Source organism: Nocardia sp. NPDC005825, assembly GCF_040630175.1.
Lineage (GTDB): Bacteria > Actinomycetota > Actinomycetes > Mycobacteriales > Mycobacteriaceae > Nocardia.
Genome location: NZ_JBEXXC010000018.1, coordinates 56,485 through 102,716 on the forward strand (window position 1 = coordinate 56,485; position 46,232 = coordinate 102,716).

Here is a 46,232-nt window from a genome sequence, read left to right on the forward strand (position 1 = left end):
TCAGCATGGCGCTGATCTGCGGCCCGCCGCCGTGCACCACCACCGGGTGCACGCCGACCGTGCGCAGGAACGCCATGTCAGCGGCGAAGGCGCGCTTGAGGTCGTCGTCGATCATGGCGTTGCCGCCGTACTTCACGACCACGATCTTGTCGCGGAACTTCTGCAGCCACGGCAGCGCGTCGGCGAGGACGTGCGCCTTGTCGAGGGCCGAAAGCTGTTTCACCACATCGCTCATGAGCTGTAGGCCGAGTTCTCTTCGACGTACCCGTGCGACAGGTCGGTGGTGCGGACGGTGGCCTCGCCGTCGCCCAGGTTCAGTTCCACCAGCACCTGGATGTCGGGGCCGGACAGGTCCACCTCGCGCGCGCCGGGCGCGCCCGCGCCGTCGATGCACACCGGGGATCCGTTGAACGACACCGAGACCCGGTTCGGATCCAGTTCGATGGGCGCGATGCCGATCGAGGCCAGCACCCGGCCCCAGTTCGGGTCGGAGCCGAAGAAGGCGGTCTTGACCAGGCTGTCGCGTGCCAGAGCCCGCGCGCCGATCAACGCCTCGTCCTCGCTGACCGCGCCCGTGACGGTGATGTGCACGCGCTTGGTGACGCCCTCCGCGTCGGACATGAGCTGCTCGGCGAGGTCGTCGCAGACCGCGAGCACGGCCGCGTTCAGGTCGGCCTGGCTCGGGGTGACCCCCGAAGCGCCGTTGGCCAGCAGCAGCACGGTGTCGTTGGTGGAGCAGGAGCCGTCCACGTCGAGGCGGTCGAAGGTGTAGCGGGTGGCGTTGCGCAGCGCCTCGTCCAGCTGGGCCGGGGTGGCGGCCGCGTCGGTGGTGAGCACCACCAGCATGGTGGCCAGCGACGGTGCAAGCATGCCCGCGCCCTTGGCCATACCGCCGACGTTCCACTTGTCCTGGTGGTGGAAGGCGGTCTCCTTCGGCACCGTATCGGTGGTCATGATGGCGCGCGCGGCCTCGGCGCCGCCGGACAGGCCGCCGCCCATCTCGTGCACGATCTCGGTGACGGCGGGGATCAGCTTGTCCATGGGCAGCCGGTCACCGATCAGACCGGTGGAGCAGACGGCGATCTCGCCGGCGCCGGTCTCGGTTCCCCAGTTGCTCAACGCCTTCGCGAGTTCCTCGGCGGTGGTGTGGGTGTCCTGGAAGCCGCCGGGGCCGGTGCAGGCGTTGGCGCCGCCGGAGTTCAGGATGACGGCGCGCAGATGGCCGCCGGTCAGCACCTGCTGCGACCACAGCACCGGCGCGGCCTTGACCTTGTTGCGAGTGAACACGCCCGCGGCCGCGTAGTCGGGGCCCTCGTTGAACACCAGCGCCAGGTCGGGCTTGCCGCTCTTCTTGATGCCCGCCGTGATACCGGCCGCCCGGAAGCCCAGCGGCGCGGTGACGCCCTGGGACCGCACCAGCTTGCCGTTCCCGACAGCCGCGCTGTTGTTGACGTTGTCGTTGCTCACGGTGCCACTCCTACGGTGGAAAGTCCTGCGGTCTCGTCGATTCCGAGGGCCAGATTCATCGATTGCACCGCGGCCCCGGCGGTGCCCTTGGTCAGGTTGTCGATCGCGCCGATGACCACCAGCAGTCCGGCGTCGGTGTCCACGGTGACCTGGAGGGTGACGGCGTTGGAGCCGAGCACCGAACCGGTCTGCGGGAGCACGCCTTCGGGCAGCAGGTGCACGAAAGGCTCGTCGGCGTACGCCTTCTCGTAGACGGCCCGGGCCTGCGCGGCGTCCACGGTGGTGGGGGCGGTGCAGGTGGCGAGGATGCCGCGCGGCAGCGGGGCCAGCACGGGGGTGAACGACACGCTCACGTCGGCATCGGCCGCGCCACCGGACCGCTGGGCGGCCTTCAGGTTCTGCGCGATCTCGGGGGTGTGCCGGTGCGCGCCCGCGATGCTGTAGGCCCGCATCGAGCCCATCACCTCGGAGCCGAGCAGGCCCACGTCGAGTTTGCGGCCCGCGCCCGAAGTGCCGCTCACCGCAACCACATTCACCCGCGGTTCGATGATGCCCGCCGCGACGGCCGGGGCCAGCGCGAGACTCGAGACGGTGGGATAGCAGCCGGGGACGGCGATCCGGGTGGCGCCGCGCAGCTGGTCGCGGCCGCCCGGCAGTTCGGGCAGCCCGTAGGGCCAGTGGCCGGCGTGCGGGGTGCCGTAGTACTTCTCCCAGGCCGCGCCGTCGGTGAGCCGGAAGTCGGCGCCGCAGTCGATGATGATCGTGGAGTCCGGCAAGGCCGTGGCGATCGCCGCGGACTGGCCGTGCGGCAGGCCGAGGAAGACCACGTCGTGGCCGGAGAGTTCCTCGACGGTGGTGGGCGCGAGGACCCGGTCGGCGAGCGGCAGCAGGTGCGGCTGCAGCTCACCGAGGGTGGTGCCGGCGTTGGAGCCGGCGGTCAGCGCACCGATCTCGAGGCGCCCGCTTCGGTAGGCGGGGTGTCCGAGGAGCAGGCGCAGCACTTCACCGCCCGCGTAGCCGCTCGCACCAGCTACCGCGACCCGTAGGGGCCCGTTCGAGGTATCCACCATGTGATGATTATGCACGACTGTGCAAGCTCATTCACAACCGGGCGGAAATCTGACAGGACGCGCCGCTTACGGCACACTCGACAACGCCATGTACGACGACGCCACCCAGCCGCTGCCGGTTGTCGGCCCCCAGTCGGGCCGCTCTCACCGGGCACCGGAGACGCCGAATCCCGCCCCCCGCCGCTCGCGGCGAGCCCAGGGCGACTCGAAGCCCCCGCGCGCGGGCCGCCGTCGTACCGAGGATCGAAACGGCGGCGGTGAGAAGCCGGGCAGCGGCGGCAATCGCCGCGAGCGCACCCCCGCCGAGCGTGACCGCGACAAGAGGCTGCGCCTGGCCGGACGCGGCGTCATGGCCATGGTCGCGGCGGGCGTGATGGGCATCACCGGCGTCGTCTGGTACGGCGAGACCACCCTGGACCAGGGCTTCACCCGCTCCGGTGCGATCTCGCCCGAGGACGTGAACCTCGACGGCGACATCAACATGCTGCTGATCGGTCTCGACACCCGAAAAGACCTGAACGGCAACGATCTCCCCAAGGAAATCCTCGACCAGCTGCACGCCGGCGACGGCACCGAGGGCGGCTACAACGCCAATTCGCTGATCCTGGTGCACATTCCGAAGGACCTCAAGCACATCGTCGCGTTCTCCATCCCGCGCGACGACTACGTGCCGGTGCAGGGCATTCCGGGCTACGACCACGCCAAGATCAAGGAGTCGTACGGGCTCAAGAAGTACACGGTCGAGGAGAAACTCAAGGCCAAGGGCATGGCCGAGGGTCCCGAACTGGAGCGGCAGGGCCGGGAAGCCGGGCGTGCCAGCATCGTTCAGACCGTGAAGGCGCTGACCGGCGTCCCGATCAACCGGTTCGCGGAGATCTCGCTGGCGGGGTTCTACGATCTGGCGACCGCGCTGGGCGGCGTCGACGTGTGCCTCAACCACGCCGTGGACGACAGCTACTACTCGGGCGCGCAGTTCCCGGCGGGACCGCAGCACCTGGACGGTTCGGACGCGCTGGCGTTCGTGCGGCAGCGGCACGGCCTCGAGAACGGTGACCTGGACCGCACCCACCGGCAGCAGGCGTTCCTGACCTCGGTCGCGAACTCCATGAAAAGCTCTGGCACGCTGACCAATCCGGGTCGGCTCAAGGCGCTGATCGATGTGGCGCACAAGGACGTGGTGCTCTCCGACGGCTGGAGCCTCACCGACTTCGCCACCACCCTGGGCCGCGCGGACTCGCCGTCGGTGGAGTTCCGTACGCTGCCGGTGCTGCGCTACGACAATGTCGACGGCCAGGACGTGAACGTCATCGATCCGGTGGCGATCAAGAAGACGGTGCGCGAGGCGTTCGGCGTCTCGACTCCGGCCGCGCCCAGCGCCCCGATCGTCACCCCCACCTCGACGCTGGACGTGGTCAACGCCAGCGGCACCCCCGGTCAGGCGGCCAAGGTGTCGAAGCTGCTGACCGCCAAGGGATTCCCGGCCGGTGAGGTCGCCAACGCCTCCTACGCCGACGGCACCAGCTCGACCGTCTACTACGGCGCCGGCGCCGACACCGACGCCAAGCAGGTGTCGGAGATGTTCGGCGGCCTGCCGGTCAGCCCGTCGACCTCGGTGTCGGCCGGGCACGTGAAGCTGGTCGTCGGCAGCGACCTCGAGATCCCGACCTCCCTGGACCCCACGGCGACCGCCACCACCCCGACCACCACCGCCAACGGCTCCAGCACCAGCCTGTCCGCGACCACGGACACGACCACCTCGGACGCGCCCGACTCCGGCAAGCCGGTGACCACCACCATCGGCTCGAAGATCCCCTGCGTGAACTGATCCACCCGCGTGGCCTGATATCGCCGCGACCCGCGTGACCCGCCGTCGACGAACGGAGTGCCGCATGACGAAGACCGAGCTCTTCCGCAGTCTGCACCACGGTGACCGCCCGCTGGTCCTGCCCAACGCGTGGGACTACGGGTCGGCGGCCATGCTCGCCGAGGCGGGGTTCCCGGCGCTGGGCACCACCAGCCTGGGTGTCGCCGCCGCGGCCGGGCTGCCCGACGGCACCGCCGCCACGCGCGCCGAGACGCTCACGCTGGCGCAGCGGCTCGGACGGCTGACCATCCCGGTCACCGTGGACATCGAGGGCGGGTTCAGCACCGATCCCCGCGAGGTGGCGGAGTTCTGCGCGGAACTCGCGCACGCTGGGATCGCGGGAATCAACCTGGAGGACAGCCGATCCAATGCGGCGTTGGCGGATCCTCGCGAGCAGGGCGAGCTGATCGCGGCGGTGAAGGCTCGCGTGCCCGAGCTGTTCGTCAACGCGCGCACCGACACCTACTGGCTCGGCATCGATACCGACTCCACCCTGGAACGGGTCCAGCACTACGAGAAGTGTGGTGCGGACGGCATTTTCGTGCCGGGAATCACCGACGCCGAAGGGATTCGGGCCCTCGCGACGGCGTTGAGCGCGCCGTTGAACATCCTGTTCTCCCCCACCGGGCCGACAGTGGCCGAACTGGGCGAATTGGGTGTCCGGCGCATCAGCACGGGGTCGCTGCTGTACCGCGCGGCACTGGCGGCTGCCGTGCACACGGCGGAATCTGTTGCGCACGGTCATCCGTTGGTCGCCGAAATCCCCAGTTACGCAACGATTCAGCGCGTCCTGGAGCCTTGGCCTCCGCGGTGACCGGTCACCGAGCGAGCACGCGCGTCAGTTCAGCGGTCCGCAGCTTGTCCGGATTACGGATCGCATACAGCCCGGTGATGCGGTCACCGCTCGTTTCGATCAACTGCACGGTGTCGAGCAGTCCATCCGCGGTGCGCAGCAGGACGGCGGGCAGCGCGTTGTACGTGCCGAACTCGACGGCCATGTCCGCGATGCCGTTCCGCGCCAGCCGCACCAGATAGATCGCGACCCGCTCCGCGCCCACGACAGGTTTCCGGGCCGCGGTGACCTTCCCGCCGCCGTCGGAGATCTGCACCACGTCCGGCGCGAGGACATCCATCAGCGTCTGTGTATCACCGGTCTGCGTGGCCAGCAGGAACCGTTCGATCACCGCCCGGCTCGTCTCGGCGTCAGGATCGAACCGCTTGCGTCGCTCCCGCACGTGCGCACGAGCCCGATGCGCGATCTGCCGCACGGTGGCATCGGATTTGCCGACCATTCCGGCGATTTCGACGAAACTGTGCCCGAACACCTCCGAGAGCACGAACACCGCCCGCTCGGTCGGCCCGAGGGTTTCGAGCACCAGCAGCATGGCCATCGACACCGATTCCGCCAGCAGCACATCGTGTTCGGTGTCGGCGTCGGTGCGGATGGGTTCGGGCAGCCAGCTGCCCACATACTCCTCGCGCCGCCGGCGCACCGTCCGCAGATGATTCAGCGCCTGCCGCGTCACGACGGTGGTCAGATACGCGCGCGGGTTCTCGACTCGCTCCCGATCCGTTTCCCGCCACCGGAGGTAGCTGTCCTGCACCACGTCCTCGGCGTCGGCGGCGCTTCCGAGCAGCTGGTAGGCGACCGTGAACAGTAAAGGTCGCAGCCCGTCGAACTCGTCCACCCCGGCCGCCTGATCCGTGTCCGTCCCCATATCCGAAGCGTAGCCAGCAGCCCTCGCGTCAACTCGCTGGACACCATGTACAGTCAGTTTCGAACGATCACCGTCCCGAGGGGAAGATCCATGACCGGCACCGACTCCGGCAAGCTGACCCTGATGGGGCGCTTCAATTTCTACTCCAGCACCTATCTGGGTGGGGTGGCGCGCTTCTACGCCCGCGTCCATCGCCGCCTCTACACGCGATTCGGCGGCACCCGCTTCGGCACTCTCTTCGGTGATCCTGTCTTCGAGTTGACCGTTCCCGGCCGCAAATCCGGGGAGGCTCGGCCGGTCATGCTGATGCTTGTCCGGTCCGGTGACGATCTGCTGGTCTGCGGTTCCAACGGCGGCAATCCCGGTGTGCCCAACTGGTGGAAGAACCTGCTCGCCACCGACAAGGCTCAGGTTCGGATCGGGCGCGACAGCTTTCCCGTCACCTATCGGGTGGTTACCGATTCCGCCGAATACGACACCCACTGGCGGACTCTCGCGGCGGCGTACCCACATTTCAATACCTACCGAGCCCTCAGTCCGCGGCAGTTCCCGATCGCAGTTCTCACCCCGGCGTAGGGATAAGAGAAGACCAAAGACTCGAGAGAACAAAAGACAAAAGACGCCTGGAGAAGGAAGAGGGGTGGCCGAGCTTGCGAGGCCCCTCACCCACCAGCCCCCACCGGTAGGAACACGAGAAAGAAGGGGTGGCCGAGTTTACGAGGCCCCTCACTGTTCGGGACCGATTACGGCTCGGCCGTGCAGCATCCCGCCATAAGGGCCGAAGGCGTCGGGAGGTCTCCGTGGCTCCCGAGAAGGTGATGCGTGCAGTCCCTGGGCCGGGATCGGCGGGTGACGGATCCCGGCCCGGCGTCAGCCCAAGTGCGGCAGGGCAGGCGACGCGACCACACTCCGCGTAGCTTTGCGCACGCCAGCAGGACACGAATGGCTCGGCTTCGACACAACCCGTGAACGCCACTGCCTGCAACTGGAATCGATCGCAGCGGCGATCGCCTGCCCCACGTGATGACGATCGTTCACCCGCGCTGTGCCGGTCGGGTCAAGACTCTTCGGAGCAATCCACCCAACACGCCCTGCATACGGTGAGTCCTTACCCATCACAACGGTTTTCCAGCCATCGGGGCCATCATTGATCAACGCGTGGCAGTGATCGCACGCGAACGCCAAATTATCGATGTCAGTGGGTCCGCCCTTGGCCCAGTCGGTGACATGGTGGGCTGCACACATACTGGCTGGTTGCTCACACCCTGGCCTGGTACATCCTCTGTCCCTGGCCAGCAGCGCCAACCGCTGGGCTTCGCTGGCGGTGCGGCGGGACCGTTGCAGGTAGAGCGGCATCCCGTCCCCATCGAGAACCGCGATCACCGGGTGCGAATCCGCGCCCATCTTCAACGCCTCCGCGACCGAAACCTGGGTCCCTGACGCGGTGGTCGCAACCCCGGTGCCGGTCTCGAAGTCGGCCAGGCTCATCGTGAACACGACCTGCACCGGCATACCGCGGTGAGAACCCAGATCGCTCACATCGACACCGGGCTGCAGCAGCGCGAACAAAGCGTCATGGGTGCGCTGACCCGCATCACGACGGTCACGACCGGCAGCCGCGTCCAGCACCGAATTCTCGATGAACCCGTCACGCGCGGTCGGGCTTTCAGCATCTTCCAGGTTGCACATGCCGGGCCGCGCGAGCTTCGCGAACGCAGCATCGAGCAACGCACGCAGCTCCGGGGTGATCCAGCCCTCGATCCGCGTCATCCCATCCACACCCGGGCGACACAGGGTGATCCCACGACGGCGGCGACGGTCCGCGTCGGACACAACCTTCCCGTCGGGATCCAGGCGCGCGAGAATGTCGCGGCCGATCTTCAACAGATCATCCGGCCACCCATTCCGCGAATAGTCCACGAGGATCTGCTCCGCCTCCGCCCGAGCCTCAGCAGGCACATCGAGGGGCAGGTGGTTCATCACGTCCATGATGTGGCGCACGTGATCACGCGAGATATCCCCGGCAGCAAACGCTTCGGCGGTCACCGGAAGTACAGGCGGTGCAACATGACCCGTCTGCTGCACGAACTCCCCGCAGTGGTGGGTGATCTTCACCCGCACCGACGCGTCATACTTCGACAGCCCGAGCGTGTGCCGCAGGAACGGCACCATCTTCCCCGCCCCGCTCCGTGAATGCAGAGAGCGTTCACCCGCTTCGATGATCAGGGTCGTATCCAACGCAGCCATCTGACGCTTACAGGTTTCGAGCTGCTGCATCAACGACACAACATCCCCATCGGAGAACCCGGTCATCCTCCCACCCTGCACGGATTCGGTCAGGGTCGAGACCGCGGCCGCCAGTTCAGCGATACCGCAGTCGTCGAGTGTCACCCCATTCGAATCCATGCCCCTATTCTACCGTGATAAAAACGGCGTTCATAGCCGAATTCTATTGTGATGCAATGCTTTTCAGATCCGAAGCAAGCACTCTCGACCAACCGCTTGCCACTTCCCATACCCGCCGAACCTGGTAACCACAGCGCGCCATTTCGCAAGGAGAGCGGCTACACCATCTGGGCCGGCAGACGAAAAAACCGCCCGGCTATTGCGGACGGTCGGAGTGGGGAGGTGGGTCTAACCACTTCCCTCTTCAACATATATCGCACCGGGGGGCTTGCCACAAGACCCCTGTGATGCCGCAGAATCGCTGGCCGTAGCGAAAACCCACGGAAACGGAGTAGTGCGAGTGCGTAGAACCGATGCCGACGTGATCATCGTGGGTGCGGGCCCGACGGGTCTGATGCTGGCCGCCGAACTGCGGCTGGCCGGGGTGCGGCCGATCCTCCTGGAGCGGCAGCCACAGTTGCGGACGGTGCCGAAGGCCAACGGTTTCAGCGGGCAGATCCTGCAACTGATGGACTACCGCGGTTTGTCCGAGCGCATCGAGGCGATCGCCACACCGGCGGGTCCGATCGCGGCGCTCCCGTTCGGCGGACTGCACGTGGACTTCAGCCCGCTGGCGGATTCGCCGCTGCGCGCGCTGCATCTGCCGCAACCGAAACTCGAGCAGCTGCTCGACGAATGGGCCACCGAACTCGGTGCGGAAATCCGGCGCGGGCACGAAGTGACCGGGATGGATCAGGACGACACGGGGGTCACGGCGGAGGTTCGGGGGCCTGCGGGTGAATACCGGATCACCGCAAGCTATCTGGTGGCCTGCGACGGTGCGCGCAGCCGGGTCCGGGCGCTGGCGGGGATCGACTTCCCGGGCGCCACCTATCCGGAGGTCAACCGGTTGGGTCAGGTCGCGGTGGCCGAGGGCGTGACCGTGCTCGACAACGGCGATCTCGAGATTCCGGGGCAGGGCCGGGTCGCGGCCGGATTCACCCGTACGGGCAACGGCGTGTTCGCGATGGGGTCGCTCGCCCCCGGCACCGTCATGATCCAGACCACCGAGGACGAGTCCGGCGAGACCGATGACAACGAGCCGATGACACTGGCCGAGCTGCGGGACAGCATCCGCCGCATCCTCGGCGTGGATATGCCGCTGGGCGACCCGATTCGCCTGTCGCGCTACCAATTCCAGGCACGGCAGGCCAACCGGTACCGCGCCGGACGGTATTTCGTGGCAGGCGACGCGGCGCACGCCTTCCCGTCCACCGGTGTCGGCATCAACGCGGGCATGCTGGACGCGGCCAACCTGGCGTGGAAACTGGCCGCCGACCTCGACGGCTGGGCGCCGGACGGACTGCTCGACACCTACCACGACGAGCGTCATTTCGCGGGCGCGCGCACCATGATGCACACCCAGGCCCAAGCGGCCCTGCGGCGCGGCGACGACCCCGCCGCGCAGGCGCTGCGTGAACTCTTCCAGGAGCTGATCACCGACGAACCCGCCCTGCACCGCCTGGCGGCCCTGATCGCGGGCACCGACCTGCGCTACCCGCTGGCCAACCCCAACCAACACCCGCTGACCGGCACGCTCGCCCCCAACCTCGCGCTGCGCACCGACCACGGCGACACCACCGTCGCCGAACTCCTGCGCACACCCCGGCCCGTCCTGCTGATCCTGGCCGATCGCCCGGACCTGCGCGAGGGCGCCGAGGCCTGGGGTGCCCGCGTCGACATCCGAACCGCCACCACCACCGACCGCCCCGCCGACGCCCTCCTGATCCGCCCGGACGCCCACATCGCCTGGGCCGCAACGACGGACGAACCCACCGACACCGCCGCCACAGCGCTGCGGGACGCACTCGCCACCTGGTTCGGGGCTTCCGAGACGGCGACGACCGAGATGCCGGTCGGGGCGGTCAGCGACTGACCGGATCGGCCACACCACTGATCCGCCCTGCCCGAGCTCTCGGCCGAACCCCGGCTTCCGGCGTTCAATTCCTCCATGCCGCCCACCGCGGCGGCGGAGCCAAATCGCTGGGAAGGAACGGGAAATGACCGAGTATGTAGAGCTCGAGCACGGGCGGATCGCGTGTGACGTGACCGGTGCCGGGCCCTTGGTGGTGTTGTCGCACGGGATGGGGACCTGGCGGCGGGACTTCCGTCATCTGATCGCCCCGCTGGCGGCCGCCGGGTACCGCGTGGTCAATGTCGACATGCGCGGGCACGGCCAGTCCAGCGTGGACTGGCCGTCGGTGACCGGCAAGGCCGCCATCAGCCGCACCGATGTGGCCCTCGACTTGCTCGGAGTCATCCGGCATTTCGGGGGTCCGGCGGTCATCGTCGGGCACTCGCTGTCGGGCGGTTCGGCCACGATCGCGGCGGCCGAGGCGCCGGAGCTGGTGTCGGCGATCGTCGAGATCGATCCCTTCACGCTCACCCAGGGTGTGGATTTCGGGGCGCTGTGGGCGGATCGCCGTCACCGCCGCGGCATGCTGGAACTGATCGGCACCCAGCTGTTGAAGTCGCCGCGCCTGTGGTTCGGGTACCTCGACGGCGTGGCCTACCCGACCACGCCCGCCGATCACGACGGCTACCTCACCGAACTGCGCGCCTTGCTGCAGCGGCCCAGCCGCTGGGCGGAGTTCATGAAGACCGGCAAGACCACGCCGGCCGACGCCGCGGCCCGGCTACCCGAGGTTCGCTGTCCCGCACTGGTGATCATGGGTGCGGATGATCCCGACTTCCCGCACCCGGAGGACGAGGCCCGGGCGATCGTGGCGGGCCTGCCGGCCGGGCTCGGCCAGTATGTGCTGGTCGATCAGGGCGGGCACTATCCGCACGCCCAGTTCCCCGAGCGGGTGGCCGCGCTGATGATCCCGTTCCTGGACCGCCACGCCACCCGCGACGCGGCCGGATCGGTCAGCAGCTGACCGTGACAGCCGCCCGTGTCGACTGCGATGATCGCGAGGTGGCCGCGCCTCGCACCATCGTCTTCGTCGTCTTCCAAGGCATGCAGATCTCCGAACTGGCGGGACCGCTCGATGTGTTCGCACTCCTCAACACCATCGTCGAGACGCCGCCGGATCGGCTGCCACCGGAATTGCGTGGTCCCGCCGGCGCCCTCGGCGAGACCGCAGACTCCTCGGACGGCGACTCCCCGGCACTGCCGTATCGGCTGCTGACGGCGTCGCCGGGCGGGCTGCCCATCGAGGCCGACGGCGGGCTGACCCTCTCCGTCGCGCATTCGCTCGAGGACATCACCGCCGGAGCCGATTTCGACACCCTCATCGTGGTGGGCGGCGATGTCCACGGTCCCGGGGCGGCGGCGGTGGTCCCCGCTCTGCCCGCCCTCGCCCGCAAGGCCCGTCGGGTGACCTCGGTGTGCGCGGGCGCGCTGCTGCTGGCCGCGGCGGGCCTGCTCGACGGCTATCGCGCCACCACCCACTGGGGTTCGACCGCCCTACTCGCCCAACGCTATCCGCGGGTCACGGTCGAACCGGATCGCATCTACGTCCGCGACCGCAATCGCTGGACCTCGGCGGGCATGTCCGCGGGCGTCGATCTGGCCTTGGCCCTGGTCGAGGACGACCACGGTCGCGAGACGGCCGCCATGATCGCGCGGGTGTACGTGGTGTTCACCCGCCGCCCGGGCGGCCAGGCCCAGTTCAGCGCCCAGTTGCGCAGCCAGCCCGCCCGCACGCCCGCCATCCGGGCCGTGCAGCAGTGGCTGCCCGATCACCTCGGCGACGAACTCACGGTGAGTGGGCTGGCCGCCCGCGCGGGTATGAGCGAACGTCATTTCGCCCGCGCCTTCCGCACCGAAACCGGCTGCACGCCAGCGGCGTTCGTGGAGGATCTGCGGGTCGAGGCCGCCCGCCGACTCCTCGAGTCGACCGAACTGACCATCGGTGCGATCGCCCGGCAGGTCGGCTACCGCCACGGGGAGACCCTGCACCGGGTGTTCACTCGCCGCCTGGCCACGACGCCCGAACGCTACCGCCAGCATTTCGCCATGAGCCCGGCTCAACCGACGGGCACCAGCGAGTAGATCCTCCACGGCCGCTGCGGCAGTTCGACTTCGAAGAGCCGGACGTGCATGCTCACCTATTCGCCTGTCACACAACAGCTTTCGTCCGCTTCGTCAGGCGATCGCGATGTGCTGATGGTCGGTGCGGATGCGGCCGTGCTCGTCGAGCGCCAGCACATCCAGGCCGCCGCCGACCACCGCGCCGTCCTCGGTCACCATCGACCAGGTGATGGCGATGACATGGTTCAGCAGCGTCGTCGTCTGCCCGCGCTGCACGAAGCGGTGGCCGGTACCGATGAACATGTCGTAGGCGCGCTCCACGCGGCGCTCGAGCGCGTGGTGGCCGCGAACCTCGAGGGCCGGGATCGGGAAGTTCAGCTCGGCGGCCGCGGTGCGCAGGTCCTCGGGCGGATCGACGAGGATCTGCGCGCCGTCCTCGGCCCACAGGTCGCGAATGAGCTTGCGGCGCGCCTCCGGATCGGATTCGTTCCACTGGGCCAGGTACCGGGCGGCGATGTCGTTCAGGTCGATGTCGTTGTTCGTCATGACCATGAGTCTGCGAGGAATCGACACCGTCCGCGATTCCCTCCAGGGAATGAGCGCCGAAGCCCTTCCGGGAATGAACCGCACTACCACCCCGGGAATGACACCGGGCCGCACGCGATTCCGCGTACGGCCCGTGTCGGGATTCGGGCGTCAGTTCCCGGCGAGCACCGCCAGCACCGGCTCGGACAGGAAGAACGGCTCCAGCCGCTCCCGGATCAGCTTGGCCAGCACGCCGTTGCGCTTCGCCGCCTCCACCACGGCCGGGCCGTAGCGCAGGATCTCCTCGGCGATGACCGCCTCGGACAGGCCCAGCTCGGGCAGCATGGCCGCGAGGGTGTGGTCGCCGTACTTCTCGAAGAACACCTCGACGCCCTGGTCCACCAGCACGCCGACATATTCCTTGTTGCGGGTGGTCACCCCGATCTGGTGGATGATCAGCGCCAGATCCTTCAGGTCCTGCTGCGACAGGTACTCGCGCAGGCCGCTGACCGGCTCCCCGGCGTGCAGGTCCCAGAACTCCATGGCCGCGTCGTGCACGGGCGCGTCACGCAGCATCGAGCGGATGGCGTTGTTGGTCCGCTTGAGCGCGAATTGCGCTCCCTTCCCGGCCATTTCACCGATGAAGGTGCCGCCGGCCTTCTCTGCCGCCTTGCGCGCGGTCTTGGCGGCATTGGTGCCCATCGACACCAGCGAGCCGAGGCCGGGAATCTTCGCGGCCATCTGCTGGTTGGTCTCCATGAGGTCGTCGACCAGCTTGTCCACGAACTTGGCGGCCACGGTCGCGACCAGGGGGCTCTCGGTGAGGCGTTCCAGGATGCGTTCCTGGGCCTGGTGCATGCCGAAGATCTTCTCGAGCAGCTGTTCGACCGGCTCCCGGTCGACCACGTCGCCGAGGGTGTACTCGGTGTTCCCGGCGATGTCCTCGTAGAGGGTGTCGGCCAGTGTGCCGACCATCTCGCCCAGCACCGGGCTGCCGCCGATGAGGTCGATGACATTCGCGACGGTCTGCTTGGCCTGATCGATCTCGACCACGTCGCGGAAGATGATGGTGTCGGCGACGCCGATCACCGCTTCCACATCGCGGGCGATCACTTCGGCGAAGCGGTCGCCGGAGACCTCGGCGACAATGAAGTCGACCTGGAGATCCAGCAGTTTCTCGGCAATTTCGCGCGGCTCGGTCAAAGGTTCCACCCAATCTCAGACGGAACGCCGGACCTACTCGGAATCGTTGCCCTGCATCGATTTTCGAATGCGATCCAGTCGTTCCCGCGCGGCCTCGGCTCGCGCTTCCCACTGTTCCTCTACGCTACGGCCCACTGGTGTCTGCCGATCGAGCTCGCCCATCCCCTGCGAGGTCCCGTAGCGCTGCTCGACCTTATCGCGAACTGACTCGAAAGTAGGGACGCCGGCGGAGGTATAGCCGCCGACCGCGGGCGCGGTGGGGATACCCGCAGGCGGTACCGGTATCCCGGTCGCCACCGGACCCGCTCCGACCTGCCCGGATCCCCCGACCGTCTCAGACTGTGAATAGCCGTCCACCGGCAGGGTGTCAGGAGTCACATCGATGACATCCGGGGCATGACCGAGAGTGTCGGCCAGGGATCGCGCCACCGCGTGCAGGGCGGCCAGACCGGCCCGGCCCTCGGTGGCGGCCCCGACCACACCCGCGAGTTCGGCGTCCGGCAGCTGCGCCAACAACGCCGCGAGTTCCTGGGCATCGCTCATGGGTTCCAGGCTACGCATTGACCGCGCCCCGCGGGGTGACGTACCGTGGTGGCGTCGCGATCCCGTGGACGTAGGTAGACGCAAGTCCCTCCCACCGCGATTTCCTTCCTCACCGAGCAGATCCCGCCCATGCGGTGATCACTCGATATTCATCCGCGGTCATCCACCGCCCTCGGCCGTATCCGGCCACACCAAGGAGAAACATCATGACCACCACCGAAATCCGGCCCCCAGTCGTATCCACCGATCCGACCCCGGCCCTCGACCACATCGAAACACTCACTCCCGCAACGGGAATACTGGACCTGCACGGCCAGACCGGCGTCCTGCGCCGCGACGGCTACCTGCCGGGCCCGCACGACGTCCACGTCCCGGCCCGCCTGATCCGCACGCACGGACTGCGCCGCGGCGACCTGGTCGCCGGACTCGCACAGCCGAATCCCAAGGGCGGCAAGCAAGCTCCCCTCGTGCGCGTCGACACCGTCAACGGCCGACCGGCCGCCGAGCTGGGCGCGCGACCGCACTTCCGGGACCTGACCCCCATCCACCCGAACGAGCGGCTGCGGCTGGAAACCCAGCCGAACAAGCTCACCACCCGCGTCACCGACCTGATCATGCCGATCGGCAAGGGCCAGCGCGCACTGATCGTCGCACCGCCGAAGGCGGGCAAAACCTCTGTGCTGCAATCGATCGCGCACGGCATCGCCGTCAACCACCCGGAGGCGCATCTCATGCTGGTGCTGGTCGGCGAGCGCCCCGAGGAGGTCACCGACCTGTCGCGCGGCGTCCCCGCCGAGGTGGTCGCCGCCACCTTCGACCACTCCCCCGCCGAGCAGACCGCACTGGCCGAGCTGGCCATCGAACGGGCGCAGCGCCTGGTCGAGGAGGGCCGCGACGTCGTCGTCCTGCTCGACTCGCTCACCCGGCTGGCCCGCGCCTACAACACCTCCGGACCGGCCTCGGGCCGAATCCTCTCCGGCGGTGTGGATTCCACCGCGCTGCTGCCGCCCAAGCGGTTCCTGGGCGCGGCCCGCAATATCGAGAACGGCGGCTCGCTGACCATCGTGGCCAGCGCGCTCGTCGAAACCGGTTCGCTCGCCGACACCGTCATCTTCGAGGAGTACAAGGGCACCGGCAATGCCGAGCTCAAGCTCGACCGCACCCTGGCCGGCCGCCACGTCTTCCCGGCGGTGGACATCGCCAAGTCCAGCACCCGCCGCGATGATCTGCTGCTCGATCCGGCCGAACGCCAGGCCGTCGCCACCCTGCGCCGCACGCTCGCCGATCTGGACGATCAGCGCGCCCTCGACCTGCTCCTCGACGGCCTGCGCAAGACCGGCGGCAATGCCGAGTTCCTCGCCAATATCATCCGGAAATGAGCCGCCTGGGCGGTAGGACGCCCGCCGCCCAGGACGCGACCCGCTCGGCCCAGCCGGGGAATCCGATCAGATTGTTGTGCAGCCCGCCCGGATAGATCACCAGCTCCTTGGGCTCCGGTGCCGCCGCGAACAACTCCCGCCCCATCCGCACGGGCAACAGCTCGTCCGCGTCGCCGTGCATGATCAGGACCGGGCAACGCAACCGCCGAATCCGCTGCAGACTCGGATAGGCGTTGGGCACGAAGACCTTCGGCAGGAACGGATACACCGCCGTCGCCGCGTCCCGCATGCTCGTGAACGTCGACATGAGCAGCAACGCCGCGGGCGGCACCGCGTTCGCCAACTCCAGCATCACTCCCCCGCCGAGCGACTTGCCCAGATACACCACCCGTTCGGCATCCACCCCGGGCTGCGCCAGCAGCGCCGCCCGCGCGGCCCGCACATCCCGATAGGTCCCGCTCTCACCCGGCCGCCCGGTACTGCGCCCGTACCCCCGATAGTCGAAGACCATCACATCGAATCCGGCCGCCGCCAGCATGGCCAGCATCGGCGACCGATCCCCGAGGTTCCCGCCGTTTCCGTGCGCGAACAGGATGTGCCCCACCGGTTCCCCCACCGCCCGCACGAACCACGCGTTGACGGTCTCCCCGTCGGAGGTCCGCAGGTACAGGTCCGCGTAGGCGAGCCCGAACATGTCGGGAGTCATCGCGATTCCCCGCTCACCCGGCTGGTAGCTGAGCGCGTTGAGGACGAACGTCGCCGGATGCCACATGGTTCATTCATACCGAAAGGGCCCCGATCCACCAGGATCGGGGCCCTTTCGGTAGGGACTGGGATCAGCCGCGCAGCACCGCGCCCACCGCGTCCGCGGCGCGGGCGACCGCCGCGTCGCGGGCGGCGCTGGCCTCGTCCTCGGTGAGGGTGCGGTCGGTGGCCCGGAAGCGCAGGGCGTAGGTCAGCGACTTGCGGCCCTCACCCGCCTGCGCGCCCTCGTACACGTCGAACAGGGAGATGTCCTCGAGCAGCTCGCCCGCGCCGGTGCGCAGCGCGTGCTCCACCGTCACAGCGGGAACGGCCTTGTCGACGCTGACCGAGACGTCCTGCAGCACCGCGGGGAACGCGGAAACCACCGGGGCGGGCCGGATCTCGCGCAGCGGCAGGGCGTCCAGGTCGAGCTGGAAGGCGCAGGTGCGCGGCGGCAGGCCGGAACGCTCCAGCACAGCCGGGTGCAGTTCGCCCGCGTGGCCGACGACGACGCCGTCCACCAGCAGCTCGGCGCAACGGCCCGGATGCCACGGAAGGAACTGCGCCGCACGGCGTTCGATGGTCAGACCGGCGGCCTCGGCGATCGCGTCGACCAGGGCGAAGGCGTCCGACGCCTCGACCGGGCGGCCGGGGCCCCACGGTCCGCGCGGCTCGCGACGGCCGGTGAGGACCGCGCCGACGCGGGTCGGCTGCTCGGGCAGCGAGTCGAGCAGGACCTGGATCTCGTCGTCGGTCGGGCGGCGATCCACGGGCAGCAGCCCGACCGGCGCGGTCCGCTCGGTCGGCAGGGTGACCTGGCCGATCGCGTAGATGGCGAGATCGCGCTGGCCGCGGGAGATATTGCGGGCCGCGATCTCCAGCAGGCCGGGCAGCAGGGTGGTCGACAGTTCCGCACGCTCGACGTCGAGCGGGTTCAGCACCCGCAGCGTGTTGCGGCGCGGGTCGTCGGCGTCCAGACCCCAGGTGTCGAAGACACCGGCCTGCATGAAGACCGGGGCGGGCACCTCGACGCAGCCCTCGAACGCCAGCGCCTTGCTCACGGCGCGGCGACGCAGCTGGGCGGCGGTGAGGCCGCGGCCGGCGGGGGCGGTGGGCAGCACCGACGGGATCTGGTCCAGACCCTCCAGGCGCAGCACCTCCTCCACCAGGTCGGCGGGCTGAGTGAGATCGGGACGCCAGGACGGCGGGGTCACGATCAGCTGCGGATGACCGGCCTCGCTGACGCCGACCTCGATGGCGCAGCCGACCTGCTGCAGGCGGCGGGTGGCCGCGCCGGGCGCGTAGTGCACGCCCGCGGTGCGGTCGGCCAGATCGATGTCCATGGTGATCGACCGCACGGCCGGAGTGGGCACGCGCACGTCGGTCAGCACGGATTCGACGGTGCCACCGGCGATCTCGGCCAGCAGGGCGGCGGCGCGGTCGAGGGCGGCGATATTGACCTCGGGGTCCACGATCCGCTCGAAGCGGCGGCTGGCCTCGGAGCCCAGCTTGTGGCGGCGCGCGGTGCGGGCCACGGCCACCGGGTTCCAGGTGGCGGCCTCGAGCAGGATGTCGGTCGAGGCGTCCGACACCTCGGTGCTCGCGCCGCCCATGATGCCGGCCAGCGAGATGACGCCGGACTCGTCGGCGATGATCACGTCCTCGGCGTCGAGGGTGCGCTCGGCCTCGTCGAGGGTGCGCAGGGTCTCACCGGTGTTGGCGCGGCGCACCACGAATCCGCCGCGGACCTTGGCGGCGTCGAAGGCGTGCAGCGGCTGACCGAGCTCGAGCATCACGTAGTTGGTGACGTCCACGGCCGGGGAGATCGGGCGCACGCCCGACAGCAGCAGGCGGCGCTGCAGCCACCACGGGCTCACGGCCTTCGGGTCGATTCCGGTGACGCGGCGCACCGCGAAACGCGTGCAGCCCGACTCGGATTCGATCTTCACCGGCCATGCCTGCGTCTCGGAGTCGGGCAGCAGGCGCACGGCCGGGTCGCCGTATTCCAGGTCGAAGCCGCAGGCCAGCTCCCGCGCCAGGCCGCGCGCGGAGAACGCGTAACCGCGGTCGGGGGTGATGGCCAGCTCGATGATGGTGTCGCCCAGGCCCAGCAGCTCGTTGGCGTCCGCGCCGGGCTCGGCGGTGCCGGGCTCGAGCACCAGGATGCCGCTGTGGTCCTTGCCGATGCCGAGTTCGGCGACCGAGCAGATCATGCCGTTGCTGGTGTGACCGTAGGTCTTCCGCGACGCGATCTTGAATCCGCCGGGCAGCTCGCCGCCGGGCAGCACCACCACGACCAGGTCGCCGACGGCGAAGTTCCGTGCGCCGCAGACGATCTCCTGCAGCTCGGGGTTGCCGACGTCGACCTTGCAGAAGCGGATCGGCTTCTTGAACTCGGTCAGCTCGGTGATCTCGGCGACCCGGCCGACCACCAGCGGCTTGTCGATGTCACCGCCGATGGGCGCCAGATGGTCGACCTCTTCGACCTCGAGACCGACCCGGACGAACCCCGCGTCGAGCTCCTCGGCCGTCACCGACCACCCGGGGGTGGTCCGCTGCAGGATGTCCGTCAGCCAGGACTGAGCTACTCGCACTTGACGTTTCGCTTCCTCGTATCGGGGTCAGGTCAGGACTGGATGCCGAACGGCAGCGTGAACCGCACATCGCCCTCGACGATGTCGCGCATGTCCGGCAGGCCGTTGCGAAACTGCAGGGTCCGCTCCAGGCCCATGCCGAACGCGAAGCCGCTGTACACCTCGGGGTCGATGCCGCTGGCGATGAGCACCTTCGGGTTCACCATGCCGCAGCCGCCCCACTCGACCCAGCCGGGGCCGCCCTTCTTGTCCTCGAACCACACGTCCACCTCGGCGGACGGCTCGGTGAAGGGGAAGAAGCTGGGCCGCATGCGGGTGGTGGTGTTCGGGCCGAACAGCGCCCGCGCGAAACCGTCCAGGGTGCCCTTGAGGTGCGCCATGGTCAGGCCCTTGTCGATGGCCAGGCCCTCGATCTGCGAGAACACCGGGGTGTGGGTGGCGTCCAGCTCGTCGGTGCGGAACGTGCGGCCCGGGCACACCACGTAGATCGGCAGCTCGCGAGACAGCATGGTGCGCACCTGAACCGGCGAGGTGTGGGTGCGCAGCACCTGCCGCGAACCCTCCGGCGCGATGTGGAAGGTGTCCTGCATGGTGCGGGCCGGGTGGTCGGGCAGGAAGTTCAGGGCGTCGAAGTTGAAGTGCTCGGTCTCGACCTCGGGGCCTTCGGCGACCTCCCAGCCCATGGCCACGAACACGTCCGCGACCCGCTCGGACAGCACCGAGATGGGGTGCCGTGCGCCGGCGGCGCGCCGGTCGGCGGGCAGGGTCACGTCGATGGTCTCCGCCACCAGGACCGCCGCGTCGCGCTCGGCGAGCAGCTCGGCCTGGCGGGACTCGTAGGCCTGCGACACCCGGCCGCGGGCCACGTTCACCCGCTTGCCCGCGTCGGCCTTCTCCTCCTTGGGCAGCGTGCCCAGGGACCGCTGCGCCAGCGAGATCGGCGACTTGCCACCCATGTACTCGGTCTTGGCCGTGGCCAGCTCGTCCAGGGTCGAGGCCGAGGCGAACGCCTTCTCCGCGGCTTCCGCGGCGGCGGAGAGCGACTCCTCGCTCAACGCGGCGGTCTGCTCGGCACTGTTGTCATCGGCCACGATGGTTCGTCACTCCCCAGGCTGGTTACGGGTCGGGCGGAAAGTCTTATCGGTAATGGTTACTGCCCACCCATTCTTGCTGGTCGCATCGTAAACCTTGTAATCAGCCCACCTCACCTGGATTTTCCCAGCTCGGGCCCACCCTTCGGCGTGGTGGTGACCACAGCGGTGGTACCAATGGACTCGTGAAGTCCCGGCCCCTGACCTTGATCGACGACTCCGACCGCCTCATCGAGTACGCGGCGGCGATGGACCGCATGCAGCAGATGTGGGAGGAGCGAGTCGCCGACCAGCGGCCCGACACGCTGTGGCTGCTGAGCCACGAACAGACCTTCACGATCGGCCGCCGCACCCCCGAGGAGCATCTCCCGGCCCCCGACACCGACATCCCGGTCTTCACCACCAACCGGGGCGGCCAGCTCACCTACCACGCCCCCGGCCAGCTGGTGGGCTATCTCATCGTGAAGCTGCAGCCCGGCGAGGGCGTCGTGGATCTGATCCGCGATGTCGAACTGCGCATCGTGGCGGCGCTGGCCGACCTCGGCATCCCGGCCGAGCGCCGCGTCACTCCGCCCGGCTCGGAGCTGCTCACCGGCGTCTGGACCCGCGACACCGGCCGCAAGATCACCTCGATCGGCATGCGCGTCGGCCGCAATGTCTCCACCCACGGCTTCGCCGTCAATGTCACCGGCGACCTGTCGCCGTGGAAGCTGGCCGTCGCCTGCGGGCTGCCCGATGTCGACATGACCTCGGTGGAAAGGGAACTGAACGACGACGAGGCCCCGACGATGGAGCGCGTCGTCGCGACCATCGCCGGGGCCTTCGAGGCGAGCGCTACCCCGTCTCCCCTGCCCTGACCGGAACGGTTGCGCCGGAACCCGATTCGGCCGGGGTGCGACGTCCGGGCAGCAGCAGCGCCACGAACGCGCCCAGCGCGACGATGACCGAGCCGGCCTTCACCGCGGGGATCAGGCCGTCGACGTAGTCCGCCGGGCTCAGGTACGAGCCGTGCGAGGCGAACACCGAGGCCAGCACCGCGACGCCCATGGCCACACCGACCTCGCGGATGGTGTTGTTGGCGCCCGAGGCCATGCCCTGATCCGCCGGTGACGCATTGGCCATGACGACGGTGGCCGTGGGCGCGAAGGTCAGGCCCATGCCCACGCCGCCCAGGATGAATGGCAGCACGAAGTGGCTGTAGGACACGTCCACGCTGGTGGTGAGGGCCATCCACAGCAGCGCCACCGCCAGCAGCGCCTGGCCGATCGACACCAGCACCCGGGCGCCGACCCGGTCCACGATCAGACCGGCCAGCGGGGCCACCACCATCGGGGCCATGGTCCACGGCAGCGTCCGCACTCCCGAGGCCAGCGGCGAATACCCCTGCACCACCTGGAAGTACTGGGCCAGCAGGAAGATCGAGCCGAAGGTGCCCAGCGAGAAGGTGAACGACACCACGTTGATGACGTAGCCGCGCTTGTGGAACAGGCGCAGCGGCAGCATCGGATCGGTGGTGCGGCTCTCCCAGATCACGAACGCCGTCAGCGCGATCGCGCCGCCGATCAGTCCGGTCAGCACCTTGGCCGAGGTCCAGCCGTCGTCGGCGCCGTGGATGACGCCCCACACCACCGCGAGCACGCCGCCCGCCGACAGCAGCAGGCCGAGCAGGTCCAATCGCCGTGCGCCACCGAAGGATTCACTGAGCACCCGGGCCGCCACCGGCACCGCGATCAGGCCGATCGGCACGTTCAGCCAGAAGATCCACTGCCAGTTCAGGCCGTCGACGACCGCGCCGCCGACCACCGGGCCGAGCGCCACGCCCAGACCGGAGATGCCGCCCCAGATGCCGATGGCCGCGCTGCGCATCTTCTCCGGCACCGCCGCCGACAGCAATGTCAGCGACAGCGGCATGACGGCCGCGCCGCCGAAGCCCTGGGCCGCGCGGGCGGCGATCAGCATCCACGGTTCGGTGGCCAGCGCGCAGGCGGCCGAGCCGAGCGTGAACAGGGCGATGCCGCCCAGATAGACGCGCCGGCGACCGAGCCGGTCACCCAGCGCGGCGGCGGTGAGCAGCAGCGAGGCGAAGGCCAGGGTGTAGGCGTTCACGAACCATTGCAGGTCCGAGAGCGAGGCGTGCAGTTCGGTGCGGATCACCGGCAGCGCGTTGGTCACCACGAGGTTGTCGAGCGTGACCATGAACATCGGGATGCCCACGGCGGCGAGGACGGCGGCGAGCGGACGCTGCCGGGCCTGTTCGGCCACCCTGCCGGTGAGCGAGGTTTCGAGTGTCTCAGTCATGTCCGATCCCCTTGTTGTAATCGACTGATAACTAGAGAGTATGCATCGACTGATAACATGTCAATGGCAAGGATGATTCCCCGCCGACGAGGAGGCGCTGCCACCATGACCAGGACCCGGATGACGGCCGAGGAACGCAGCGAGGAAGTGCTGCGCGCGGCCATCTCCGCATTCGCCGAATCCGGTTACGCGGCAACGAAAACCGATGAGATCGCGCGCCGCGCAGGGGTCTCGCAGCCGTATGTCATCCGGCTATTCGGCACCAAGCAGCAGCTGTTCCTGGCCGTATTGGACCGGGTGTGCGGCCGCATCGAGGACTTGTTCCGAGCCGGGGCCACCCAGGCCGAGCCCGACGCCTCCCCCAAGGACCGCCTCGACACCCTGGGATCCCACTTCGGCGAGTACTTCCTCACCGAGCGCGAGCTGCCACGGGTGTTCCTGCAGGGCATCGCGGCGGCGGGCGAACCGGCCATCGGCGAGTGCATCCGGGAGAACTTCGGACGGCTCTACCTCCTCGTCAAGGAACTCACCGGAGCATCGACCACCGAGGTCCGCCGCTTCTTCGCGACCGGCATGCTGCTCATCGACCTCACCGCGCTCGGCGTCACCGAACTCGAGGCCGACACCCCGCCCTGGGCCGCCGAGATCCTCGAGAACCTCAGCGAGGACGGCAGCTGACCGGCGGGCCGGAACCCGCCGCGGACGTCACTTCGCGTGCTGGACCCGCGAGCTCGAGTAGAGGCAGATAGCCGCGGCGGCAGCGAGATTCAGGCTCTCCGCGCGGCCGTGGATGGGAATCCGGATCCGGTGGGTGGCGCGGGCGGCGATGGCCTTGTCCAGACCGTGCGCCTCGTTGCCGAACAGCCACGCGACCGGGCCGCGCAGGATCTCGTCGGCGTCGTCGAGGTCGACCTCACCCTTGGCGGTGGTGGCCAGGATCGCGATGCCCGCCGCCTCCAGCGCGTCGAGGGTGGCGTCGATATCGCGGGAGCGGGCCACGGGGACGTGGAAAAGGCTTCCGGCACAGGCGCGTACGCATTTGCCGTTGTGCGGGTCGACCGAATCACCGGCCAGCACGACGCCGTCCGCGCCGACGGCGTCGGCCACGCGGATCAGGGTGCCCGCGTTGCCCGGGTCGGCGATCTCGACGGGCACGGCGAGCATGCGCGGCGACGCGTCGAGGACCTCGCCCAGCGGCACGTCCACCAAACGGCACACCGCGACCAGCCCGGGCGGAGTCACGGTCTCCCCCAGCATCTCCGCGGCGCGGTCGGTCACCATCGTGGTCCGCACCCCTTGGGCGGCGGCCCCGGCGACCAGCGCGTGCTCGCGTTCGGCGGCCTTCTGCGAGAAGAACAGTTCCTCGACCCGGCCGGTGTCCAGCGCCGCCTCGACCGAATTCGCGCCCTCGGCCAGGAACAGGCCGGTCTTGCGACGGACCGGACTGCGGTGCAGCTTGACCGCCGACACGATCCGGGAGTTACGCCAGTCGATGGAATCAGCGCTCACGGCCACCTTGCCCCTCGGAGATACACGGAGATACGAGAAGAAACGAAACGACCCGCGGACCATCGTCCGCGGGTCGTTTCGGCTATTGCTTTGTCACGCAGACCGAATCAGGCGGCCGGGGCGTTGACGTCGGCCGGCAGGGCAGCCTTGGCGGCGGCGACCAGCTGGGCGAAGGCCTCGGCGTCGGAGACAGCGAGCTCGGCCAGGATCTTGCGGTCCACCTCGATGCCGGCGGCCTTGAGGCCCTGCATGAAGCGGTTGTAGGTCATGTCGTTCAGACGCGCGGCGGCGTTGATACGAGTGATCCACAGCTGACGGAAGTCACCCTTCCGCGCCCGGCGGTCCCGGTAGGCGTAGGTGAGCGAGTGCAGCTGCTGTTCCTTGGCCTTGCGGTACAGGCGCGACCGCTGACCGCGGTAGCCCTTGGAGGCCTCGAGAACGGAACGGCGCTTCTTCTGAGCGTTGACGGCCCTTTTGACGCGTGCCACTTTTCAGTCCTTGATCGAATAGGGGGTGCGGCGATCGCACCCGGAGGTTGGTCGGTCGGCTCAGCCGAATTACTTGGCGAGCAGCTTCTTGACGCGAGCGACGTCGGCCTTGGCGACGACCTCCACGCCGTCCAGACGACGAGTCCGGGTGGTCGGCTTGTGCTCGAGCAGGTGGCGACGGTTCGCCTGCTGACGCAGCAGCTTGCCGCTGCCCGACACCTTGAATCGCTTCGAGGCGCCGCTGTGGCTCTTCATCTTCGGCATGGATTCCTCAGTTCTGTCGTGCCGGAGGCGCGCGGGTACCACACGCCTCCGGAGCTTCTCGTTATTACTGCTGCGGGGTGGCCGGTTCGGCAGCCGGGGCTGCGGTCTCGACCGGGGCCGCCTCGGCGGGAGCCGGCGCGGGCGCACTGCTGCGCTGCTGCGTCGAGCTCGCGTCGTTCTGGGCCTTCACCCGCGTCTTCGCGCCCTTGTGCGGCGCGAGGACCATGGTCATGTTTCGGCCGTCCTGCTTGGCCGAGGTTTCGACGAATCCGAGGTCGGCGACGTCGGCGGCCAGTCGCTGCAGGAGCCGGAACCCGAGTTCGGGACGCGACTGCTCGCGACCACGGAACATGATGGTGACCTTGACCTTCGACCCGGCCTCCAGGAAGCGCATCACGTGGCCGCGCTTGGTGGCGTAGTCGTGGTCATCGATCTTCGGGCGGAGCTTCTGCTCCTTGATCACGGTCTGGACCTGGTTCTTCCGGGACTCACGCGCCTTCTGCGCGGTCTCGTACTTGAACTTGCCGTAGTCCATGATCTTGCACACCGGCGGGCGTGCATCGGGCGCGACCTCGACCAGGTCGAGGTCAGCTTCCTGAGCGACGCGTAGTGCATCTTCAACACGCACGATCCCAACCTGCTCGCCGCCGGGTCCGATGAGTCGGACCTCGGGAACGCGGATGCGATCGTTGATGCGGGTCTCAGTGCTGATGGGGCCTCCTAGGTCAAGCGGTTCGTCAACGACCGCAAGCAATAACTGCAACCCCAATTTCAACACGAAAGCCCCGCTCCGGTATTTCACCGGCACGGGGCCCGAGTCGACCGATCCGCGACGCAAACAGCTCGCATCGCACCGCACGCAGGAAAAACCCACGCGCAGAACCCATCACGTAAATGATGGGCGACCGGACCGTGCAACCCGGCGCTGTCAGCGCTGGTTGACGGTGGGAGTCGGGCTCCACTTGATGCCCCGAGTCGGTTGCAGGAACCAGTCCGGGGCGGTCGTCGCGGAAGAGTCTAACACTCATAGCGGGGAGCTCCGAATCGGCCGCCCCCACGACCAGCGCGGACGCGCGCGATGGCATTCTCTACCCCATGAGCGAGGCTACCTTGAACGACGATTCCGCCCTCATCGACGGCGAGGTCGTGCGCGAACTGGCCGAGATCCCCGCGGTCGAGGTCATCAGCCGCGCCGCCGTCATGCTGATGAGCTCCGCGGCCGAGAAGCTGGGCCTGGGCGAACCCGACCCGGCCAGCAGCCCCCACCTGGACCTGGACGAGGCGCGCCGCGTCATCACCGCGCTCGCCGGCCTGGTCACCGCGTCGGTCGAGTACCTCGGCCCGCACGCCGGTCCGATCCGCGACGGCCTGCAGTCGCTGCAGCGCGCGTTCCGCGAATCCTCGGAGTACCCGGACGCCCCGGGCGCGGGCCCCGGCGAGAAGTACACCGGCCCGGTGTACTGATCGAACCCGTATCGATCTGTCGAAAACGGCCCGCCCGAGTTCTTTCGGAGCGGGCCGTTTTCTTTTCGAGCAGTCGCTACGTCGTGGGCCCGATGCCGTCGAGGAGCGTTGCGACGACCGCCGCGGGCTCGACCGCGGGCGGTGACATGCCGGGCAGCACCGCGTTGAGGACCCGGTCGTGGCAGATGCCGACCAGGACCGCCGCCGCGGCGGCGATGTCGGCGTCGGGCGCGAGGCGACCGAGTCGCCGCTCACCGGCCAGGTAGTCGGAGAGCAGCACTCGCCAGTCGGGCTGATCCGTCGGCAGTTGGGCGAAGCGATCCAGCACGGCCGGGGCGGACAGCAGGCCCGCGAAGACCGGCAGCACGGCGCGGTGCAGATCGAGGCCCGCGCTCAGATATATACGGAGATTCTCCGCGACCGTCGCTTCCCCCGGGGCGGGCAATGAGCCGAGCGCGCGGTGCGCCGCGTCGACGTGCGCGCGGACCGCGACGGCGAGCAGGGCGTCCTTGTCCGGGAAATGGTTGTAGAGGACGCCGTCGGCCACCCCGGCCGCGCGCGCGATGGCGCGCACGGTGAGGGTGGCGGCCGAGCCGTCGGCGAGCAGGCGCTGCGCAGTGGCGACGAGGTGATCGCGGAGGGTGTCGTCGGTGGCGCGCAGCGCCGCGGCCTTGCGGGGGGACATGGATGCTTACGGTAGCGGGGTCGCGGCCGTGACGAGCCAGGCCGACCCGCGCAGCGCGATGCCGCCGGGAGTGGCGTAGGGAGTCAGGGCCGTGGAGATCGCCTGGCGGACTTCGCCGTCGGTGGCGAACCCGGCCAGGGAGCGGTGGTAGCGGACCGGGCCCCAGCCCATGATGAAGTCGGTGGCGTCGGCGATGTCGTCGCCCCAGATGCCCTCGGCCTCACGGTATTCGACGCCGATCTCGTGGAAACCCGCGGCGGACAACAGGTCCCGGATGCGGTCGGGCTCGGAGAACGGGCCTTCGGCGGGGCTGACCGCGAAATCGCCGAGATGGGCTGCGGCGGCGCCGAATACGGCGCCCAGATCGGTGCCCGGCAGCGGGGTCATGGCGGCGAAGGCCAGGCGGCCGCCGGGGCGCAGGGCGCGGGCGATATTGGCGAAGGCGGCCACCGGGTCGGTGAAGAACATGATCCCGAACCGGCTCAGCGCGGCGTCGTAGGCGGCGTCGGGGAAGGGATGGATCTGGGCGTCGCCCTGGTCGAAGCCGACATTGGGGACGGCTTCGGCGGCGGCCCGTTCGCGGGCGCGGGCGAGCATCGGTCCGGACAGGTCGACGCCGGTCGCGGAGCCGGTGCCGGCGCGGCGGGCGGCGGCGCGGGTCAATTGGCCGTTACCGCAGCCGATGTCGAGGACCCGGTCGCCGTCGGCGATGCGGGCGGCGGTCAGCAGGGGTTCGTCGAAGCCGTGGTTCACGGCGTCGTAGCGGTCGTAGTGGCCTGCCCAGTGTTCGCCTTCGTAGCCGTTCCAGGCTTCGGACTGGGCGGTATTCACGATCTCGGTCATACTCGACTCCTATTATGAACGGTTGTTCATGAACGCATGTTCATATTGCGCGCAGACGGAGGCACGTGTCAATACCTGCCCGGGGTAACGGTTTACGCCGAACGTTCAGTGACCATCCGGCAAACAGCCAGCGACGGAGCAGCATCCGGAGAATCCGCCGCTCCGGCCCGCTGCGAACTCGGCCGGATTGTTAACGCTCGCCCGGACCTGCGACATAGCTGGTTGCGGGCTGATCGCCTGTGCGGCTGGATGATCGAAACAGCGTGGCGACATCGAGCCGGTGCTGGTTGGATGCCGGAGTATCGCACCGATCGGCGCGAGCGCGGGCGACGTCCTGCATACTACGACGGGCAGCGGCAAGGCTGCCCTCACTACGAGATCGAATGGACTTCGGGGGTTGTACATGAATGACCTGATATCCCAAGGGAACCGCACGTCCGGCAGCCGGATTCGGCGCGGCGTCCTCCCGATCATGATCGCCGCGGCCGCGACCGCCGCGCTCGTGTCGGGCTGCACCTCGTCCTCCAGCTCGGACAGCAAGGCCACCACCTCGCAGGCGGCCCCGCCGTCGCAGCTGCCCGAGGGCGCGCAGATCGTCGCCGAATCGGCCAAGACCACCCAGACCCTGCAGTCGGTGCACGTGGTGCTGGACGTGAAGAACCTGCCCACGCTGTCGGTCAAGAGCATCAAGGCCGATGTCACCAACCAGCCGCAGGGCCAGGGCCAGGCCATCGGTGACGCCGAGGTGAAGGTCAAGCAGGACGGCGACTTCACCAAGACCAAGTTCATGGTCGTCGACAAGACCCTCTACACGGGTGACGGCACCAAGTACTCCCCCGTCGGCCCCGCCGAGAAGATCTACGACCCGGGCGTCCTGCTCGACAAGGACAAGGGTCTGGCCTACGCCATCTCGCAGGTGAAGAACGCCAAGGCCGAAGGCCGCGAGAAGATCGACGGCGTCGACACCGTGAAGGTCAGCGGCACCATCTCCGCCGACGTCATGGACCCGGTCGTCCCACAGATCGGCAAGGACGGCGGCGAGTTCCCGATCACCCTGTACATCAAGGACGTCGCGCCGCCGAGCGGTGCGGGCACCACCCTGCCCTCGACCGCGGCCTCGCCGGGCACCGGCCCGAACCTGGTGCGCGCCATCGTCACCAAGGACGCGGGCACCGTCACCGTGACGTTGTCCGACTGGGCGAAGCCGGTGCACGTCACCAAGCCCGGCGGCTAAACACGCGCCCGTCTGTCCTGTGAGTTGGGAGCCGGTTCGGGGAACGAGCAACGGCGGCAACAGCTGTCGTCCGACCCCGGCCGGCTTTCGCATTTTTTCCGGGCCGCTGTTAACAAAAGCCCACTTAAGAGATTGTTCAGTGAATTGCAAGCCGCAACGCCGACGATTCCATTCGTAAGTTCGAACGCGGTGTGTGCGTGTGGAGGAAAGCTATGACGATCGAACGGCCCGAGGCCGAGGCGACGATCGAACGGCAGGCGCCAGAGGGTGAATTCCGCCGGCCCCCGCTCGACGGACCGCCGCCCATCTCCAACGTCTGGGTCTACGACGGGAAAGCCTACGACCTCTCCGACTGGATTTCCAAGCATCCGGGCGGCGAGTTCTTCATCGGCCGCACCAAGAACCGCGACATCACCTCGATTGTCGGTTCGTACCACAAGAATCCGGAAGCCATCGGCAAGATTCTGAAGAAGTACGCGCTCAACCGCGACGCCCTGCCCGAGGACATCCACCCCAAGGCCAACGCGCCCGCGTTCCTGTTCAACGAGGGTTTCGACAGCTGGCGCGACACCCCGAAGTTCAGCTTCGACAACAAGGACGACCTGCTGCACAAGGTGAAGGCGCGGCTCAAGGAACCCGAGCTGGCCGCCCGGATCCGGCGCATGGACACCTACTTCAATATCGTGGTCGCCATTCTCGCGGTGGCGTACTTCGCGGTGCAGGGCCTGCGGCTGTTCGAGCGGTCCTGGATGCCGTTGCCGGTCTTCGTGATCGCCATGGTGCTGCTGCGCAGCTCGCTGGCCGGGTTCGGGCACTACGCCATCCACCGTGCCCAGAAGGGCATGAACAAGATCTACACGAACGCCTTCGACTTCAATTACGTCGCACTGGCATTCGTGACCGCGGACGGCCACGCCCTGCTGCACCACCCGCACACCCAGAGTGAAGTCGACATCAAGAAGAACGTCTTCACCATGATGATGCGGATCCCGCGGCTGTACCGGGTGCCGATCCACACCCTGCACAAGTTCGGTCACACCGTCACCGGCATGACCTTCCGCCTGCTCGACGTCTGCCGCCTCACCCGCAAGGTGGGCATCAAGGACATGTACGGCACCTGGGGTGGGGCGCTGCCGCACTTCATCGGGTCCTTCGGCGCGCGGTTCCTGCTGCTGGGCGAGCTCATCGCCTTCACCGTGATGGGCGACTTCTGGGCCTGGGCCCTGCAATTCGTGATCACCCTGTGGGTCTCCACCTTCCTGGTGGTGGCCAGCCACGACTTCGAGGTCGAGACCGAGGAACTCGAGCACAACTCCGAGGACTGGGGCGTCGACCAGATCGAACAAGCCTACGACCTGAAGGTGGTCGGCAACCGCTACCTGGACTGCTTCCTGTCGGCGGGCCTCAGCTCGCATCGCGTCCATCACGTACTGCCCTACCAGCGCAGCGGTTTCGCCAATATCGCCACCGAGGACGTGCTGCGTGAGGAGTCGGCGAAGTTCGGCGTGGAATGGCTTCCCGCCAAGAGCTTCTTCACCGACCGCTTCCCCAAGCAGATCCGCACCTACATCCTCGCGCCGTCCGACGACGCGGTGGAGCGCAAGTGGGGGTTCGTCAAGGAGCACTTCTCGCCGCTCGCCCTGAAGACCTGTGTCGTCTACACCGCGCAGGGCTTCACCGGAATCGGCACGGTCTGAACCGATTCCGAACACCGCGGCGCGCCGGAACATGCGCCGGCCGCACCGCGGGTTCCACCAAAGAATACGAGGGGAGTCAATCGTGTCCATCACCATCGACGAAGGGGCCGCCCGGCCCGCCGCCCGGTTCGCGGGAGGCGAACCCGGCTACGACTTCGCGCCGACCCCGCTGCCGCCGGCCCCGCCGACCACCGTCGGCGTGATCGAGTCCATCGCCACCGGCGCGCCCGCGCAGATCTTCGCGCAGGCCGACGCCGCCGCCCAGGTCGCCGGACTGTTCACCGACCCGGCCCAGCAGGCCCGGATCCCGCGGATCTACCAGAAGACCCGGGTCACCACCCGCCACCTCGCGGTGAACCCGATCGACCCCGAATTCCTGTCCTACAGCCGGGAATCGGGCACCATCCGCGACCGGATGAACACCTTCTACGACCACGCGGTGCCGCTGGCCGTGGACGTGGCCGGCCGCGCCGTCGCCCACCTCGAGGACCCGGCCGCCGAGATCGGCATGCTGGTCTTCGCCACCAGCACCGGGTTCATCGCGCCCGGCGTGGACGTGGCCGTGGTCAAGCAGCTGGGCCTGTCGCCCACCGTCAACCGGGTCGTCGTGAACTTCATGGGCTGTGCCGCGGCCATGAACTCCGTGCGCGCCGCGACGGATTACGTTCGGGCGCACCCGGACAAGAAGGCGCTGGTCATCTGCATCGAGCTGAGCTCGGTCAACGCCGTGTTCGACGACAATGTCAACGACGTCATCATCCACAGCCTCTTCGGCGACGGGTGCGGCGCGGTGGTCATCGGCGCCCGGCAGGCGCACCAGCAGCTGCCGGCGGGATCCATCGTCATCCGGGACAGCTTCAGCTACCTGTTCGACGACGCCGAGGACGGCATCGTGCTGGGCGTCAACGACAACGGCATCACCTGCGAGCTGTCGGAGAACCTGCCGCAGTACATCCTGCGCGGCGTCGACCCGGTGGTGACCGAGGTGCTCGCCCGCCAGGGCCTCACCAAGTCCGACATCGATCTGTGGGCGATCCACCCGGGCGGCCCCAAGATCATCGAGGAGTCGGTGCGCTCGCTCGGCCTCGGCGCCGAAGAGGCCGCCACCAGCTGGGACGTGCTCGCCGAGTACGGCAACATGCTCAGCGTCTCGCTGATCTTCGTGCTCGAGCAGATGGTCGCGCAGTCGGCGTCCCAGCCGATCTCGACGGGCGTGGCGTTCTCCTTCGCGCCCGGCGTCACCCTCGAGGGCGTCGTGTTCGACGTCATCCGTTCCTGACCAGCCCGACCCGTCCAGTCCAGAGAGCCAGCAGTCATGCAACTCATCAGATTCCTCATCTCCATCTCGTGGATGCGGATCGCCGGCGTCATCGCCTCCGGTCTCGTCTGCGGTGCGGCCAATACCTACCTGGTGACATTGATTCGGGGAGTGGTGTCACCGGAACCGCACCCGGGCGTCACCGTCCAGGCGTTCGTCGCGACCGCCCTGGTCATCCTGATCAGCGGCGTGATCTCGCAGGTGCTGCTGATCCGGCTGGCACAGGACGCCATCTACCGGCTGCGCGCGGACCTGAGCGCACGCATCGTGTCCGCGCCGCTGGAACACCTGGAGCGGCTGGGCCAGCACCGGCTGATCGCCACCCTCACCGAGGACGTGCGGGCCCTGTCGCAGGCGGTGACGGCCATCCCGAGCATCTGCATCGACCTGGCCACCATCGTGGGCTGCTTCGTGTTCCTCGCGGTCGTGTCCGGGCCGATCTTCGCCACCACGGTGGCGGGCACGCTGCTCGGAATCGCCTGTGTGGAACTGGTTCTCAAGCGGGTGCGGGCGCTGTACCACTCCGCGCGGGAGAACGAGGACGGGCTGCTGCGCTCCTTCCAGGCGGTGTCGCTGGGCATCAAGGAGCTCAAGCTGCACCGCGGGCGGCGGCGCGACTTCATGGACAAGCACCTGCTCGGCTCCGCGGAGACGCTGCGGGCGCAGAACATCGACGCCGGGTCGAAATTCACCGTGGCCCAGGGGTTCGGGCAGCTGCTGCAGCTGGCCACCATGGCGCTCATCCTGTTCGGGCTGGCGCGGGCGCTGGAACTGCCGCAGAACGTGATGGTCGGCTACGTGCTCGTCACCACGTTCCTGGCGATGCCGATGCAGAACTTCATGCACCGCATCCCGGACCTGCTGCGCGGTGATGTGGCGCTGGCCAAGATCCGGTCGCTCAACCTGTCCATCCAGACCGCGCACGACGAGTCGCGGCTGCCCTACACCGAGCGGGCCGCCGTCACCGCGGCGCGGCTCGAGCTCAACGACGTCGGCTACAGCTACCTGACCGAGGCGCCGCCCGCGATCCCGCCGCTGCCCGGCACCGGACCGCACCCCGGCCCGGGTCCCGGACAGCGCCCCGGCGGCGGCCGGCCGCATCCCGGCGGCCCGCCCCCGGGCCACGGTCCGCAGGGTGTGGACCGGCCGGATGTCAACGGGCACAGGTTCGTCGGCCACGGCGGTCACCCGCTGCCCAACGGCGGACCCATGGCCCCGCCGCAGGCCGACGGCTCCGGCTTCCACCTGGGCCCGCTGGATCTGACCTTCGAACCCGGCCAGATCAGCTTCATCGTGGGCGGCAACGGCAGCGGCAAATCGACGCTGGCCAAACTGATCACGGGCCTCTACGTCCCGCAGCACGGCCACCTCACGCTCAACGGCGAGACGATCGACCACACCAATATCGAGTGGTTCCGGCAGAACAGCTCGGCGGTCTTCACCGACTTCCACCTGTTCGAGGACTACCTCGGATTCGAGGACGGCGTCGACGACCAGGTCCGGAAGTACCTGAAGGAACTTCGGATCGATCACAAGGTGACCGTGGAGAACGGCCGCCTGTCGACGATCGACCTGTCGCAAGGGCAGCGCAAGCGCCTGGCGCTGCTGACCGCGCTGCTCGAGGACCGGCCGATCTACCTGTTCGACGAGTGGGCCGCCGATCAGGAGCCGAAGTTCCGTGACGTGTTCTACCGCGAGATCCTGGTCTCGCTGAAGAACCGCGGCAAGACCGTCATCGTCATCACCCACGACGACCGGTACTTCGACTGCGCCGACCAGCTCGTCAAACTCGACTTCGGGCACATCGCCGAGGTCAAGGAACTCGAGCCGCCGCTCACGGCCGCCGAGTAGGAGCGAAAGACGAAGGCCCCGTACCGATTCCGGTACGGGGCCTTCGCCATGTCGGACGATCAGCGCAGCGCGGCGGCCTTGCGGCGCGCCGCGGCGGCCTTCTTGGTGGCCGCGGCCTGGGCCTCGGTCTTCGGGGCGGCCTTCTTCGCGGGCGCCTTCTTGGCCGCCGCCTTCTTCACGGGCTTCGGCTCGGCGAGGGCGGGCGGCTGGGCCGCGAGCACGTCCTTCAGGAACTGGCCGGTGTAGCTGTCCGCCACGGCCGCAATGTCTTCCGGGGTGCCCTGGGCGATGACCATGCCACCGCCGGAACCACCCTCGGGGCCCATGTCGATGACCCAGTCCGAGGTCTTGATGACATCGAGGTTGTGCTCGATGACGATCACCGAATTGCCCTTGTCGACCAGGCCGTTGATGACGGCCAGCAGCTTGCGGATGTCCTCGAAGTGCAGGCCCGTGGTGGGCTCGTCGAGGATATAGATGGTGCGGCCGGTGGAGCGCTTCTGGAGTTCGGCGGCCAGCTTCACGCGCTGCGCCTCACCGCCGGACAGCGTCGGGGCCGACTGGCCCAGGCGGACATAGCCGAGACCGACGTCCACCAGGGTCTTGAGATAGCGGTGGATCGAGGTCACCGGCTCGAAGAAGTCCGCGGCCTCCTCGATCGGCATGTCCAGCACCTCGGCGATGGTCTTGCCCTTGTAGTGGACTTCCAGGGTTTCGCGGTTGTACCGCGCGCCGTGGCAGACCTCGCACGGGACGTACACGTCCGGCAGGAAGTTCATCTCGATCTTCAGCGTGCCGTCACCCGAGCACGCCTCGCAGCGGCCGCCCTTCACATTGAAGGAGAACCGGCCCGGCTGATAACCGCGCACCTTGGCCTCGGTGGTGGCCGCGAACAGGGTGCGGATCTTGTCGAAGACACCGGTGTAGGTGGCCGGATTCGAGCGCGGGGTGCGGCCGATCGGCGACTGGTCCACCTGCACCAGCTTGTCCAGGTGATCGAGGCCGTTGACCCGGGTGTGGCGGCCCGGCACCTGCCGCGCGCCGTTCAGCTTGTTCTGCAGCACGGTCGCCAGAATGTCGTTGACCAGCGTCGACTTACCCGAACCGGAGACGCCGGTGATCGAGGTGAGCACGCCCAGCGGGAAATTCACGTCGATGTCGCGCAGGTTGTGCTCGGTCGCGCCGACCACGGTGAGCTGCTTCTTCTTGTCGATCGGCCGCCGCACCAGCGGCAGGTCGATGCGCTCGCGCCCGGAAAGGTAAGCGCCGGTGAGGGAATCCTTGTCCTTCAGCAGCCCCTCGTAGGGACCCGAGTACACCACCTGACCGCCGTGCTCGCCGGCCAGCGGGCCGATGTCGACCACCCAGTCCGAGGCGTGGATGGTGTCCTCGTCATGCTCCACCACGATCAGCGTATTGCCGAGACCCTTGAGCCGCGTGAGGGTTTCGATCAGGCGGCGGTTGTCGCGCTGATGCAGGCCGATGGACGGCTCGTCCAGCACGTACAGCACGCCCACCAGGCCCGACCCGATCTGGGTGGCCAGGCGGATGCGCTGCGCCTCACCGCCGGAGAGGGTGGCGGCGGCGCGCGAGAGCGTCAGGTACTGCAGGCCGACGTCGAGCAGGAAGCCCAGGCGCGCCTGGATCTCCTTGATCACCTGCGCGGCGATGGCGGCCTGCCGGTCGTCGAGGGTGAGGGTGTTCAGGAAGTGCGCGGCATCGCCGATCGACAGATCCGAGATGTCGGCGATGGAGCGGCGTTCCGTGCCGGCCGACAGCGTGACCGCGAGGATCTCCGGCCGCAGGCGGGCGCCGGCGCACACCGGGCACGGGATGTCGCGCATATACCCGTCGTAGTGCTCCTTCATCGCCTCCGACTCGGTGGCGTCCATGCGCCGCTGCAGGAACGGCATCACACCCTCGAAATCGGCGTAATACGAACGCTTGCGGCCGTAGCGGTTGGTGTAGGAGACGTGCACCTGCTCGGAGCTGCCCTCCAGCACCGCCTTGCGGGCCTTGAGCGGCAACTGACTCCACGGCGTGTCCATGGAGAAGCCGATGGCCTCGGCCAGGCCCGACAGCAGGCGGGTGAAGTACTCGGCGGTCTGCCCGCGCGACCACGGCGCGATCGCGCCCTCGGCCAGGCTCAGATCCTGGTCCGGCACAACGAGATCCGGATCGACCTCCTTGCGAATGCCCAGACCGGTGCAATCCGGGCAGGCGCCGTAGGGCGAGTTGAAGGAGAACGACCGCGGTTCCAGATCCTCGATGTCGAGGGGGTGCCCGTTCGGGCAGGCCAGCCGCTCGGAGAAGCGCCGCTCCCGATCGTGAGCGTGCTCGTCGCGGTCCACGAAGTCCAGCACCACGATGCCGTCGGCCAGCCGCAGCGCGGTCTCGATCGAATCGGTCAGGCGCTGTTTGGAACTCGGCTTCACGGCGAGGCGGTCGATGACCACCTCGACATCGTGCTTCTCCTGCTTCTTCAGCTTGGGCGGATCGGTCAGCGGATGCACCACGCCGTCGACCCGGACCCGCGAGTAGCCCTGCGAGTTCAACGACTCGAACAGGTCCACGAACTCACCCTTGCGGGTGCGCACCACCGGCGCGAGCACCTGGAACTTGGTGCCCTCCGGCATGGCCAGCACCTGATCCACGATCTGCTGCGGGCTCTGCTTGGCGATCAGGTGACCGCAGACCGGGCAGTGCGGGGTGCCCGCGCGCGCGAACAGCAGGCGCAGATAGTCGTAGACCTCGGTGATGGTGCCGACCGTGGACCGCGGGTTGCGGTTGGTCGACTTCTGGTCGATGGACACCGCCGGGGACAGGCCCTCGATGAAGTCCACGTCCGGCTTGTCCATCTGACCCAGGAACTGCCGGGCGTACGCGGACAGCGACTCCACGTAGCGGCGCTGGCCCTCGGCGAAGATGGTGTCGAAGGCCAGCGAGGACTTTCCGGACCCGGACAGGCCAGTGAAAACGATGAGACTGTCACGGGGTAGGTCGAGATCGACCCCTTTGAGGTTGTGCTCCCGCGCTCCGCGCACCGTCAGGCGATCCGCCACCTGGCCATCCTTCCAACGTTCCGGCATCCAGACATACCCCCGACGCCATGCTAGGGGCACCCACCGACAAGTTTGGATACCAGACCTGAAACGCTGGTCACAGTGTGTTTATTGCGACGGGCGAGGGTGATGTCGCCCGCACCGGCTCAGGCCGACTTCTCGGTGATCGCCGTGGCGGCCCCGGCCGCGCTGGGCAGCGCCCGGCGCACACAGCTCGAGATCACCCGCGGCTGCCGCGCCCGCTCCCGATCGCGGGCGCGATCCTCGGACCCGGCCGCGGTGACCAGGGCCAGGTCGCCGTCGAAGCGGCGGTAGAGCAGCCGCCCGCGGCGGACGTCGGCGTCGATGAAGAAGAGATACGGCAACCCGCCCAGGCACAGCCGGGCCACCGCCTCGTCCTCGAGCAGCATGGGCACGCCGTCACGCGGACGGCCCAGCGTGCGCACCCCGAGCGGCCCGGTCCAGCAGACCACCGCCTCGGATCCGGTGTCGGCGTCGATGAACAGGTGCGCGTCGTAGTCCATGGCGTCGAGCACCCGCGCCGCCGCCGCGGGCGTGGCCACCTGTAGTCGGCAGTCCTTGCGCCGCACGATCGGCCGCGGCTCGGTGATCGCGGACAGCGACGGCCGCGCGGGATCGGGCCAGGGCCGGGACAATTCGTCCGGCGGGCAGCCCAGTCGCAGGTCCAGCCGTTCCAGCGCGAAGGTGGCGGCGAACCGTCCCGGCCCGGCGACCTGCACCCGGAACGCCTTCCCCAGCGCTCGGACACTCGCCTGCACCAAGGTGGTGCCGTCCTCGGGATCGCCATGGTCGGGATCGGGCCAGTGCAGGCGTGCCCGCACCGGCCCGTCGACCCCGTGGCGGCGCAATACCCTGCCCAGTCCGCGCACCACCCGGGTCACCTCCCCCGACGGGACGGGCCCGTGCGTGGTCACCACGAAATCCGGATCGATTCCACTCGACCACACATCGAACGCGCCCATAGCCGACCCCGCTCTCCCTGTATCCGACCCGGCAACCGAACTCCATGGCAACACACGTCACGCGGGCCCGACAGTGCCGAAAGTCCCGAAACAGACCACTTTCGGGGAAAAGTCTCCGACAAAAGATCTCGGGGCCGCCGATCCGCGCGGAGATTAGGGACCTTCGGCGGTATCCCGTTGCCGCGCCGCGAGTTACGTTGGCCGGGACCGTTCGCGCACGCGCGCGAACCGACCGCGCATCACCGACATCCTGGAGGCCGTCGTGATCAAAGTCTTCCTGGTCGACGATCACGAGATCGTCCGCCGCGGTCTGACCGATCTGCTGGAGGAGGACCCCGAGCTGACCGTGGTCGGCGAGGCGGGCGACGTCGCCCAGGCGCTGGCCCGGATCCCCGCGCTGCGCCCCGACGTGGCGGTGCTCGACGTGCGCCTGCCCGACGGCAACGGCATCGAACTGTGCCGGGACCTGTTGGCCGACATCGACGATCTGCGCTGCCTGATCCTCACCTCCTACACCGACGAACAAGCCATGATGGACGCCATCCTGGCCGGCGCCAGCGGCTACGTGGTCAAGGACATCAAGGGAATGGAGCTGGCCAAGGCCATCAAGGAGGTGGGCGCGGGCCGCTCCCTGCTGGACAATCGCGCGGCCGCCGCCCTCATGGCCCGGCTGCGGCGCAGCACCGAATTCGACGGCCCGCTGGCCGGTTTGACCGATCAGGAACGCAAGTTGCTCGACCTGCTCGGCGACGGCCTCACCAACCGGCAGATCGCCGAACGGATGTTCCTGGCGGAGAAGACGGTCAAGAACTACGTGTCGCGGCTGCTGGCCAAACTCGGGATGGAACGCCGCACCCAGGCGGCCGTGCTGGCCTCGAAATTGCGTACGGGACAACCACGTTCGGCATGACAACCGCACGGCAACCTCGGCGCGCATAGAATCGCGCTGACGTGGCGTATCCGCCGGACCGCAGGACATACATGCACGACACACCCCGCACCGGCCCTTACTCGGTGCGTGAAACGCTGTCGCAGCTGCGATTACGCGAGTTGCTCACCGAGGTCAAGGACCGAGTCGAACAGATCATCGACGCCCGCGATCGGATCGACGGGCTCGTCGAGGCGATGTTGCTGGTCACCTCCGGGCTGGACCTGGAGCAGACGCTGAGCACCATCGTGCGCGCGGCCACCATCCTGGTCGACGCCCGCTACGGGGCACTGGCCGTGCTCGGGCACGAACAACAGCCCAGCCAGTTCATCTTCCACGGCATCGACGAGCAGACCCGGGTCAGGATCGGGGCGATGCCCGAGAGCCACGGCGTGCTCGGACTCCTGCTCGACAAGCCCGAACCGCTGCGCCTGGACGATCTCACCCGTCATCCCGCCGCCGTCGGCTTCCCCGAACACCATCCGGACATGCGCACCCTGCTGGGCATGCCGGTGCGCATCCGCGGCGAGATCTTCGGAAACCTCTACCTCGCCGAGAAATCCGGCGGACACCCCTTCACCGAGGACGACGAGGTGCTACTGCAGGCGCTGGCCGCCGCGGCCGGTATCGCCGTCGACAATGCCCGGCTCTACGAACAGGCCCGCACCCGGCAGGCGTGGATCGAGGCCACCCGCGACATCGCCACCGAATTCCTCGCCGACACCGAACCCAACAAGGTGCTCGCCCACGTGGTGGCGCACGCGCGCGAGCTCACCGCCTCGCAGCAGGCGCTGCTGGCCGTGGTCGCCGATCCCGAGGAAGCGCCCGAGAGGGTCACCGAGCTGGTGGTGGCGCAGTGGTCCGGGCCGGGCGAGCCGCCCGCCGGGCACGCGGTGCGCACCGTCGAGACCGCGGTCGGCCAGGCCCTCACCACCCGCACCCCACTGCGCTTCGACGACGGCCGCCACATCGACCTGGGCACCCCGATCGCCGATATCGGCCCGGCCCTGGTGCTGCCGCTGCACACCCCCGATTCCACCCTGGGCGTCCTGATCACGCTGCGCTCGGCCGAATCCGCGCCCTACTCCGACGAATTGGTCGAACTGATCGCGGCGTTCACCGATCAGGCCGCACTGGCCATGCAGCTGGCGGTGGCGCAGCGGCGCATGCGCGAACTCGACATCCTCACCGACCGCGACCGCATCGCCCGCGATCTGCACGACCACGTCATCCAGCGGCTGTTCGCCATCGGGCTGGCGTTGCAGGGCACGGTGCCACGCGCGCGGGTGCCCGAAGTGCAACGCCGGCTCGCGGACTCGATCAACGATCTGCAGGACGTGGTGGAGGAGATCCGCACCTCGATCTTCGACCTGCACGGCGGCGACGGGCACAGCACCCGGCTGCGCCAGCGCATCGAGCGCGCGGTCAAGCAGCAGACCACCGCCACCGACATCCGGGCGCTCATGCACATCACCGGCCCGCTGTCGGTGGTCGAGCCCGCGCTCGCCGATCACGCGGAAGCCGTTGTGCGCGAGGCCGTCTCGAACGCGGTCCGGCATTCGGGGGCCGACACCATCACCATCGACATCGGGGTGGCCGACGATCTCACCATCGTGGTCGCCGACAACGGCCGCGGGATCCCGGATTCCATCACGCCCAGCGGGCTCACCAACCTGGCGCGCCGGGCCGAACAGTCGGGCGGGCGGCTGGCGGTGTACCCGCGCCGCGACACCAACGGCGACGACGAGGACGCCACCACCACGGGGACCAAACTGCACTGGTCGGTGCCATTGCACTGACCGGCGTCAGGCGAGCGGGCCGAGCACCACCGCACTGTTGTTGCCGCCCATGCCGAGCGCGGTCTTCAGGGTGAGGCCGCGGATGCCCGGCTGCACGCCGTCCACCAGGCAGGCGTGCGCGGGCGCGACGATCGGCGCGGACACCAGCACCCCGCGCTCGTAGCCCATGGCCGCGGCGGCGATCTCGATGCCGGCCGAGGCGGCCTGGCAGTGCCCGGCCAGCGGCTTGAGCGCCGTCACCTGCGGGCGGTCGTCGAAGATCCGGGCCAGCAGCGCGGTCTCGGCCGCGTCGCACTGGGCGGTGCCGGAGGCGTGGGCATTGAGGCAGGCGATCTCCTCGGGGCGGACGTCCGCCGCGGCGAGGGCGCGGTGCACACAGTCGTAGATCTGCTCGAACGACGGCTCGACCGAGACGACGTGGTAGCCGTCACTGGTCATGGCCCCACCCAGCACCGCCGCGTAGGGGCGGTCGGCGTCGCGGGTCAGCAGCAACGCGACCGAGGCCTCTCCGAAGACGAAACCGCGGCTGCCCTCCTGGAACGGCCGGCACGCCTCGAGCGGATCGGCGTCGAAGACCGCGGCGCCCAGATTCACGAACGCCTGCACCATCTCCGGGGAGGCCGACAGGTCGGTGGCGATCACCAGCACATCGTCGGCCAGGCCGTGGTCCATCCATAGTCGGGCGGTGACCAGAGCCACGTTGAGCGAGGAGCAGGCGGCGCTCACGTTCATGGCCGGGCCGTGGAAGCCGAACTCGTTCATCAGCATCGATACCGGGGTCGAGGGGATCAGCCGCAGATAGTCGCGCGAGCGCCGCTGTCCGCCGTCGACGGTGAAGAAGTCCTGCCATTCGTCGAGGTTGCCGAGCACGATCGCGTGCAGCAGTCCGACGGTCCGGCCCGGCCGCCAGCCGCGGCCACGGGCGTCGGTGACCGCCTCGCGCGCGGAGTCCAGGACCGCGCGCAGGTAGCGGCTCGGCGGTAAGTCCGGATCTCCGCCGTCAGGAATCCGCGCAACCCACCCGTGCCGATCGCGTCCGGGCCCGTACCCTGGATGTAGCCGGGCCGCGGACTTGCCGCTCAGCAAACCCTCCCAGAGGGTTTCTCGGCCCCAGCCGTACCCGGTCACGGCACCGATACCGGCAATCGTCATATGATCTTGATGTTGACCTTGGGCAATCGGGACGGGGTTGGTGCCAGGCATTGCATCGCTCCTCTCCAGCACTTCATTCAATACGGTCGGCAAGCTGCACCAGCAAATTTTCAGATAACAGAATGGTGCCGTGCTCCATCGACGTGTTCCGCACCGACGATCAGGGGGTGAACGAAATGGTGGGTAACGATCGGGCAAACCTCCCGTCCGACACCGAACAGCTGGCCCAGCGGTACCGGTCCCTGGTGGACTTCAGCCCGGACGGCATCGTGGTCCACGAACGCGGAATGATCGTCTACGCCAATCCGGCGCTCCTGCGCATGCTCGCCGCCGACGACCCCGAGGACGTCATCGGCCGCCCCGTCACCGATTTCGTCGCACCGCCGTCGGTCGCGCCCATGCTCGACCGCATCCGTCGGCTCACCATCGCCGGCACCGCCTCCGACCCCACCGAGATGACCCTGCTGCGCTGCGACGGGAAAACGCTGGAGGTCGAGACCGTGTCGGTGCTGACCGCCTGGCACGACCATCTGGCCTATCAGGTCGTCGTGCACGACCTGACCCCGCAGCGCCGCGCCGAGGCCGCCCAGCGGCGCGCCGAGCAGTTCTTCACCTCCGTGGTGTCGCAGCTGGAGGAGGGCGTGGTGGTGATCGACCGCGACGGCCGTATCGAATCCGCCAACCCGGCCGCGCGCCGCATCTTCGGCTACGACGCCAAAGACCTGATCGGCACCCACATCGACGACCTGCCGCTGTGCCTGCTCGACGCGAACGCCCAGCCCATGCCCTCGACCTGGTATCCGATCATCCGCACCCTGGCCACCGGCGAGGACGTGACGCGGTTCGTGTTCGGGCTGGACCGGCCCGACGGCCAGCGGCGCTGGCTCTCGGCCAACAGCCGCCTGCTCAACCCCACGGACCCGAACTCCCCCGCGGTGTCGTCGTTCAACGACATCACCGAATTCCGGGCCAGCCGAAGGCAATTGGAGTACCAGGCCACCCACGACCCGCTCACCGGGCTGGCCAACCGGTCGCTGGTGCTGTCGAAGCTGGCCGCGGCGCTGGGCACCACCGAGACGCTGCCGGTGTCGAGCGTGCTGTTCATCGACCTGGACGGATTCAAGACCATCAACGACACTCTCGGCCACGCCATCGGCGACACCGTGCTGCAGATCGTGGCCCAGCGGCTCCAACGCGGGCTGCGCGCCGACGACGTGGTGGGCCGCATCGGCGGCGACGAGTTCCTGGTCCTGCTGTCCGGACACACCCTGGGCGACGATCTGGACGCCCTCATCGCCCGGCTGCGGCAGGCCACCTCCGAGCCGATCATCGCGCGCGGACACCGCATCCAGGTCGACGCCTCCGTCGGCGTCACCCACCTGCACGCCGGCGACACCCGCACGCCGGAGGCCGTGCTGCACGACGCCGACCTGGCCATGTACCGGGCCAAGCCGCCCAACCACCACAACAGTCCGCTGGCGCGGCGCACCGACAGCACCCACGCCTCGTAACCCGGACACCTACGCCTCGTCACCTGGCGATACGGCGCGGGCAAGCAAGGCGCACTAGACTCGACAACTCTGTTCTCGATGCTTCGCGCGCCGTCCCCGCACGGCGGACGTGGTGAACAAGGAGTTCCGTCTTGCCCGACCTCACCGAGGAGCGTTCTGTGCCCGATTCCGCTGACGCGGTATCCCCGGACCTGGAACGCGAGCAGCAGTACCTCACGAAGCTCTACGGACAGCTCGACGGCATGCGCGCCTACGCCCAGCGGCGGCTGCGCACCGTGCTCCTGGAGACCGGCGGCACCCCGCAGGCGCGCAGTGAACGCGAGTCGTTCACCCAGCTCTACTCCGAGGATCTGTCCAAGTACGACGCCGCCGAACACGGCCTGTGCTTCGGCCGCATCGACATCGCCCCGGGCGAGAACGACGGCGACGGCGAGAACCGCTACATCGGCCGTATCGGCATCCTCGACGAGAGCGCCGACTACGAGACGCTGCTGCTGGATTGGCGCGCTCCCCTGGCCCGGCCGTTCTACCTGGCCACCACCGCCGCCCCCGACGGGGTGACCCGGCGGCGCCACATCCGCTCCCGCAACCGCAAGGTCACCGGGGTCAACGACGAGTACCTGAGCCTCGAGGCCGCCCAGGCCGCGGGCGTGATCAGCGCGGACGGCGGCGTCGGCAGCGAGAGCGCGCTGCTGTCCGCCCTCAACGCCGCCCGCACCGGGCATATGAACGACATCGTCGAGACCATCCAGAGCGAGCAGGACGCGATCATCCGCTCCGAGCACAAGAGCGTGCTCGTGGTGCAGGGCGGGCCGGGCACCGGCAAGACCGCGGTGGCGCTGCACCGCGCGGCCTACCTGCTCTACACCTACCGCCAGCAGCTGGACAAGGCCGGCGTGCTGATCATCGGACCGAACTCCACCTTCCTCGACTACATCGGCCAGGTGCTGCCCTCGCTCGGCGAGACCGGCGTGCTGCTCTCCACCGTCGGCAACCTGTACCCGGGGGTGCAAGCGACACTGGAGGATTCGCTGCGGGCCGGGGAACTCAAGGGCTCGCTCGACATGCTCGAGGTGCTCAAGAAGGCGGTGCGCGACTGGCAGGAGGTGCCGCGCGAGACCATCCCGCTCTACTTCGACGGGCACCAGCTCGAACTCGACCGCAAGATCGTCACCAAGGCCCGCGGCCGCGCCCGCTCCTCGCGCCGCCCGCACAACCTGGCCCGGCCGATCTTCGCGGCCGCGGTGGTGGACGCGCTCACCGATCAGCTCGCGGCCGCCATCGGCTCGAACCCGTTGGGCGGGCGAAACCTGTTGAGCCAGACCGATCTCACCGAGATCCGTGACGAGATGCGCGCCGACGCCGAGATCCAGCGCGCCATCGCCGGACTGTGGCCCATCCTCACCCCGCAGGAGGTGCTGGGCGGGCTGTGGGCCGACCCCAGGCGCCTGGCCAACGCGGCCGGACAGCTCAGCGCGGCCGATCGGGCCGAACTGCAGCGCTCCGACAGCGGCGAGTTCAGCGACGCCGACGCGCCGCTGCTCGACGAACTGGCCGAACTGCTCGGCATCGACGACAGCGAGGAGCGCGAGCGCGCCCGCCGCCGCTGGCGCGCCCAGCTCGCCGAGGCGCAGGACGCCCTCGACATCCTGACCGGTTCCGCGCCACAGGATCTCGAGGACGACCTCGACCCCGAACTGCTCATGGCCTACGACCTCATCGACGCCTCCCAGCTCGCCGAGCGCCAGCAGGTCCGCACCCGCCAGACCACCGCCGAACGCGCCGCCGGGGACCGCACCTGGACCTACGGGCACGTCATCGTGGATGAGGCGCAGGAGCTTTCGGCCATGGCGTGGCGGATGGTCATGCGCCGCATCCCGAATCGGTGGATCACCGCGGTCGGCGACGTCGCCCAGACCGGCGACCCGGCGGGCGCCTCGTCGTGGCAGCAGGTGCTGGAACCGTATGTGGCCAAACGCTGGAAGCTCACCGAGCTGACCGTCAACTACCGCACGCCCTCCGAGATCATGGCGGTGGCCGGGGACGTGCTGGCCGCCATCGATCCGGCCGCGCCCGCGCCGCGCTCGGTCCGCGACTCCGGGTTCGAACCGGCCGCGACCCGGGTGACGGCGGGCGAACTGGCCGACGAGGTCAAGCGGCTGATCGCGGCCGAGGCCGAGCATCCCGGCACCGCGGCGGTCATCGTGCCGCACGATCTGGCCGCCGAACTCGGTCACCTGTCCGATGATTCGACGCGGGTGCTGACCGTCCACGACGTGAAGGGCCTGGAATTCGATGCGGTGATCCTGGCCGAACCGCACCGGATCCTGAGCGAATCGCCGCGCGGCCGCAACGACCTGTACGTGGCGCTGACCCGCGCCACCCAGCGACTGGCCGTCGTGCACACCGAGGACCTGCCGGAGGTCCTGCACCGGCTGCGCTGACCCGCGAACGGAGAAGCGGCCGCGCGGCGATTCGCTCAGGATCCGGTGCGGTTCGGCCAGGATCACCGCATCGAATTCCAGGC

General features: G+C 68.7%; 39 protein-coding genes (1 of these 39 running past the window's edge). 18 read left to right on the forward strand and 21 right to left on the reverse strand.

The features are described 5' to 3' along the window. The 3 genes in view from argB to argC are tightly spaced (each overlapping or abutting the next) and all read right to left on the reverse strand, a layout consistent with a single transcriptional unit that may run on beyond the window. Positions 1-235, reverse strand: the 5' end (the start) of a protein-coding gene (gene argB, locus ABZ382_RS32515; protein ID WP_357097073.1) for an acetylglutamate kinase. It extends 665 nt beyond the left edge of the window; 235 of the gene's 900 nt are visible here — the first part of the coding sequence; it begins with the start codon at positions 233-235; its stop codon lies beyond the left edge, outside the window. Then, positions 232-1,467: a bifunctional glutamate N-acetyltransferase/amino-acid acetyltransferase ArgJ gene (gene argJ / locus ABZ382_RS32520; protein ID WP_357097075.1), complete on the reverse strand. Its 1,236-nt coding sequence runs from the start codon at positions 1,465-1,467 to the stop codon at positions 232-234. The genes argB and argJ overlap by 4 nt, the downstream gene beginning before the upstream one ends. Then, positions 1,464-2,537: an N-acetyl-gamma-glutamyl-phosphate reductase gene (gene argC, locus ABZ382_RS32525; protein WP_357097077.1), complete on the reverse strand. Its 1,074-nt coding sequence runs from the start codon at positions 2,535-2,537 to the stop codon at positions 1,464-1,466. The genes argJ and argC overlap by 4 nt, the downstream gene beginning before the upstream one ends. Before the next feature lie 19 nt (positions 2,538-2,556). Between argC and ABZ382_RS32530 the strand changes: the two genes are divergently transcribed. Together ABZ382_RS32530 and ABZ382_RS32535 are read left to right on the forward strand one after the other, a co-directional pair. Continuing rightward, on the forward strand, positions 2,557-4,362 hold the full coding sequence (locus ABZ382_RS32530; RefSeq protein ID WP_357097079.1) for an LCP family protein: 1,806 nt from the start codon (positions 2,557-2,559) through the stop codon (positions 4,360-4,362). Between the two features lie 64 nt (positions 4,363-4,426). Continuing rightward, a complete protein-coding gene (locus tag ABZ382_RS32535; protein ID WP_357097081.1) occupies positions 4,427-5,215 on the forward strand; it encodes an isocitrate lyase/phosphoenolpyruvate mutase family protein in 789 nt (262 codons plus the stop codon). A gap of 4 nt (positions 5,216-5,219) precedes the next feature. Here the strand turns inward: ABZ382_RS32535 and ABZ382_RS32540 are convergent, their stop codons facing one another. Then, positions 5,220-6,119: an RNA polymerase sigma-70 factor gene (locus ABZ382_RS32540; RefSeq protein ID WP_357097083.1), complete on the reverse strand. Its 900-nt coding sequence runs from the start codon at positions 6,117-6,119 to the stop codon at positions 5,220-5,222. A gap of 90 nt (positions 6,120-6,209) precedes the next feature. Here ABZ382_RS32540 and ABZ382_RS32545 point away from each other — a divergent pair, with 90 nt between their 5' ends. Further along, the gene (locus tag ABZ382_RS32545) at positions 6,210-6,695 is read left to right on the forward strand and encodes a nitroreductase/quinone reductase family protein (RefSeq protein WP_357097085.1); all 486 of its coding nucleotides are present in this window, start codon (positions 6,210-6,212) and stop codon (positions 6,693-6,695) included. 294 nt (positions 6,696-6,989) lie between these two features. Here ABZ382_RS32545 and ABZ382_RS32550 read toward each other — a convergent pair whose 3' ends face one another. Further along, complete coding sequence (locus tag ABZ382_RS32550) at positions 6,990-8,525, reverse strand: DUF222 domain-containing protein (RefSeq protein ID WP_357097087.1); 1,536 nt, start codon at positions 8,523-8,525, stop codon at positions 6,990-6,992. A gap of 340 nt (positions 8,526-8,865) precedes the next feature. Here ABZ382_RS32550 and ABZ382_RS32555 point away from each other — a divergent pair, with 340 nt between their 5' ends. From ABZ382_RS32555 to ABZ382_RS32565, 3 genes are all read left to right on the forward strand, one after another. Then, the gene (locus ABZ382_RS32555; protein ID WP_357097089.1) at positions 8,866-10,440 is read left to right on the forward strand and encodes an FAD-dependent oxidoreductase; all 1,575 of its coding nucleotides are present in this window, start codon (positions 8,866-8,868) and stop codon (positions 10,438-10,440) included. 124 nt (positions 10,441-10,564) lie between these two features. Next, on the forward strand, positions 10,565-11,443 hold the full coding sequence (locus ABZ382_RS32560; RefSeq protein WP_357097092.1) for an alpha/beta hydrolase: 879 nt from the start codon (positions 10,565-10,567) through the stop codon (positions 11,441-11,443). A 2-nt stretch (positions 11,444-11,445) separates the two neighbouring features. Further along, positions 11,446-12,561, forward strand: coding sequence for a helix-turn-helix domain-containing protein (locus tag ABZ382_RS32565; RefSeq protein ID WP_357097094.1), 1,116 nt, complete (start codon positions 11,446-11,448; stop codon positions 12,559-12,561). Between the two features lie 93 nt (positions 12,562-12,654). Here the strand turns inward: ABZ382_RS32565 and ABZ382_RS32570 are convergent, their stop codons facing one another. The 3 genes from ABZ382_RS32570 to ABZ382_RS32580 all read right to left on the reverse strand — a co-directional run bounded on the left by ABZ382_RS32570 (position 12,655) and on the right by ABZ382_RS32580 (position 14,811). Beyond that, a complete protein-coding gene (locus ABZ382_RS32570) occupies positions 12,655-13,086 on the reverse strand; it encodes a hypothetical protein (RefSeq protein WP_357097096.1) in 432 nt (143 codons plus the stop codon). Between the two features lie 150 nt (positions 13,087-13,236). Then, the gene (locus tag ABZ382_RS32575) at positions 13,237-14,277 is read right to left on the reverse strand and encodes a hypothetical protein (protein WP_357097098.1); all 1,041 of its coding nucleotides are present in this window, start codon (positions 14,275-14,277) and stop codon (positions 13,237-13,239) included. A gap of 24 nt (positions 14,278-14,301) precedes the next feature. Continuing rightward, positions 14,302-14,811, reverse strand: coding sequence for a hypothetical protein (locus ABZ382_RS32580; protein ID WP_357097100.1), 510 nt, complete (start codon positions 14,809-14,811; stop codon positions 14,302-14,304). 206 nt (positions 14,812-15,017) lie between these two features. On the opposite strand from ABZ382_RS32580, the gene ABZ382_RS32585 reads away from it, so the two are divergent. Then, positions 15,018-16,190: a transcription termination factor Rho, short form gene (locus tag ABZ382_RS32585; protein ID WP_357097102.1), complete on the forward strand. Its 1,173-nt coding sequence runs from the start codon at positions 15,018-15,020 to the stop codon at positions 16,188-16,190. Here the strand turns inward: ABZ382_RS32585 and ABZ382_RS32590 are convergent. The 3 genes from ABZ382_RS32590 to pheS all read right to left on the reverse strand — a co-directional run bounded on the left by ABZ382_RS32590 (position 16,177) and on the right by pheS (position 20,619). Further along, complete coding sequence (locus tag ABZ382_RS32590) at positions 16,177-16,962, reverse strand: alpha/beta hydrolase (RefSeq protein ID WP_357097104.1); 786 nt, start codon at positions 16,960-16,962, stop codon at positions 16,177-16,179. The genes ABZ382_RS32585 and ABZ382_RS32590 overlap by 14 nt on opposite strands. Before the next feature lie 64 nt (positions 16,963-17,026). Beyond that, positions 17,027-19,528, reverse strand: coding sequence for a phenylalanine--tRNA ligase subunit beta (gene pheT, locus ABZ382_RS32595; RefSeq protein ID WP_357097106.1), 2,502 nt, complete (start codon positions 19,526-19,528; stop codon positions 17,027-17,029). Between the two features lie 32 nt (positions 19,529-19,560). Then, positions 19,561-20,619, reverse strand: a complete 1,059-nt coding sequence (gene pheS, locus ABZ382_RS32600) for a phenylalanine--tRNA ligase subunit alpha (protein WP_357097108.1) — start codon at positions 20,617-20,619, stop codon at positions 19,561-19,563. A gap of 185 nt (positions 20,620-20,804) precedes the next feature. On the opposite strand from pheS, the gene lipB reads away from it, so the two are divergent. After that, positions 20,805-21,476 (forward strand): lipoyl(octanoyl) transferase LipB, encoded by a 672-nt coding sequence (gene lipB, locus ABZ382_RS32605; protein WP_357097110.1) that lies wholly within the window; start codon positions 20,805-20,807, stop codon positions 21,474-21,476. Here the strand turns inward: lipB and ABZ382_RS32610 are convergent. Continuing rightward, positions 21,454-22,917, reverse strand: coding sequence for an MFS transporter (locus ABZ382_RS32610; RefSeq protein WP_357097112.1), 1,464 nt, complete (start codon positions 22,915-22,917; stop codon positions 21,454-21,456). The genes lipB and ABZ382_RS32610 overlap by 23 nt on opposite strands. A gap of 105 nt (positions 22,918-23,022) precedes the next feature. On the opposite strand from ABZ382_RS32610, the gene ABZ382_RS32615 reads away from it, so the two are divergent. Beyond that, the gene (locus ABZ382_RS32615; RefSeq protein WP_357097114.1) at positions 23,023-23,595 is read left to right on the forward strand and encodes a TetR/AcrR family transcriptional regulator; all 573 of its coding nucleotides are present in this window, start codon (positions 23,023-23,025) and stop codon (positions 23,593-23,595) included. Between the two features lie 27 nt (positions 23,596-23,622). Here ABZ382_RS32615 and ABZ382_RS32620 read toward each other — a convergent pair whose 3' ends face one another. The 4 genes from ABZ382_RS32620 to infC all read right to left on the reverse strand — a co-directional run bounded on the left by ABZ382_RS32620 (position 23,623) and on the right by infC (position 25,941). Continuing rightward, on the reverse strand, positions 23,623-24,426 hold the full coding sequence (locus ABZ382_RS32620; protein WP_357097116.1) for an RNA methyltransferase: 804 nt from the start codon (positions 24,424-24,426) through the stop codon (positions 23,623-23,625). Positions 24,427-24,533: 107 nt separating this feature from the next. Next, entirely contained in the window at positions 24,534-24,914 is a 381-nt protein-coding gene (gene rplT, locus ABZ382_RS32625) for a 50S ribosomal protein L20 (RefSeq protein ID WP_040807291.1), read from the reverse strand. A gap of 69 nt (positions 24,915-24,983) precedes the next feature. Beyond that, on the reverse strand, positions 24,984-25,178 hold the full coding sequence (gene rpmI / locus ABZ382_RS32630) for a 50S ribosomal protein L35 (protein ID WP_033090982.1): 195 nt from the start codon (positions 25,176-25,178) through the stop codon (positions 24,984-24,986). A 64-nt stretch (positions 25,179-25,242) separates the two neighbouring features. Next, positions 25,243-25,941 (reverse strand): translation initiation factor IF-3, encoded by a 699-nt coding sequence (infC, locus tag ABZ382_RS32635; protein WP_357097152.1) that lies wholly within the window; start codon positions 25,939-25,941, stop codon positions 25,243-25,245. 332 nt (positions 25,942-26,273) lie between these two features. Between infC and ABZ382_RS32640 the strand changes: the two genes are divergently transcribed. Then, positions 26,274-26,642 (forward strand): DUF1844 domain-containing protein, encoded by a 369-nt coding sequence (locus tag ABZ382_RS32640; RefSeq protein ID WP_213560615.1) that lies wholly within the window; start codon positions 26,274-26,276, stop codon positions 26,640-26,642. A 76-nt stretch (positions 26,643-26,718) separates the two neighbouring features. Here the strand turns inward: ABZ382_RS32640 and ABZ382_RS32645 are convergent, their stop codons facing one another. Together ABZ382_RS32645 and ABZ382_RS32650 are read right to left on the reverse strand one after the other, a co-directional pair. After that, the gene (locus ABZ382_RS32645; protein WP_357097119.1) at positions 26,719-27,327 is read right to left on the reverse strand and encodes a TetR/AcrR family transcriptional regulator; all 609 of its coding nucleotides are present in this window, start codon (positions 27,325-27,327) and stop codon (positions 26,719-26,721) included. 6 nt (positions 27,328-27,333) lie between these two features. Continuing rightward, positions 27,334-28,170 (reverse strand): methyltransferase domain-containing protein, encoded by an 837-nt coding sequence (locus ABZ382_RS32650; protein ID WP_357097121.1) that lies wholly within the window; start codon positions 28,168-28,170, stop codon positions 27,334-27,336. A gap of 403 nt (positions 28,171-28,573) precedes the next feature. Between ABZ382_RS32650 and ABZ382_RS32655 the strand changes: the two genes are divergently transcribed. The 4 genes from ABZ382_RS32655 to ABZ382_RS32670 all read left to right on the forward strand — a co-directional run bounded on the left by ABZ382_RS32655 (position 28,574) and on the right by ABZ382_RS32670 (position 34,270). Further along, positions 28,574-29,404 (forward strand): LppX_LprAFG lipoprotein, encoded by an 831-nt coding sequence (locus ABZ382_RS32655; protein ID WP_357097123.1) that lies wholly within the window; start codon positions 28,574-28,576, stop codon positions 29,402-29,404. 212 nt (positions 29,405-29,616) lie between these two features. Next, positions 29,617-31,101, forward strand: coding sequence for a fatty acid desaturase (locus ABZ382_RS32660; RefSeq protein ID WP_357097125.1), 1,485 nt, complete (start codon positions 29,617-29,619; stop codon positions 31,099-31,101). A 169-nt stretch (positions 31,102-31,270) separates the two neighbouring features. After that, the gene (locus ABZ382_RS32665) at positions 31,271-32,380 is read left to right on the forward strand and encodes a 3-oxoacyl-[acyl-carrier-protein] synthase III C-terminal domain-containing protein (protein ID WP_357097154.1); all 1,110 of its coding nucleotides are present in this window, start codon (positions 31,271-31,273) and stop codon (positions 32,378-32,380) included. Positions 32,381-32,416: 36 nt separating this feature from the next. Beyond that, positions 32,417-34,270 carry an ATP-binding cassette domain-containing protein gene (locus ABZ382_RS32670; protein ID WP_357097127.1) on the forward strand — a complete coding sequence of 618 codons (1,854 nt, stop codon included), beginning with the start codon at positions 32,417-32,419 and terminating at the stop codon, positions 34,268-34,270. A 59-nt stretch (positions 34,271-34,329) separates the two neighbouring features. Here ABZ382_RS32670 and uvrA read toward each other — a convergent pair whose 3' ends face one another. Continuing rightward, positions 34,330-37,332 carry an excinuclease ABC subunit UvrA gene (uvrA, locus tag ABZ382_RS32675; RefSeq protein WP_357097129.1) on the reverse strand — a complete coding sequence of 1,001 codons (3,003 nt, stop codon included), beginning with the start codon at positions 37,330-37,332 and terminating at the stop codon, positions 34,330-34,332. Positions 37,333-37,478: 146 nt separating this feature from the next. After that, positions 37,479-38,315: a sigma 54 modulation/S30EA ribosomal C-terminal domain-containing protein gene (locus ABZ382_RS32680; protein ID WP_357097131.1), complete on the reverse strand. Its 837-nt coding sequence runs from the start codon at positions 38,313-38,315 to the stop codon at positions 37,479-37,481. 262 nt (positions 38,316-38,577) lie between these two features. Between ABZ382_RS32680 and ABZ382_RS32685 the strand changes: the two genes are divergently transcribed. Beyond that, a complete protein-coding gene (locus ABZ382_RS32685; RefSeq protein ID WP_357097132.1) occupies positions 38,578-39,225 on the forward strand; it encodes a response regulator transcription factor in 648 nt (215 codons plus the stop codon). Between the two features lie 71 nt (positions 39,226-39,296). Next, positions 39,297-41,042 (forward strand): GAF domain-containing sensor histidine kinase, encoded by a 1,746-nt coding sequence (locus ABZ382_RS32690; RefSeq protein ID WP_357097135.1) that lies wholly within the window; start codon positions 39,297-39,299, stop codon positions 41,040-41,042. Positions 41,043-41,048: 6 nt separating this feature from the next. Here ABZ382_RS32690 and ABZ382_RS32695 read toward each other — a convergent pair whose 3' ends face one another. Beyond that, the gene (locus ABZ382_RS32695) at positions 41,049-42,194 is read right to left on the reverse strand and encodes a beta-ketoacyl synthase N-terminal-like domain-containing protein (protein ID WP_357097137.1); all 1,146 of its coding nucleotides are present in this window, start codon (positions 42,192-42,194) and stop codon (positions 41,049-41,051) included. Between the two features lie 176 nt (positions 42,195-42,370). Here ABZ382_RS32695 and ABZ382_RS32700 point away from each other — a divergent pair, with 176 nt between their 5' ends. Together ABZ382_RS32700 and ABZ382_RS32705 are read left to right on the forward strand one after the other, a co-directional pair. Continuing rightward, entirely contained in the window at positions 42,371-43,705 is a 1,335-nt protein-coding gene (locus ABZ382_RS32700) for a diguanylate cyclase (RefSeq protein WP_357097139.1), read from the forward strand. Between the two features lie 158 nt (positions 43,706-43,863). After that, complete coding sequence (locus ABZ382_RS32705; RefSeq protein ID WP_357097141.1) at positions 43,864-46,149, forward strand: ATP-binding domain-containing protein; 2,286 nt, start codon at positions 43,864-43,866, stop codon at positions 46,147-46,149. Positions 46,150-46,232 lie beyond the last annotated feature (83 nt).

What these genes read in the sequence shown, in the direction of transcription:
- ABZ382_RS32560 (WP_357097092.1), top strand. Translation starts at nt 10,565, where the DNA reads ATGACCGAGTATGTAGAGCTCGAGCACGGGCGGATCGCGTGTGACGTG.
- ABZ382_RS32680 (WP_357097131.1), bottom strand. Translation starts at nt 38,315, where the DNA reads ATGGGCGCGTTCGATGTGTGGTCGAGTGGAATCGATCCGGATTTCGTG.
- ABZ382_RS32540 (WP_357097083.1), bottom strand. Translation starts at nt 6,119, where the DNA reads ATGGGGACGGACACGGATCAGGCGGCCGGGGTGGACGAGTTCGACGGG.
- ABZ382_RS32670 (WP_357097127.1), top strand. Translation starts at nt 32,417, where the DNA reads ATGCAACTCATCAGATTCCTCATCTCCATCTCGTGGATGCGGATCGCC.
- argC (WP_357097077.1), bottom strand. Translation starts at nt 2,537, where the DNA reads ATGGTGGATACCTCGAACGGGCCCCTACGGGTCGCGGTAGCTGGTGCG.
- ABZ382_RS32545 (WP_357097085.1), top strand. Translation starts at nt 6,210, where the DNA reads ATGACCGGCACCGACTCCGGCAAGCTGACCCTGATGGGGCGCTTCAAT.
- ABZ382_RS32590 (WP_357097104.1), bottom strand. Translation starts at nt 16,962, where the DNA reads ATGTGGCATCCGGCGACGTTCGTCCTCAACGCGCTCAGCTACCAGCCG.
- ABZ382_RS32700 (WP_357097139.1), top strand. Translation starts at nt 42,371, where the DNA reads ATGGTGGGTAACGATCGGGCAAACCTCCCGTCCGACACCGAACAGCTG.
- ABZ382_RS32650 (WP_357097121.1), bottom strand. Translation starts at nt 28,170, where the DNA reads ATGACCGAGATCGTGAATACCGCCCAGTCCGAAGCCTGGAACGGCTAC.
- ABZ382_RS32585 (WP_357097102.1), top strand. Translation starts at nt 15,018, where the DNA reads ATGACCACCACCGAAATCCGGCCCCCAGTCGTATCCACCGATCCGACC.
- ABZ382_RS32570 (WP_357097096.1), bottom strand. Translation starts at nt 13,086, where the DNA reads ATGACGAACAACGACATCGACCTGAACGACATCGCCGCCCGGTACCTG.
- ABZ382_RS32550 (WP_357097087.1), bottom strand. Translation starts at nt 8,525, where the DNA reads ATGGATTCGAATGGGGTGACACTCGACGACTGCGGTATCGCTGAACTG.
- ABZ382_RS32655 (WP_357097123.1), top strand. Translation starts at nt 28,574, where the DNA reads ATGAATGACCTGATATCCCAAGGGAACCGCACGTCCGGCAGCCGGATT.
- ABZ382_RS32610 (WP_357097112.1), bottom strand. Translation starts at nt 22,917, where the DNA reads ATGACTGAGACACTCGAAACCTCGCTCACCGGCAGGGTGGCCGAACAG.
- ABZ382_RS32695 (WP_357097137.1), bottom strand. Translation starts at nt 42,194, where the DNA reads ATGACGATTGCCGGTATCGGTGCCGTGACCGGGTACGGCTGGGGCCGA.
- ABZ382_RS32645 (WP_357097119.1), bottom strand. Translation starts at nt 27,327, where the DNA reads ATGTCCCCCCGCAAGGCCGCGGCGCTGCGCGCCACCGACGACACCCTC.
- ABZ382_RS32660 (WP_357097125.1), top strand. Translation starts at nt 29,617, where the DNA reads ATGACGATCGAACGGCCCGAGGCCGAGGCGACGATCGAACGGCAGGCG.
- ABZ382_RS32535 (WP_357097081.1), top strand. Translation starts at nt 4,427, where the DNA reads ATGACGAAGACCGAGCTCTTCCGCAGTCTGCACCACGGTGACCGCCCG.
- ABZ382_RS32580 (WP_357097100.1), bottom strand. Translation starts at nt 14,811, where the DNA reads ATGAGCGATGCCCAGGAACTCGCGGCGTTGTTGGCGCAGCTGCCGGAC.
- ABZ382_RS32640 (WP_213560615.1), top strand. Translation starts at nt 26,274, where the DNA reads ATGAGCGAGGCTACCTTGAACGACGATTCCGCCCTCATCGACGGCGAG.
- ABZ382_RS32690 (WP_357097135.1), top strand. Translation starts at nt 39,297, where the DNA reads ATGCACGACACACCCCGCACCGGCCCTTACTCGGTGCGTGAAACGCTG.
- ABZ382_RS32615 (WP_357097114.1), top strand. Translation starts at nt 23,023, where the DNA reads ATGACCAGGACCCGGATGACGGCCGAGGAACGCAGCGAGGAAGTGCTG.
- rpmI (WP_033090982.1), bottom strand. Translation starts at nt 25,178, where the DNA reads ATGCCGAAGATGAAGAGCCACAGCGGCGCCTCGAAGCGATTCAAGGTG.